This window comes from Sphingomonas sp. S6, assembly GCF_043498045.1.
Lineage (GTDB): Bacteria > Pseudomonadota > Alphaproteobacteria > Sphingomonadales > Sphingomonadaceae > Sphingomonas.
Genome location: NZ_JBIEOE010000003.1, coordinates 1 through 55880 on the forward strand (window position 1 = coordinate 1; position 55880 = coordinate 55880).

Below are 55880 nucleotides of genomic sequence, written 5' to 3' on the forward strand. Positions count from 1 at the left end.
AAGATGACCCGCAATCCGATCCCATTGCTCGTCCGTCAGCGTTCGTCTGCTCAAGGCTTGGCTCCTTCACCAGCCTTGAATCAGATCGGTCTTCCAAATGGAATCCGCTAAATGCAGACACTGCCTAGAGCCTGCCTTTCTGAATCTCCAAAATTCAAAGAAAATTATTTCGCGGGGTTAGAGGGTTCAATGAGAGGTTAAGAAGTTAGGGGTGCCGCTGTAACTGCTCAAGTCAGCGACTTTCCACGATTCGCTTTCGAAGGTGCGTTCCCGGAGTATCGTTGCGGCGTTCCTGAAGGATCGATGCTCGCGTTCCCGATGTATCGCCTCGCCGTTCCGGGAGTGTCGATTAGCGTTCCCGGAGTATCGATGATCGACGGACGGGTGGAAAATGAGCACTCTCATTGAATCAGTTTGCGATGGCGTTGCGCCGGCGACGTTCAAATTGTCCGAATCTGCGGTGCGCCACGAGGCCGTAGGAAGGATCTGTCACTCGCCACGCGATACATCCGGAACGCCATCGTCCTTGCGGATAATCTCGATGCCCGTGGAACGCGGCTTTTGCGGGACCAGTCTGCTGCAATGGACGTCGACCTCTTGCCGCTCTTCGGATCCCTCCACGACGCGGCAACAGCTCTCGCTCACCAGGGTCGGTTCGGCGCCCTGCAAATCCAGGCTGTAGCGGAAACCACCGTACATTTCGGACTCCGGGAACTATCGATCACCGAAGGTCTCTAGCATGGGTGCCAGTCGTAGCAGGCGGAGTCCGCTTTTCGCCTCCAGATCGCCGACGCGGCCACGGATGACGGCGTGAAAGTTCGCGCAGGCTCCGCCAAGCGCCCCGCGTGATCAGAGCCATCGCCACGGATGACGGTCCACCGCCATGCGCCACCTGATGCAGCGGCGCGAAGCCGGATGTGCTACCCGGCCGCGTAGTGTTGGCGAGCGCGGGCATTGCCCGGACCTTTTCAACAATCGTCGTCCAGTTGTAGCTCCGTGCCGCGTCTGCCAAAGGATCGCGTTGCTGCTCGATGTTCGGACACAGAACCCCGCGCTGGCGACGCCGTCCTATTCGGTGGCCACGAATCGCAGGTGATCTCTCTACCGCAGCGTATGCCGATTCTTAGCATCAAAGCGCCGCACGTAGCCGATGAAGGCGTTCTGATAGCTCACCGGGGTCCGGCCTGCGTCCGCCTCTATCCAGGTGCGGAAGTCAGCGTGGAGTGTCTGATAGTCCCAGCCGGGGCATTCGGCGCGCAGCGTTGCCAGAGTCGCGTCGGTGATCTCGCCGAAGGTGGCGCGGCCCGACAGGCTCTTCACGCTGCGGCGGATCAGGGCGGCGGCATCGACGCCGGGCTCGGCCGTCGGCTCAAGAGCGGGATCGGGCTTCGGGGCGGGGGAGGGTGCCTTGCCAGTCTTCGCTGCCTTCGCTGACGGCGCCGCCTTCGTCTCGCCTTCGCTTCGCCGGCGCATCCGCAACGCGGGTTCGCGCTTGCCATCGGGCTGCTCTATCGTCAGCGCATAGCCGGGCAGTTCGTCGCGCTCGGCGATCTTGGCGATCTCGAACTTGAAGCGGCGATACTGGCCCTCGGCGCCCGACTTCTCGAACAGCGTCGGCATTGAGATGGCGAAGCCCGCCTCGCCGGCGCCGCCCGCATGCTTGCGCGCGACCTTGTACAGCCAGCGCTCGCGCCCGCCGGTGATGTCGAAATAGGCGCGGTCGATCGACAGCACGCCGCCGGTCATCATCACGCCTTCCCAGAACCAGTTCGACAATTCGATTGTCATGCCACGCGAGCGCTCGGTCTTCTCGTCCACCAGCTGCGTCCAGCCGTCGAGCCAGCTGAACGTCGCCTCGCGGCGGTTCTCGGCACGGATATTTGTCTTGACCGTGGTCGACACCAGCCGGTCGAGCGCCTGGCCGAGCAGCTCATAGGCGCGACCCGTCGGCTGCCGCCCAATCGCGCGCAGCAGGTCGTAGGGCATCAGGTGGAGCTTGCGCGGCACGTCGTTAACGCCGCGGCGCGCCATGTCGGCGAGCATCGAGGCACAGTAGATCAGGATGTCCGCGTCCCAGATCGTCGCCATGCCGTAGTCGGGATTGGCCGAGACGTGGACCCACAGCTTGCCGTCCGGTGATCGGTAGTCGATCGGCTTCACACGCTTCGACTTTGCGAGGCTGAAGAAAGGCCGCTCCATCATTTCGCGCTGGTCGCGCAGCGGCAAGTCGGCAAGATAGGGGAGGAACAGCTCGAACTGCTCGGACACGGCCTCCCGGCGCGCGCGGGTCATGCGATGTTTCCCCGGGGAAACATCGACCAGCGGTTTACAAAACCGATGCTCCGCCCCTGCATGTTTCCCCGGGGAAACATCAGCGCTGGAGTCCTTTCCCGGTCGCCTCGAGGTGGGCCAGTGCATCGCGCAAGGCGGTCATCAACTCGTCCGTGTCTGCGCCAGAGCCCGCGTGGAGGCGGATCGTCACGCCTTGCCGGTTAGCCGACTGTACCGTCAGTGCGGTGCGCCCGTACTTGGTGGCGTAGCGGTACGGCTCCGGCCTTTCGTCACCGGACAACGCCTTTGGCGCGTCGAGCAGCCGCCGCAGCACGTCCGTGGCGGGGGAGGGGGGGGCGCCCGCCTCGCGACGTGCCGCCTGTTCCTTGGCGACCTGCCGCGCCATGGCGGTGATCGCCTTGGCCATGTCCTTGTCGTCTAGCGCCTGGGCCAGTGTATAGGCCGGCTTCAGCTGCACGTCGCCCGGCGAGGCGAAGGCGGCAATCACCGCGTCAGGGATCGTGGCGACCTTCAGCATCTTGGACAGCCAGCCCTTGGACAGCTTCAGCCGTTCGGCCATCCGCGTCTGGTGGTTGCCGTAATGCGCCTTCAGCGCGTCGAGATAGTTGCGGGCCCGCTCCAGGTCGGACACGTCGGCCCGCGCGCGGTTTTCCAGATCCGCCAGCCGGAAAGCCGCCTCATCATCCAGCTGCGCGACCTGCGCCACGAACTGCATGTCGGGATAGCTGTGCGAACGCAGCCAGCTGATCGACCAATGCCGCCGCGTGCCGGCGATCACCTCGAAATCGTGATCCGGATCGCCGTCGACGCGCCGCACCACCGCCGGCACCTTCTGTCCGCCCTCGGCGACGATCGAGTCGATCAGCTCGCGGCAATTCTCCTCCGAGAGGTGCGCGTAAGTGCGAGCGTTGCCCGGCCAGATGCGCACGCGCGCGGGATCGAGCAGCAGTTGGGTGACCTGCCGCACCTCGCCGCTCGCCACACGCGCCAGCGCGGACTCGCGACCGAGCAGCGTGGTCGTGCGCGCGCGTTCCGGGGGAGCCTCGCGCGCCGGGGCAGGGAAGGGGGCATTGCCTTGTTCGGACGCGTCATCTGCGAGCAGCGCCGCCAGATAGTCCGATTGCTTACGCGCCATGCCGCACCTCCCGTGCAGAACGTAAGTAGAACATGGCGTTGTAGGAAAGGTCAGGCCGCGGCATGGATCACCGCCTCCTCGCTGGCCGGTTCGACACGCCCCCAGCTTTGGCGCACGAGCTGCTCCACCTGCCGCAGCGCCTCGTCCAGATTGGCGCGGCTGCGCTTGTGCGTCTTGGGCGTGCCGATCGGCTTTTCCAGCTCGTAGACGGTCATCATCCGCATCGCCGCATGGCTGATCTCGGCCGATTCGAGGATCGGCACCGGGAGCAGGGCAGGGCCGAAGCTCTGCTCCATGATCGCGCGCACCATTGCGTGGCTGGGATCGTTGCCATCGAACTTGGAGCAGATCAGCCGGACGAACTGGTAGTCGACCTCGATGCCGGCGCCCGTCAGCTGGTGCAGCACCTGATCCATCATCGACAGGAATTGCACGGTGGAGCAGAAATCCGGCGTGGTGGCCGCCAGCGGCACCAGCAGCGCGTTCGCCGCCTGCATCACTGCGAGGCTAATCGTGCCGAGGGCAGGGGGCGGATCGAGCAGAACGATGTCATAGTCGCGCGCGAGGTCGGACAAACCGCGCTTCAGCTTGCGAAACCGCGCCGCCAGCACTGATCCGCCATCGCTGCCCGCTGCCGCCAGCTCATATTCAACGTCGAACAGTTCGAGATTGGACGGGATCAGGTCCACGTTCGGCCACGGCGTCCGCTTTACCGCGTAGAGCAGGTCCGCCTGGGTTGGGTCAATCGAGAGATACGGGTAGAGCGTCTCTTCCCGCGTAATGTTGAAGTGTGGGTTGAAGCCGAACAGGGTCGTCGTCGTCGCCTGGCTGTCGCAATCGACCACCAGCACGCGATAGCCCTGCACCGCGAAATAATGGGCTAGGTGCGTGGTGACGGTCGACTTGCCAACGCCGCCCTTGAAGTTCTGCACCGCGATGATCGCCGGCACGTCGAGCGGGGCGCGGGCAGGGGACGCGCCCAGCACCTCGCGCATCCGCAGCATTTCCTCGACCGTGTAGCCCAGCCGGCGCCCGCTCTCGGAGGCGGGGGCAGGGGGCAATCTCCCGTCATCTTCCGCCATGCGGATGCGGTTGGTAGAGCAGCCGAGCAGCTGTGCCGCCTCGGCGATGCCGAAGCGAACGTTGAGCCCCTTGCGGCTCTCGGGCAGAAACGCTTTGCGCCGGAGGCGTTCGATCATCCGCTCGCCAGCCTCGGCGAGGTCGCCGATCTGCGTCAGCACTGCACCATCATGTGCCAAGACAAAGCCCCTTGAACCTTTTCAGCAACGAACTTGCCAGATTTCATTCAGGGCGGCAAGAGGGCGGGCGAAGGGGACACAATGCCGACCCTGCACTGGCTGACACGCGACCGCGACGTGAAGGCGGCGGATGCCGTACCGTACCGCCTGCTGGAGCGCGACGCGGCGCTTTCCGCCGGCGCGCCCGGCAGCGGCAACATGCTGATCCAAGGCGACAATCTGGAGGCGCTCAAGAGCCTGCTGCCCAATTATCGCGGACAGGTGAAGTGCATCTACATCGACCCGCCTTACAATACGCGGTCGGCTGTTTCTGTCCATTATGACGACACGTTAGGCCGCGTCTGCATTTAGCGCAGCCAGATCATGGCGCATGCGAGGTGAACGAAGCCCATGAAGGCGGAGATGGTCTTCTCGCAGCGCAAGGCGATGCGGCGGAAGCGCTTGAGCTTGTTGAAGAAGCACTCAACCTGATGGCGTTCCTTGTAGAGGCGCCAGTCGATGGGAGGCTTTCCGGTTCGGCTGGGATTGGCTTTGATGTGGGCAGTAGCACCGAGACTGTCGGCGATGAAGACGCGTAGCGGATCGGCGTCATAGGCGGCGTCGGCGATGACGTGGCCGACACCCTTCAAGCCCGTCAGCAGCGCTTCGGCCTGGGGGCGATCGCCCCATTGCCCGGGCGTCGGATGGATACGGATCGGCAGGCCGATGGCGTCGACCGCCGCATGCAGCTTGGTCGTCAGCCCGCCGCGGGACCGACCGATCGCGGCAGCTTCAGCCCCCCTTTTGCGCCCGCCGCATCGGCGTGCGCCTTCGAGATGGTGCTGTCGATCAGGACGTATTCGAAGTCCGGCGTGTCGGCCAGGCTATGGAAAAGCCGTTCCCATACACCGGCATGCGACCACCGCCGGAACCGCGCATGCACCCCTGTCCACTTGCCGAACACCTCCGGCAGGTCACGCCAGCGCGCCGCATTGCCGGCCATCCACAGGATCGCATCCACAAATAGCCGGTTGTCGACACCGCTCCGCCCTCGCGTCCCCTCCCGACCCGGAAGATGACCCGCAATCCGATCCCATTGCTCGTCCGTCAGCGTTCGTCTGCTCAAGGCTTGGCTCCTTCACCAGCCTTGAATCAGATCGGTCTTCCAAATGGAATCCGCTAAATGCAGACACTGCCTAAGCGGACGTAACCCCCTCCCCGTCATCCCGATCTTGAGCCGGTATCCCGGATCAGGCCTGGGGTGACGGTGCAGTAAGCGCCGGGGCGGTTCACCCCGTCCCGGCATCCGCTTCATACGCCCCACGCCGCATCACATAGTCGCGCGTCTCATAGGGCGGCGACAGCCCTTCCACCCAGGCGCCATGCGCATGGGTCAGCGCCACCAGCTCCATCGGCGTGTCCCCCGGCCAGCCGCGCACACGCACCTCATGCCGGTGCAGGTCGCGATTCGGCTCCATCATCACCCAGCCGAGCGGCCGCTCCGGCGTGGCACGCGCGCCCGCCGCCGCCATCGCTTCGCCGATCCGCGCCCGCGTCGCCGGCGGCAGATATTGCCACACCACCGAATGCATCAGCACGCGCGTAACGCCCGCCTCCGGCGTTTCGCTGAGCCGCGCCTCCACCCAATCCGCCGCATCGCCCTGCACCAGGTCAACGCCGTGTGCGCGCACCAGATCGATCGCCTGCGCCAGCCGCGCCTGCCGATCGGTCGCCTCCACCCACACATAGGCCTGCAACCGCCGCGCCTGGCGCTCGTCGGACAGATCGACCGGCGCGATATCGACTCCCCTCACCCGCTGAACCGCAATCGGCACCGCCGGCGGCGGCGGCCCGCGCCAGTCGGGGACGAGCGTCAGCGCCGCCTCCGCCGGCCCGGCCGCCGTGCCGCCCAGGTCGAAGCCATACTGGCCGATCATCAGGTTCAGCCCCGCACTCGATCCGATCTCGAGCAGTTCGATTCGCGGGCCGTAGCGCGCGGCGATATGCAACAGCCCGGTCATCAGACCCGCCGACCGCCCGACCTCATTGGTTTGCGGCGGTCCGTCGAGCCATGGCCGGATCGCCGCATCGTGTCGCGCCAGCGTCGCCCGCAGCACGTCCGCGATTTTCCCCGGATCGGTCGTCTCGCCCGCGAACACCCGTGACAGATCGGCGTCCGCGCCCGCTCGGTGCAGCGCATGCAGCCCGCCGACGAGGCGCAGCACCATCGCATCCGCCACCGGCTCGCCCGGCCAGTCGAGCACCGTCCGCCCCGTCGCCGTCGACCGATCCAGCGCCACCGGCAGCGCCTCGACGAGCCGCGTCGTCACCGGCGCATCCATCGCTCGGCAATATCCCGCCTGCACCTCGAACGACTTGAGATTCTCTGCCTCGTCCGCCATCGACTCGCCTCCTGCCGGCGCCGTGTTGCGCCTGCACCCCACCGCCAGTAAAGCCCCGCGCGTGCCGACACCTTTAGTCATCGCCGTGCCCAAGGGGCGCATCCTCTCCGAGGCCCTTCCCCTGCTCGCCCGCGCCGGTATCCATCCCGAAGCCGCATTCGGCGACGAAAACAGCCGCGCGCTGCGCTTCGCCACCGATGTGCCGCATATCGAGCTGATCCGCGTCCGTGCCTTCGACGTCGCGACCTTCGTCGCGCACGGCGCCGCGCAACTCGGCATCGTCGGGTCGGACGTGCTGGCCGAGTTCGATTATTCCGAACTCTACGCCCCCGTCGATCTCGGCATCGGCCATTGCCGCATCTCGGTCGCCGAACCCGCCGCCATGGCCGCGACCGACGATCCGCGCGGCTGGAGCCATGTGCGCGTCGCGACCAAATATCCGCACATCACCGCCGCCCATTTCGCCAATCGCGGCGTGGCTGCGGAATGCGTCAAGCTGAACGGCGCGATGGAGCTGGCGCCGACATTGGGTCTCGCGCCGCGCATCGTCGACCTCGTCTCCTCGGGCCGCACGCTCAAGGAAAACGGCCTCGTCGAAGTGGAGGTGATCGCCGAAGTCACCAGCCGCCTGATCGTCAACCGCGCCGCGATGAAGACCCGTGCCGAAGTCGTGCCGCTGGTCGAGGCATTCCGCCGCGCCGTGGCGGAGGGCATGAAGTGATCCACCTCGACACACGCGACGCCGGCTTCGCCGACGCCTTCACCGCGCTGGTCGACGGCCGCCGCGAAGCCGCCGCCGATGTCGCGCGCGACGTCGCGACGATCATTCGCGCCGTCCGCGACGATGGCGAAGCGGCGATCCGCGCCTTCACGCAAAAGCTCGACCGCCACGACCTCAGCGAAACCGGCTGGCGCATCGAACCCGCTACCTGCGCCGCGGCGTATGAGGCGCTCGACCCGCAGCTGCGCGACGCGCTCGACCTCGCCGCGACCCGCATCCGCGCCTATCACGAACGCCAGAAGCCGACCGACACCGATTATGTCGACGAGGCCGGCGTCCGCCTCGGCGCGCGCTGGCGCGGTGTCGATGCCGCGGGCATCTACGTTCCCGGCGGCCGCGCGGCTTACCCCTCGTCGCTGCTGATGAACGCCATCCCCGCCAAGGTCGCGGGCGTCGAGCGGCTGGTGATGGTCACGCCCACACCGGACGGCGACATCAACCCGCTCGTCCTCGCCGCCGCGCACCTCGCCGGCGTCGACGAGGTGTGGCGCATCGGCGGCGCGCAGGCGATCGCCGCGCTCGCTTATGGCGCCGGCCGCATCGCGCCCGTCGACGTCGTCACCGGCCCCGGCAACGCCTGGGTCGCCGAAGCCAAGCGCCAGGTCTATGGCGTCGTCGGCATCGATATGGTCGCCGGCCCCAGCGAGATCGTCGTCGTCGCCGACGCGCAGAACGATCCGCAATGGACCGCCGCCGACCTGCTCAGCCAGGCCGAGCACGACACCACCACGCAGTCGATCCTGTTCACCGACGACGCCGACTATGCGCAAGCCGTCGCGCGGGCGGTCGATGAAGAACTGGCCATCCTCCCCACCGCCGCGGTCGCGCGCGCCGCATGGGATGCCAACGGCGCGATCATCGTGGTGGAGTCGCTCGAAGCCGCCTGCCCGCTGGTCGACCGCCTCGCCCCCGAACATCTCCAGCTCGCGGTCGATAACCCGCAGGCGCTGTTCGATAAGGTCCGCCACGCCGGCAGCGTCTTCCTCGGCCGCCACACGCCCGAGGCGATCGGCGATTACGTCGCCGGCCCCAACCACGTCCTCCCCACCGGACGCCGCGCCCGCTTCGCCAGCGGCCTGTCGGTCCTCGACTTCATGAAGCGCACCAGCTTCCTGGGACTCGACGAGCCCGCACTCGCCAAGCTCGGCCCCGCGACCGTCGCCCTCGCCCACGCCGAAGGCCTCCCCGCCCACGCGCGGTCCGTGGCCCTGCGGTTGCGGCTCAATCGCTGATCCAGAGCGCCGGACACTCGTTCGTCATTGCGAGCGCAGCGAAGCAATCCAGGGCGTCCTGGTCCGACTCTGGATTGCTTCGCTGCGCTCGCAATGACGAACAGCATTATCTGGATTTTCGTATAAAATCAGACAACTGAAACAGGGCCAGCCCTCGCACCCCTCCCAGCAACAAAAATTAATCTACATCAATTTCAGCAACTTACGTTTAAGTTGCTGAAACAACGCATCTTTGTGCCGCGACGGACGTATCTCCGCCGCACCCGACCCAGGGTGACCAGATAAAGGATGCCACATGACCCGCTTCCAGTTCCGCGGCGCGATCGCCGCCGTCGCCCTGCTCGCCGCCGGCCCGGCGATGTCGGCGCCCAAAAACCCGATGGTCGGCGGTGCCGCCATGTACCCGACCAAGACGATCGTCGAAAACGCCGTCAATTCGAAGGATCACACGACGCTCGTCGCCGCGGTGAAGGCCGCCGGCCTCGTCGACACGCTGTCGGGCCCCGGCCCGTTCACCGTCTTCGCGCCGACCAACGCGGCGTTCAACAAGCTGCCCGCCGGCACCGTCGACACGCTGGTGAAGCCTGAGAATAAGGCGACGCTCACCAACATCCTCACCTATCACGTCGTCGCCGGCACGATGACGTCGAAGCAGATCGCCGCCGCGATCAAGGCTGGCGGTGGCAAGGCGACGCTCACCACCGTGCAGGGCGAGCCGCTGACCGCGACGATGATGGGCAACCGCATCATGCTCACCGACGCCAAGGGCGGCACCAGCCACGTCACGATCAAGGACGTGATGCAGTCGAACGGCGTCATCCACGTCGTCGACACCGTTCTGATGCCCTGAGTGGGCTTCGGTGCCGGCCCGCTCCCCCTCCCGGGGCGCCCAGCGAAGTATTACTTTGCTGGGACCCGTCGGCCACCCATCAGGATACGATGTGGGTGGCCGGGAGGGGGAGCATCGGGTCGGCACCGCCTTCGGAACGTGCTCTACCGCACGTTCCGCAAAGGGGTGACGGACGGCATTCACGCCACTACATGCCCGCACGATGTCCCGCACCACCAACCGTACCCAGGCGCGCGCCGCCGCCCGTCTCGCCGCCGTTCAGGCGCTCTACCAGCATGAGATGGAGGGCACGCCGGTGCCCGCATTGCTCCACGAATTCCACAACCACCGCCTCGGCGCGACGATCGAGGACGCGGAATATGCCGAGGCCGACGTCGATTTCTTCGACGACCTGGTAAAGGGCACCACCGCGCGTGCCGGCGAGATCGACCTCGCGATCGAAAAGAAGCTCGCCAGCGGCTGGACGCTCGCCCGCCTCGACAAGCCGATGAAGGCGCTGCTGCGCGCCGGCACCTACGAACTGATGGCGCGCAAGGACGTGCCGGTCGGCGCGACGATCAGCGAATATGTCGACGTCGCCCACGCCTTTTACGAACGCCGCGAATCGGGCTTCGTCAACGGCCTGCTCGACGCCATCGCCAAGGACGTGCGGGCGTAAGGGGCAGCTTTGACCCCGATCCCGTCATTGCGAGGAGCGCAGCGACGCGGCAATCCAGAGCGTCTTGGCGCTGGCTCTGGATGGCTTCGCTACGCTCGCAATGACGGAGGGTGTGGAAGCGTCACCGCCTCCCTCGCATGACCGAAGCCGATTTCCTCGCCGCCCTGCGTACCCTCCCGCTCCACCCTGCCGCGCGCGGGCTGCGGGACGACAGCGCCCGCCTGACGCGGGCGCCCCTCGTCGTCACCACCGACACGTTGGTCGAGGGCGTCCACTTCCTCGCCTCCGACACCCCCCAGGACGTCGCGTGGAAGCTCGTCGCGACCAACCTGTCCGATATCGCCGGCAAGGGCGGCAAGCCCGACGGCATCCTCCTGAACTACCCCCTCACCGACGACGCGTGGGACCGCGCCTTCCTCGAAGGCCTCGCCGAGGTACTGACGGCGTGCGACGCGCAGATCCTCGGCGGCGACACCGTCCGCCTGCCGCCCGGCGCGCCGCGTGTCCTCACCGTCACCGCCTTCGGCTGCGACACCCCCGCCCCCCCGCGCGGCGGCGCGGGCGAGAATGACGCTCTCTGGGTGACGGGCACGATCGGCGATGCCGGCGCCGGCCTCGCCATCGCGCAAGGCCAGCCCGGCCCCGCCGCGCTCGCCGCCCGCTACCGCCGCCCGACACCGCGCCTCGCGGAAGGCCGCATCCTCGCGCGCCTCGCGCATGCGATGATGGACGTCAGCGACGGCCTGCTGATCGACGCCGCCCGCATGGCCGCAGCGAGCAATCTCGCCGTGATCGTCGACCTCGCCGCCGTACCGCTGTCGCCCGCCTACATCGCCCACGTCGGCACGGACCGCACGGCGCGCCTGACGGCAGCAAGCGCCGGCGACGACTACGAACTCCTGTTCGCCATGCCCGCCAACGTCGTGCCACCCGTCGCCGCAACCCCCATCGGCCGCTTCGCCCGCGGCGAAGGCCTGCACCTGTTCGACGGCGGAGAGCCCGTCCCCCTCCCCGACCGCTTAGGCTTCCAACACTAAGCCGAACCCCACGTCCTTCGCGCCCCGCGAGGCTCGAAACGCCCACCCCACCCACCCACACCGTCACTCTCGCGAAGGCGGGACTCCATACCCTCTGACCTTCCGGCCCAAGCGAGACCTACGCGTCTGGATTCCCGCCCCGCAAGGCTCCCAACACCACCCCTACCCACCCCGTCACCCCGGACTAGTTCCGGGGTCCACCGAGCCACCAGGGAACGGCAAGAGCTTCAAGCCTCCCCCCTCGCCGCAGAGTGGACCCCGGACCAAGTCCGGGGTGACGATGCGCAAGCGGACGCCACACCCACCCCCAAAACCGTCATTCCCGCGAAGGCGGGAATCCATACCCTCTGACCTTCCGGCCTAAGCGAGACCTACGCGTCTGGATTCCTGCCTCCGCGGGAATGACGAAAACCCCCACCCCCACCCCGTAACCCACCGCAACCCACAACCGCTTGCACTCCCCCCGCCACCGCCATAGCCTCGCCCACAGCGCGCCAGACCGGGGGACATCGGCCGGCGACGTCAACAGGAGAAGGATTTGCGCGAATGACCACGGTCGCCCTCGCCATCCTCTGCGGCGTCATCGCCGTGGTCTATGGCTTCGTCACCAGCCAACAGGTGCTCCGCGCCTCTCCGGGCGACGCCCGGATGCAGGACATCGCCGCCGCCATCCAGGAAGGCGCCAAGGCCTATCTCGGCCGCCAATATACCACCATCGCGATCGTCGGCGTCATCGTCGCGGCGATCCTGTTCCTGACGCTCAACGCGGTATCCACCATCGGCTTCGTCGTCGGCGCGGTCCTGTCGGGCGTCGCGGGCTATGTCGGCATGAACATCTCGGTCCGCGCCAACGTCCGCACCGCGGAGGCCGCACGCACCTCGCTGCAGGGCGGGCTCACCATGGCGTTCCGATCGGGCGCGGTCACCGGCATGCTCGTCGCCGGCCTGGGCCTGCTCGCGATCAGCACCTTCTTCTGGTATCTCACCGGCCCCGCCGGCCACGCCCCCAACGACCGCGTCATCGTCGAGGCGCTGACTGCCCTCGCCTTCGGCGCATCGCTCATCTCGATCTTCGCGCGCCTCGGCGGCGGCATCTTCACGAAGGCGGCGGACGTCGGCGCCGACCTTGTCGGCAAGGTCGAAGCCGGCATTCCGGAGGACGATCCCCGCAACCCCGCGGTCATCGCCGACAACGTCGGTGATAACGTCGGCGACTGCGCCGGCATGGCCGCCGATCTGTTCGAAACGTACGTCGTCACGCTGGGCGTCACGATGATCTCGATCGCCCTGCTCATCCGCGCCGATGCCGCGGAACTCATGCGGCTGATGAGCCTGCCGCTGATCGTCGGCGGCGTGTGCATCGTCACCTCGATCCTAGGCACCTACATGGTCCGCCTGGGGAAGGGCAGCATCATGGGCGCGCTCTACAAGGGCTTCTGGACCAGCGCTATGCTGTCGATCCCCGCCATCTACTTCGCCGCGCGCTATGTGCTCGGCGACCTCAACCGCACGATCGGCAGCGCCGGCTTCCTCGACGCGGTGTCGGACGATCTCACCACCGGCTTCGAAGCGCCCCGCGCCGCCGCCGCGACGGCGCAGGCGTTCACCGGCATGGACCTGTTCTGGTGCATGGTCATCGGCCTCGCGGTCACCGGCCTGATCGTCTGGATCACCGAATATTACACGGGCACCAACTATCGCCCGGTGAAATCGATCGCCGCCGCCAGCCAGACCGGCCACGGCACCAACGTCATCCAGGGCCTCGCGATCAGCCTGGAGGCGACCGCGCTCCCGACGATCGTCATCGTCGTCGCGGTCATCGCCACCTACCAGCTGGCCGGCATCATCGGCATCGCCTTCGCCGCCACCGCGATGCTCGCGCTCGCCGGCATGGTCGTGGCATTGGACGCCTACGGCCCCGTCACCGACAATGCCGGCGGCATCGCCGAGATGGCGGGCCTGCCCGACGACGTCCGCACCCGCACCGACGCGTTGGACGCGGTCGGCAACACCACCAAGGCGGTGACCAAGGGCTATGCGATCGGCTCGGCCGGCCTTGCCGCGCTCGTCCTGTTCGGCGCCTACACGACCGACCTCGCCACCTATTTCCCCGACGTGACGGTCGATTTCAGTCTCTCCAACCCGTACGTCATCGTCGGCCTGCTGCTCGGCGCGCTGCTGCCCTATCTGTTCGGCGCCTTCGGCATGACGGCGGTGGGTCGCGCAGCGGGCGCCGTGGTGGAAGAGGTCCGCGGCCAGTTCCGCGACAACCCCGGCATCATGGAAGGGAGCAGCCGCCCCAATTACGGCCGCACCGTCGACCTCGTCACCCGCGCCGCGATCAAGGAAATGATCGTACCCAGCCTGCTCCCCGTCCTGTCCCCGGTCGCGCTCTATTTCATCATCCGCGGCGTGGCAGGCCAGGCGCAGGGCTTCGCCTCGCTCGGCGCGATGCTGTTGGGCGTCATCGTCTCCGGCCTCTTCGTCGCGCTGTCGATGACCAGCGGCGGCGGCGCGTGGGACAATGCCAAGAAGTACATCGAAGACGGCAATTACGGCGGCAAGGGCTCCGAAGCCCATAAGGCTGCCGTCACGGGCGACACCGTAGGCGATCCATACAAGGACACCGCCGGCCCCGCGGTCAACCCGATGATTAAAATTACGAATATCGTCGCGCTGCTCCTGCTGGCAGCACTAGCTGGCAGCGGAGGCTGAGGCAGAGCCTCGGCAAGCGCGACCGGCCGGCGGACGGGCGGGATGATGTCCCGCCCGATCCGTTCGACGTCACGGGATTTACTCCCGTGACGTCTGCCGCCTACCCCACACCAATTGACGGCCACATCGGCCCTGTTACCCTCCCGACCCTACCCGGGGGAAGTTCGTATATCATGATTCATCGCCGCGCCCTTCCGCTCGCCCTCGTCCTGTCCGCCACGGGCGCCACCGCACATACCGCGCCACTGACGGCTGGCGTCACCCTGCTACCACCCTACGAAACCGCGACGCCGAAGGCAGGATCGCTCGCCGAAATCCGGCTCAAATCGCTCGCCCGCATTGATCCGGTTCATCCGCTGGCCGGCGCCCCCAATCTGCAAACGTTCAGCCAGTTCGGCCGCGAAGACCTGATCGCCGCCAGCAGCGACGATTATCACCCCACCCATTGCACGCCCGCCAAGGACACCACCGATCCGCTGACGGCGATCATCCAGGGCGCCCGCAAGACATCGATCGTCATCATCAACGAAAGCCACGAACGCTCCGAACATCGCGGTTTCACAACGGCGCTGCTCGCCCCCTTGCAGGCCGAGGGCTATACGACGCTGGCGATGGAGGCGCTCTCCAACCCGCAACCGGATACGCCGCCGAAATTCTATTCGCCCTTCCTGCGCGAACCGGGCCTTCCTTATCTCACGGACGAGGATGGCTTTTACCTGGGCGAAGCCGCCTTCGGCCGGCTGGGCCGCACCGCGAAGCGGCTGGGCTACGCGCTCGTCCCCTACGAAGCGCATCACGATCCCGCCACCGCCACACTCTCCCAGACGGAACGGATTGCCGTACGCGAGGAAGCGCAGGCGAGCGCTCTCGCCGCCTGGGTCGCCGCGCATCCGGGCGCCAAGCTGCTCGTCCACGTCGGCTATCACCATGCGATCGAAGTCCCCACCGCCGACGGCCTGCGCTGGATGGCGACGCGCCTTAAGGCCAAGACCGGGATCGACCCGCTCACCATCTCGCAGACGACCTGCCACGGTGGCGGTAGCACGCCCCGCCTCGCCGCCCTGCCCGCGGATGAACCGCCCGGCACCTTCGACCTCGTGGTCGATCACCCCACCGCCCGCTTCGTCCGCGGCCGCCCGGCGTGGCGGATCGCCGCCGGCGACACGCCCGTCAGCATCCCCTCCGAACTCCGCCCCACCACAGGCTGGCGCGTCGTCGAAGCCCGGCCCGACGGCGAACCGCCCGCCTCCGTACCGATGGACCGCGTCGCGATCCGGCCTGGCGAAGACGTCGCGCTGATGCTGCCCCCCGGCCGCTACCGGCTCCGCATACTCGACGTCGCGTACACCCCCGCGCCCGACGCGGATTGACGCCGCACTAACCTGCGTTAGTCTTTCGTCACTGGCCTTGGGGAAGGCCACCGGGGGGATTTCCATGCTTCGCACCTGCGCGCTGTCGCTCGCCACCGCTCTGTTCGCCGTCACCGCCACCGCCACCGCACAGACGCAGCCCGTCGCCCCACCCGCCGCTGACGCCCCGATCCCCGCAGCGGTCTTCGCCCAGCTGCCCAAATTCGAATCGCCCCGCCTGTCGCCCGACGGTACGCGCATCGCCGCGAAGATGGCGATCGACGGCGTCCAGAGCCTCGTCGTCATGCCGCTGTTCGACGGCAAGCCCGCCGCGCTGAAGGTCGGCGAGAATATGGACATCAACTGGTGGCGCTGGGTCGGCGACGGGTGGCTCGTCGCCGGCATCGGCAGCCAGTCGCATCTCGACGGGGACGACATCTACATCACCCGCATGGTCGGCCTCAGCGCCGATCTGAAGACGCTCAACCGCATCGACTGGACCAATTCCGGCATCCGCGCCGACGATCTGCTCTGGTCGGACAAGGACGGCAGCCCGCACATCCTGTTCGCGCGATCGACCGGGATCGACACGATGGCGGATATCTATCCGTCCGTCTGGGACGCCGACGTCTCGACCGGCAAGGTCCGTCGCGTCGCCGCCAGCCAGCCCGACGTATGGGACTGGTATGCCGACGGCGCCGGCACGCTGCGCATGGGGATCCGCTATATCGACGACACCGGGCGCGGCGCGCTGCTCTATCGCGGCTCCAACGCCGAATCCTTCCGCACCATCGCGCGCAGCGATTCGCGCAAAGACCAGAGCTTCGTCGTCCCCACCACCTTCCGCGCCGACGGCACCGCACTCGCGACCAGCGACAGCAGCGGCCGCGATGCGCTGTACGAGGTCTCGCTGCCCGACCTGAAACTGGGCAAGAAGGTGTACGACCACCCCGGCTACGACATCGACGGCGTCGTCGAAAATCGCGCCGGCAACGACGTGCAGGGGATCAGCGTCACCGACACGTTCGACCATGTCGTCTGGCTCGACCCCGCCCTGAAGCAGGTGCAGGCCGCCGCCGACGCCGCGGTCGGCAATCGCCGCGCGCGCATCGTCTCGCGCAGCGCCAGCGGTTCGCAGCTGCTGGTCGAGGTCGGCAGCCCGTCGCAGGCCGGCGCGCTTTATTACTGGGATCTCGCCAGCGACCGCATGCAGCGCTACGCCTTCCAGAACGACACGCTCGCCGGCCGCAGCCTGTCGCCGGTGAAGACCGTCCATTACACTGCGCGCGACGGCACCCCGATCGAGGCGATCCTGACGCTCCCCCGCCATCGCCCAGGCGCCAAGAACCTGCCGCTGATCGTCCTGCCCCATGGCGGCCCGATCGCGCGCGACAGCGAAGGCTGGGACTGGTGGGTCCAGTATCTCGCCGAACAGGGCTATGCCGTCATCCAGCCCAATTACCGCGGCTCGTCCGGCTATGGCACCGCCTTCGTCAAGGCGGGCGAAGGCGAATGGGGCCTCAAGATGCAGGACGATCTGAACGACGCCATTACCTATCTCGCCAAGGAGGGCATCGCCGATCCCAAGCGCGTCTGCATCGCCGGCGCCTCCTACGGCGGCTATGCCGCGCTCCGCGCCGCCCAGCGCGACGGCGCGCTGTATCGCTGCGCCATCTCCTATGCCGGCGTGTCGGACCTTGCCGGCATCAAGAAATACGACGCGCAATTCCTCAACGGCAAGACGCTGGGCCGCTACTGGACCAAGCGCGCGACCGATCTCCACGCCGTCTCGCCCCGCTTCGGCGCCGATCAGGTGACGATCCCCGTCCTGCTCATGCACGGCAAGGCCGACAAGCGCGTGCCGGTCAAACAATCCCGCCAGATGGCCGATGCGCTCAAATCCGCCGGCAAGCCCTATCTCTATATCGAACAGCCGCTGGGCGATCACCACTTCACCCGCAGCCAGGACCGGCTGGAATTTCTCACCGCGATGGGCGCGTTCCTGGCGAAGTACAATCCGGCGTGAGGGCGTTGCTCGGCCCGATCGCCAGCGATCCCGCCATCGCGCCGCACCCAACCGGACCGACCGCCGTCCATTAACCCGCAGCGGCCGATTTTTGCGCGGTCTTCCCACAACTTCCGCCATGGCACGCGGGGCATATTAACCCCGTTTTGACTGATCTCGATCAATTTGGGTGGATGGGAGAGACAGTACGCACCGCGCGCCCATCGGGGACGCCATCCGGCATCATCTGGCTGGTCGCGGCATCGCTCTATGTTCTGTTCGCCGCCTCGACCATCTCGCTCACCAGCGACGGCCGCACGATCGCGACGGTATGGCCCGCCAATGCCATCCTCGTCGCGCTGCTGCTGCTCGATCGGCGCCCGCGCTGGTGGACGGTGCTCAGCGCCGGCCTGGTCGGCAATGTCGCCGCCAACTGGCTGACGCGGGGCAGCATCGCCGGCCCGCTGCTCTATGCGGTCGCCAACGGGCTGGAGGTGGCGGTCGCCACGATCCTCATCCGCCGCGGTTCGGGGTCGATCGACCTGCTCCGCTCCACCGGCGCGCTCCTGCGCTTCATTCTCGCCGCCGGTCTGGTCGCACCCGCGCTCAGCGGCGCGGCGGGCGCGGCCACTGCGGCGCTCGTCTACGATCAGGCGTTCGTCCCCTCGTTCAAGACGTGGTTTCTCAGCGACGGGCTCGGCCTGCTCGTCTTCACGCCGGTGTTCATGGCGCTCCTGGGCGGCCAGATCGTCGATAGCGTCCGCGGCACGTCGACTGCGCAGCGGCTCGAGGCGTTCACCTATCTCGGGCTGGTCTTCGCCACCGCCTATCTCGTCTTCTTCGTCGCGGCGCTGCCTGCACTCTTCCTGCTCTACGCACCCGTCATGCTGGTCACGTTCCGCGTCGGACCGCTCGGCACCAAAATGGCCGTGATGATCGTCGCGGTCACCGGAGCCTTCGCCACCGCATCGGGCCTTGGGCCTGTCGCGATGGTCACCACCGATCCCGTCGCCCAGGCGCATCTGTTCCAGACGTTCCTTGCCGTCATGCTGCTGACCTGCCTGCCCGTCGCCGCAGAGATTTCCGCGCGCACCCGCCTGTCACGCAGGCTGAAGGAACAGGCCGCCGAAGCCCATGCCGAGGCGATCACCGACACGCTCACCGGCCTGCTCAACCGCCGCGGGTTCGAACGCCGCGCCAGCGCATTGCTCGATCACGCCGCCACGCCCCTGTGCTGCGTCGCGATCGACATCGATCATTTCAAGGGCATCAACGATTCCTGGGGCCACCCCTTCGGCGATCACGTGCTGCGCCACCTCGCCGCGACGCTGCGCGCCAACACCCGTCCCGACGATCTGATCGGGCGGCTGGGCGGCGACGAATTCGTGATGATCCTGCAGGTCGGCGATCACGACACGGGTGAGGCGATCTGCACCCGCATCCAGGCCGCCCTGCGCCAACAGCCGATCGCCGCCGACGCCGCGACGCACGTGCTGCTCAGCATCAGCTGCGGCATCGCCGGCATCACGCCCCCCGATCGCCTGCGCGACGTCATCGCCCGCGCCGACGATGCGCTCTACCAAGCGAAGGCAGGCGGCCGTAACGGCTTCCGCTCGGCGGGGTGAGCGGGGCGCCCCCAAGTTCGTCGCCGACCGCCCGCATTGATCCGCTTTGAATGAAACGATCGGGAACAGGCCCGCAACATCGGCCGCGTCGCAGCCGATCCGGATCAATCGTCATGCCACGATCGCCGCCGCCCCCCGCACAGTCCGGCAATGCGGAACAGACCCCTCAATCACCTCTACTATGGCGATAATCTGGACGTGCTGCGCGATCATATCGCCGATGCCAGCGTTGATCTGATCTATCTCGACCCGCCCTACAATTCGAACGCCAATTACAACATCCTGTTCAAGTCGCCGACCGGCGCCGGCGCGGATGCCCAGATCGAGGCGTTCGAGGATACGTGGCACTGGAACGATACGGCAGAGGACGCCTTCGATCAGGTCTGCAAAAGCGGCAACACGCGCGCCTTCGAACTGCTGCGCGCGATGCGCGCGTTCCTCGGCGAAAACGACATGATGGCCTATCTCGCCATGATGGCGATCCGCCTGGTCGAACTGCATCGCAAGCTCAAACCGACCGGCAGCCTGTTCCTTCACTGCGATCCGACCGCCAGCCATTATCTCAAGCTGCTGCTCGACGCGGTGTTCGGCGCCCAGCGCTACCGCAACGAAATCGTCTGGTGCTACACCGGGCCGGGGTCGCCCGGCATGCGGCAGTTCATGCGCAAGCACGACACGATCTTCTGGTTCAACAAAGGCGATACATGGACGTTCAACGCCGATGCCGTCCGCGTCGAACACAGCGCCAAGACGCGCGAAAACTATAAACCCGGTCTCGTCGGATCGGGCTTCGTCGGCGCCGATCACCTGATCCACGCCAAGGGCAAGGTGCCCGAGGACTATTGGAATTTCGCCATCGCGCCGCGGGGCAAGGAATATCTCGGCTATCCTACGCAAAAGCCGATCAAATTGCTCGAACGCATCGTCGCCGCCTCGTCCAACGAGGGCGACGTCGTGCTCGATCCCTTCTGCGGCTGCGGCACTGCGGTGCATGCCGCGCAGAAGCTCGGGCGACACTGGATCGGGATCGACGTCACCCACCTCGCCATTTCGCTGATCGAGCGGCGCATGCAGGCCGCCTTCCCGGATGCCAGCTTCACGGTAGAGGGCACGCCCAAGGATCTCGCCTCCGCCACCGATCTCGCCAGGCGCGACAAATATCAGTTCCAATGGTGGGCGGTGTCGATGGTCGATGCCGTGCCCTATGGCGGCAAGAAAAAGGGCGCGGACGGCGGCGTCGACGGCCTGCTCTATTTCAAGCCGGACGGCAAACGGACCGAAAAGGCGATCGTCTCGGTCAAGGGCGGCGACCATGTCGGCGTCGGCATGATCCGCGACCTGCATTCGGCGATGCTCCGCGAAAATGCGCCGATCGGCGTCTTCGTCACGCTCGCCACGCCGACCGGACCGATGCTGAAGGAAGCCGCGACGGTCGGCCGGTTCGAGGATGGGTTCCAGCGCACCTATCCACGGCTTCAGATCCTGACGGTCGCCGATCTGTTTGCCGGGCGAAAGCCCGATCTGCCCTATCCCGATCCCAACCTCGCCTTCCGCAAGGCAGCCCGCGAAGACACGGCGCGGCAGGACCGGCTGCTCTGACCCGTTTTTCCCCTGTCCTACACGCCTCGAATATGCATCATTCGAACATCGCTCTTTGACACGTCCGGCCCCACCCCTGCGCTCCCTGCGCACAAGGGGGTCTCCGGTACGTTACGTATCGTCCACTTCGTCCACTTCCGCAGGACCCGGCCGACTTGCGAATCGCCCCCGCCGCCCCCATCTTGCCTCCCGCAAGGCATTGCGACGCGCCGCCCCGTGTTGGACCGGCGCCGCCCGTCCGCCTTGCTTCCCTTTTTCGGCGACTTGCGCTAAGGGCGCGCCCGAACACGCGAACAGAGGTTGATTTTTGGCCAAGGAAGAACTGCTCGAGATGCGCGGCCGCGTGGTGGAATTGCTCCCCAACGCGATGTTCCGTGTACAGCTCGAAAACGACCACGAAATTCTCGGCCATACCGCCGGCAAGATGCGCAAGAACCGCATCCGCGTGCTGGTCGGTGACGAGGTGCTGGTCGAACTGACCCCCTACGACCTGACCAAGGGGCGGATCACCTACCGCTTCATGCCCGGCCGCGGCGGCCCCGGCCCGCAATAAGCTGCGGCGGCATTTGGTGCCGCCCAACCTTATGCCACTGGTTCTCGCCTCTTCCTCGCCGCGCCGGCGCGATCTGCTGGCGCGTCTCGGCGTCGTGCCCGATCGCATCGCCGCGCCCGCGATCGACGAAACCCCACGCCCACGCGAACTGCCACGCGTCTATGCGCAGCGCCTCGCCGTCGAAAAGGCGCTGGCGGTACAGCGCGCGCCGGACGAAATTGTCATCGCCGGCGACACCACGATCGCGCTCGGCCGCGCGATCCTGCCGCCCGCCGAGACGGAGGCGATCCAGCGCGACCTGCTCATCCGCCTCTCCGGCCGCCGCCATCACGCGCTGTCGGCGATCTGCGTGATCGGCCCCGACGGCACGCAGCGCACGCGCCTGTCCGATACGATCGTCGCCTTCCGCCCCCTCTCCCCCGCCGAGATCGACGCTTATGTCGCGTGCGGCGAAGGCCTTGGAAAAGCTGGCGGTTACGCCATCCAGGGCCGCGCCGAAGCCTTCGTCCGCTTCATCCACGGCAGCCATTCGGGTGTCATCGGCCTGCCGCTGACCGAAACGCGCGCCCTCCTCCGCGCCGCCGGTCTGCCCCTTGCCTGAATGGGTCTATGAAGCCGGCATCGGCGAAGCTCGCGCCGCCCTGATCGACGGCGACCGTATCGTCGAAGCCGCAATCGAACGGCCCAATGCCCTCCGCCTCGGCACCGTCGCCAAGGCCCAGCTGGTCGAGCTGACCGCCGGCGGCATGGGCCGCCTGTCGATCGCCGGCGAAGAGGCGGTCATCCCCCGCATCCCCAAAGGACTGACCAAGGGCGCGACCCTCACCGTCGAGATCGTCCGCGAGGCCATCCCCGAACCCGGCCGCCCCAAGCCGCCCCGCGCCGTGGCGACCGATGCGGCGCCCGCCGACGGCCCCGATCTGCTCGCCCGCCTCCACGCCAGCGGCCACCCCGTCCGCACGCTCCGCTCCCACGAACCCGACGCGCTGGAAGCGGCCGGCTGGTCCGAACTGCTCGAAGAGGCGATGGACGGCGCAATCGCCTTCCCGCTCGGCGCGCTGCGCATGTCGCCCACCCCGGCGATGACCCTGTTCGACGTCGACGGTCCGCCCCCGCTCGAACCGCTCGCCCTCGCCGCTGCGAAGGCGGTCGCCGCAGCGATCCGACGTCACGGCATCGGCGGCTCGATCGGCATCGATTTTCCGACGCTGGAGGGCAAGGCTGCGCGCCAGGCGGTCGCCGAAGCGCTCGACGCCGCGCTGGTGCAGCCCTTCGAACGCACCGCGGTCAACGGCTTCGGCTTCCTGCAGATCGTCCGCCCCCGCCCCAGCGCCTCGCTGCCGGAACTGCTCCGCACCGATCCGGTCGGCGCCGCGACCCGGGCATTGCTGCGCCGGTTGGAGCGCGAGCCGCCCGGCAGCCCGCTGCATCACCGCCTGCCCGCCCCCGTCCACGCCCGCCTCACCGGCCGCGCCGACTGGCTGGCCGAGCTTGCACGCCGCACCGGCGTCACCCATCTGTTCGACAGCCTATGACCGCCACGACCTGCCCGATCTGCGACAAAGCCGTCGATCCGCTCCACACGCCCTTCTGCTCGCGCGGCTGCCGCGATCGCGACCTGCTGCAATGGCTGGGCGAAGGATATCGCATCCCGGTGCAAAATGATGCGCATGAGGGGCTGGACAGCACCGGCGGGGACCATTAGAGGCGCCACTTCCGAACGCGAAGCCTTCGCGTGACGGCCCTGCCCGGGTAGCTCAGTTGGTAGAGCATGCGACTGAAAATCGCAGTGTCGGCGGTTCGAATCCGTCCCCGGGCACCACTTCTTCCAGCGCGATCGATCACACCGCCGGCAGTGGCCCCGTGCCGTTGAACAGCCCCGCCTGATAGTCGCGGATCGCTTGGCTGATTTCCTCGCGCGTGTTCATCACGAACGGACCATGCGCCACCACCGGCTCGCCGATCGGATCGGCATGGCCGTACAGCAGCACGGCATCGTCGCTCGCGGTCAGCGCCACCGAATCGCCATCGTCGTGCAGCGTCGCCAGATGCCAGTGCGGCACGGCCCGCCCGCCGATCGCCACGCTGCCGGATACGACATACAGGAACACCGATCGCCCCTTCGGCGCCGGCAGCGTCGCCGCAGCACCGCCGCGCAGCCGCACCGTGGACAGCATCGCCCCGGTCAGCGAGTTGATCGGCCCCTCCGCCGCGCCGAATTGCCCCGACACCAATGCGACGCTGCCCGCATCGTCCGGCAGCGGCACCACGGGAATCGCATCGGCCTGCAAGCCGGTATAGGCCGGCGCGGTCATCTTCAGCCGGCCGGGCAGGTTCACCCACAATTGCAGGATTTCCATCGGCCCGCCGTCGCGCTTGAACGCCGGTGGCGAGATTTCGGCATGGATCAGTCCCGATCCCGCCGTCATCCACTGCACGCCGCCCGCCTCGATGATGCTCGCATGGCCGCCGGTGTCGTGGTGCGCCAGACTACCGTCGAGGATGAAGGTCACCGTCTCGAACCCGCGATGCGGATGCGGCCCGAACGGCAGGCCGTTGTTGCCGGGGCGATAGGTCTGCGGGCCATGATGGTTGAGGAACAGGAACGGATCGACCTGCTCCAGCCCCGGACCCGGCACCGGCCGCCGCGTGACGAGATCGCCGATATCGTCGCGATGGGCGGGGTGGATGGCGGCAAGCGTGCGGGCGGTCATGCAAATGGCTCCTTCCCCACCAAGATGGCGGCAACGCCACGCGGCGACAACGCCCGCAGCGGGAACGCTGTGTTTCCGGACCGACAAAACCTTGCAGGGAAAGTGGGGAGCTTCTGTTGCCCGGTGCTCCCCGTACCGCTGGATTCCCCTTCTGTTGCCCGGTGGGGTCCAACCGCGCTATTTTGGAGTAACCTTAGGCCGTGAGGCCCTCAGTTACGCCGCAATCGCGAGTGCTTCGTTATCGTTGGCACTTGTGTAATGGGCCGTTGCGGTGGTCCCATTCCGAGCGAAAGACAGCGCTTTTCAACACACGTCGATCCTAGTTCGGCCCCGTCATCGAAGCTGTGGCCCGCGACGCCACGCATGAAGCGTGGCGCCGAGCGCCTCAGCTGCGGTGGTGGAGCCGCCGGGTACTGCCCCCGGGTCCGCTGCGCCTATTTAACGCCACCGTTTATCGCCATAGCCGGCTGGAAGCCGGCCCGGTCGATATAGGGGCAGCATCACCTCCCTGCAATCCACGCCTTTCGCCCCGCCTTTCGTTAGCCACAATATCGGGCCATAGCGGCGCCATCATGTTGACCCAGCGTTCCCGTTACGCGTTGCGCGCGATGCTGTTTCTCGCCGAAGCACCCGCCGCCAGCCCGCCGATCCCGATGGGCAAGATCGCCGTCGCCGCCAATGTGCCGCGCAAGTTCCTGGAACTGATCCTGGCCGATCTGCGCGATGCCGGTTTCATCCAGAGCACGCGCGGCAAGATGGGCGGCTACGTACTCGCACGGCCCGCGCACCTCATTTCGCTGGGCGACGTCATCCGCGTGATCGAAGGGCCGCTGGCCCTCGTCCCCTGCGTCAGCCGCACCGCCTATCGCCCCTGCGCCGACTGCAAGAGCGAGGCCGATTGCGCGATCCGCCACGCGATGATGCGCGTCCGCGACGAAACCGCCCGCATCCTCGACGGCACCAGCCTCGCCGACGCCACCGCCGACCAGCTCGTCGCGGCCTAAGGCCACCCTATTCCCGTCATCCCGGGCTTGAGCCGGGATCCCGCTTCGTCTTCGCACCGATAGCGGGACCCGTGATCACGTCCGGGGTGACGATAGTGGCAGGCCCGGTCCCGACCCCACCGCCATACCCCTCCGTCATTGCGAGCGAAGCGAAGCAATCCAGAGCCGGACCAGAACGCCCTGGAGTGCCGCGCTCCGCTCGCAATGACGATGTCAGTCAGTCCTGAGCGGCAGCGCTCGCACGCTATCCGAAACTGCCGCCGCCCCGACCGGCCTCACACCCGCGGCCGCGCCTTCAGCTCGTCGCGGATTTCGCGCAGCAGCGCGACGTCGGCAGGCTCGGGCGCCGGGGCAGCCGGCACGTCCGGCTTGGCGATCACGCGGTTGACGCTGCGCACCAGCAGGAAAATGATGAACGCGAGGATCAGGAAGTTCGCCGCCTGCGTCACGAACTCGCCATAGCCCAGCAGCGGCACGCCCGCCTTCTTTAGCGCGGCATAATCCGTCGGCGATCCGGTGTAGGTCGCGGGGATCGCGCCCAATCGAATGAAATAGCTCGAAAAATCCAGTCCGCCGAAGATCTTGCCCACCACCGGCATGATGATGTCTTCGGTCAGAGAGGTCACGATCTTGCCGAATGCCGCGCCGATGATGACCGCCACCGCCAGGTCCAGCACATTGCCCCGCGCGATGAAGGTCCTGAATTCCTTGAACATGTTCGCGTCTCCCCCGTTGTTCAGGCGTCGGCCGAAAGGGTAGGCTGCGATTACCCCTTCGCCAAGCCCGCACGCTGTCCTATATGGATAGGACAGATACGCTCTCAGGAGGATGTTCATGTCGTCGCTTCGTCCCGTTGCCGCCTTCGCGCTGGCTGCCACCGCGAGCCTGTCGCTCGCCGGATGCGGGATCAATTCCGTGCCGACGGCCGAGGAAAACGCCAAGGCGCGCTGGGCCGACGTCCAGAACCAGTATCAGCGCCGCGCCGACCTGATCCCCAACCTCGTCGCGACGGTGAAGGCCGCGGGCGCGCAGGAAAAGGACATTCTGGTGCAGGTGACGCAGGCCCGCGCCGGCGCCAACCAGGTGAACCTGTCGGGTGACCAGCTGACCGATCCGGCGAAGATGCAGGCGTTCGAACGCGCACAGGGCGCCGTCACGCTGTCGCTCCAGCGCTTGCAGGAAGCGTATCCGGAGCTGAAGAGCCAGAGCAACTACACCACGCTGATGAGCCAGCTGGAAGGCACCGAGAACCGCATCACCATCGCCCGCAGCGATTACAACAATGCGGTAAAGGACTATAATACCAGGATCCGCACCTTCCCCGACGCGGTCGGCGCGAAGATCTTCTACGGCGCCAAGCCGCTGACCCCCTTCGCCGCGACGACGCCGGGTGCGGAGCAGGCCCCGACCGTCAACTTCGGGAATGCGAGCTGACGGCGATGGCGCTCGTAACGCGGGCGGCGATCGTGTGGCGGGCAGCCTTGCTGCTGCTCGCCGCGAGTTGGATGCTCGCGCCCGCGACCGCGCAGACCTTTCCCAAGTTCACTGGCCTCGTCGTCGACGCCGCGAACGTGCTGCCGCCGGAGACGAAGGCCGCACTGACGCAGAAGCTGGAGGCGCTGCAGAAGGACACCAAGCGCCAGCTGGTCGTCGCGACCATCCCCGATCTGCAGGGCGATTCGATCGAGGACTATGGCTACAAGCTCGGTCGCAGCTGGGGCGTCGGCCTGCGCGACGTCAACAACGGCGCGATCCTCATCGTCGCACCGAACCAGCGCAAGGTCCGCATCGAAGTCGGCCGCGGACTAGAGCCGTTCATCACCGACGCCCTCTCCAGCGTCATCATCAATCAGGACGTCATTCCCCGCTTCAAGGCCGACGACATGCCCGGCGGCATTACCGCCGGCGTCGATGCGCTCGACAAGCAGCTGCGCGCCTCGCCGGAAGAGCAGCAGGCGCGGCTCGATGCCGCCGCGAAGCAATTTGACCAAATCCACCAGCGCTCCGCCGAACGCCGCAGCGGCGGTGGCGGCGTACCGTTCGGCCTGATCATCTGGGCGGTCATCCTGTTGTTCGTCCTGGTGCCGCTGATCATCGGTCGCCGACGCAGCGCCGGGCCGTGGGGCCGACGCTATGACGATGGCGGCGGCAGTGCGCTGCCTATCGTCCTGTGGGGCATCGCGAACGAGATCGGCCGCTCGTCCGGCGATCGTGGCGGCGGCTGGGGCGGCGGCGGATCGTCGGGCGGCAGCGACGGCAGCTGGGGCGGCGGTGGCTTCACCGGCGGCGGCGGCGGCGATTTCGGGGGCGGTGGCGCCTCGGGGGATTGGTGACATGCGCCTGACCCCCGCCGATGCCGCCCGCGTCGCCGCAGCGGTTGCTGAAGCCGAGCGCACCACCTCGGGCGAGATCGTCACGATCGTCGCACACCGATCCGACAAATACCACGACGTCGCGCTGCACTGGGCGGTGCTGGCGATGCTGTTCGTCCTCGCGCTGCTCGCGCTATGGCCGGGGATCGCGGTGACGCTCCACGGCCTCGTCGCCGATCCGTGGGACGGCGCGCCCGCGCCCGGTGGCCTGTTCACCGTCGCGCTCGTGCTGCTCGCCGCGACCTTCCTGGTCGTGCGCGTCGCGCTCGCCTGGATGCCGCTCCGCCTTGCGCTGACGCCCCGGCGTACCGCTGCGCGCCGCGTCCGCGCCCGTGCACTGATGCTGTTCCGCGCCAGCGCCGAGGCGCGCACCCGCGATGCGACCGGCGTGCTTCTCTATCTGTCGCTCGACGAACATCGCGCCGAACTGATCGCCGACGCCGCCATCCACTCGCGCGTCGCGCCCGAAGTCTGGGGCGCCGCCATGGCCGCGCTCATCACCGCGACGCGCGACGGCCGCCCGGGCGACGGCATGGCAGAGGCGATCCGCCAGATCGGCATCGTCCTCACCGAACACTTCCCGCCGCGCGCCGACGACACCAACGAACTGCCGGACCGCCTGATTCAGCTATGACGACCGATACGATGTGGCAGGGCAAATACCTGTCGGTCCGCAAGGCGGGCACCTGGGAATATGCCGAGCGCAACGGCGGCATCGGCGCCGCGGTGATCGTCGCGATCGACGGCGAGGGGCAATTGCTGCTCGTCGAACAATATCGCGTGCCGTTGGGCCGAACCTGCCTCGAACTCCCCGCCGGCCTGGTCGGCGACGAAAGCGCGGGCGAAAGCATCGCCACGGCGGCGCGCCGCGAGCTGGAAGAGGAAACCGGCTATCACGCAGAGGTCGTCGAAGAACGCGGCGAATATTTCTCCTCGCCCGGCATGACCTCGGAAAGCTTCACTTTGGTGCTGGCGACCGGCCTCACCCGCACCGGCGACGGCGGCGGCGATGCCGACGAGAACATCACCGTCCACCGCGTGCCGCTGGCCGCCGTCGAAGGCTTCGTCGCTGAGAAACGCCGCGCCGGCGTCGCGATCGACGCCAAGATGCTGCTGCTGCTCGGCAGCGGCATCGTCGCGGAAATGATGGGGCGGTAAGCCCCGCCGATACCGTCCTCCCAGCGAGGGCTGGGATCTCCCGATCACAGCACGACGCAAGAGCCGCGCAAGGCCCCAGCCTCCGCTGGGGCGACGCGCGATGGCGAGCAGCAACCCACCCCCAATCGTCATTCCCGCGAAGGCGGGAATCCAGACGCGCTACCGCCTCGGCTCAAGCCGCAACGTCACAGGTTATGGCTTCCCGCCTCCGCGGGAACGACGGCGTCGGTAAGAGCCCCGCCCTTACCGGAAATTATCCGCGTACGCCTGCAGCTTCAGCTTCCGCTCCGGCGCCGGGATCAGCTCGTAATCGAAGCCCTGCGCCTCGCAATAAGCGATCGCCGCCTCGGCGCTCGGGAAGCTCAGACGCACCTGTTCGCGCGTGTCGCCGCTGCCCGCCCAGCCGGTCAACGGATCGGGCTGCTTCGGCTCGGCCGGTTCGAACTCGAGGGCCCAGGTCTGCGTGCGGGCCTTGCCCGATTGCATGGCGTTCTTGGGGCGCTGGAAGATGCGGGCGGTAGGCATAGACGCCCCTTTAGCGCGTCCCGCCGCCCCGTGCATCCGCCTTTTTCGTCCGCAGCGTCGCGGTCGCCGCGGCGGGATCGTCGGGCCAGGGATGTTTGGGATAGCGCCCGCGCATCTCCTTCGCGACGGCCGTCCAGCTGCCCGCCCAGAAGCCCGGCAGGTCGCGCGTCGTCTGGATCGGCCGTCCGGCGGGCGAGGTCAGGCTCAGCACCAGCGGCACCCGCCCCGACCCGATACAGGGATGCTCCGCCAGCCCGAACAGCGCCTGGACGCGCAGCTCCAGCTTCGGGCCGCCGTCCGCGGCATAATCGATGGCATGCGTGCTGCCAGCCGGACTCGTGAACTCGGCGGGCGCCAGCCGGTCGATCTGCCGCATCGCGTCCCAGCCGATCAGCGTGCGCACCGCATCGGTCAGCGCCCCCGCCGGGATCGCGTCGAGCTTGCGCCGCCCCACGAGCAGCGCCGGCAACCATTCGTCGAGCCGTTCGACCAACATCGCTTCCAGCGGCACGCCGGCATAGTCCGCCCGCGCCTGCAGTGCCGCCGCCCCCGCGCTCCACGGCAGCAGCGCCAGCCCATGCGACCGCACGCCCTCCAGCAAGGCCGCGGCGATGGCATCCGGCTCCGCTCCCGCATCCGGCCCCGACGACAGCCGCAGCGCCCCCAGCCGCCGCTCGCGCAGCGTCACCACGCCGCCGCTCGCCGGGTCGAACGTCACCGTCCGCCGCGTCTCGATCCGGTCGGCGAACAGGCGCTCGATCGTCGCCAGCGCGATCGGCGCCGCGGCCAGGATCCGCGCACCCGATGCCGCCCCCTGCGTCTCCGCCACCGCCAGCCACGCATGCCGCGCCAGCGGCAGCGTCGGGTCGAGCCGGAACCCGCGCCCGCCCGCCGACGCCCATTGCTCGCCGCTCGCATCGCGCGCCTTCGCGATCCGATCGGGGAAAGCGAGCGCGATCGCCACCTCCACGCCCGCGCCATCGATGCGCAGCGGCTCGCCCACCGGCTTGCCCGCCAGCGCCGTCCACCGCTCCGCCAGCCTTCGCGCCGCGGTCGCCTTGGTCCCCCGGTCGCTCCGCCAGCGCCGCAGCCGCACGTCGAGGTCGGGATCGTTGCCGCCCAGCCCGCGCTCCGACAGCAGCACCGCCACCTCGGCGGCGAGCGCCCCCTGCCCCATCGCTCCCGCGCGCAGCAGCATATGCGCGAGGCGCGGCGGCATCGGCATCGCCGCGACCCGCCGCCCGTGCGCGGTCGGTCGCCCGTCACCATCGATCGCCTCGATCGCCGCCAGCCGTTCGCGCGCCTCCGCCACCGCCGCGGCGGGCGGCGGATCGAGCCACGCAAGGTCGCGCGGATCGCTTACCCCCCACAAAGCGCTCGCGAGCACCAGCCCCGAAAGATCCGCTTCCACTATCTCCGGCGGGTCGAATCGCGGCAGGCCGCCCGTGGCCGCCTCTTCCCACAGGCGATAGGCGACGCCCGGCCCCTGCCGCGCCGCACGCCCCGCGCGCTGCGTCACCGCCGCCTGGCTTGCGCGCTCGGTCACCAGCCGCGTCATCCCCGCCGCCCGGTCGTAGCGCGGCCGCCGCGCCAGTCCTGAATCGACGACGATGCGAATGCCGTCCAGCGTCAGGCTGGTCTCGGCGATCCCCGTCGCCAGCACCAGCTTGCGCGCGCCATCGGGTTCGGGCCGGATCGCCGCGCGCTGCGCCGCCGGCTCCATGCTGCCATGCAGATGATGCACCCGGATCGTCTCCGGCAGCCCCTCCAGCCGTTCCGCCGTCCGCTCGATCTCCGCGACGCCGGGCAGGAAGGCGAGCACACCGCCCTCCGCCTCGCGCAGCGCCTGCCGGATCGCGCTCGCCATCGCATCCTCGATCCGGCCGTCGCCGCTGCGCCCTAGATACCGCAGGGCGAGCGGATAGCTGCGCCCCTCGCTCTCGATCACGGGCGCCCCTAGTTCCTTGGCGCCCAGCAGGCTCGAAAAGCGCGCGCCGTCCAGCGTCGCCGACATCGCCACCAGCCGCAGATCAGGCCTCAGCGCGCCTTGCGCGTCCAGCGCCAGCGCCAGACCGAAATCGCCGTCCAGGCTGCGCTCATGCACCTCGTCGAACAGCACCGCCGACACGCCGGCAAGCTCGGGATCGGCCTGGATGCGCGCGACGAAGATGCCCTCGGTCACCACCGTCACCCGCGTCGCGGCGGAACGCTTGCTGTCCATCCGCGTCGCATAGCCATAGGTGCCGCCGGCGCTTTCCCCCGCCAGCGCCGCCATCCGCTCCGCCGCCGCGCGCGCCGCCAGTCGCCGCGGCGACAGCAGCAGCACCTCGCCCGTACACCAGTCCTCGCCTAGCAGCGCCGGCGCCACCGCGGTCGTCTTGCCCGCCCCCGGCGGCGCGACGAGCACGGCGTTGCTTCCGGTCCGCAACGCGGCGAGCAGGTCGGGCAAGACGGCGAAAATCGGCAGGTCGGTCACGATGCACGGTCCCTTGCCACGGATCGCCCCGCGACGCGACCATCACCGCCTGCTATGCTCCACGCCCGCGCGAACCGACGCGCGAAGGAGACATATGATGGGTCTGTTGGACGGCATCCTCGGCCAGATGGGCGACAATCCGATTCTCACCAACCTCGCCGAAAAGATCGGCCTTTCCCCCGAACAGGTTAGCCAGGCGATCGCCGCGCTCAGCGCCGCGCACGGCGAACCCGGCGACACGGTGGCCGGCGCCGCCGATTCGACCGGCCTGTCCCCCGACGTCCTGCAACAGATCCTCGGCCACCTCGGCGGCGAAGGCGCCCTCGCCAACATCGGCGGCCTGCTCGGCGGCGACGGCCAGGACGGCGCACTCGGCAATTTGGGCGGCATGCTGGGCGGCCTGTTCGGCAAATCCTGAGGGGGGCACCGGACGTCCCCCGTCACCCCGGGCTCGACCCGGGGTCCCGCTTCTCCCGCAGGCCGCCCCGACAAAGCGGGACCCCGGCTCTTCGGCCGGGGTGACGAGGGAGAGCGTCCGCCGCCCCATATTCTCCGTCACCCCGGACTCGGTCCGGGGTCCACTCCGCGGCGAGGGAGACGACCAGAGGCCCCAGCCTCCCCCTGCGGCCCGGTGGACCCCGGACCAAGTCCGGGGTGACCAAGTGGAGGGGGCACCCCATCAAGCGCGCCACCCGACACATCCCAAACCCCCGTCACCCCGGGCTTGATCCGGGGTCCCGCTTCTCCCGCGGGCCGACCCGACAAAGCGGGACCCCGGCTCTTCGGCCGGGGTGACGGGGGAATTGTTGCGAACGTCCCCCGCAACAGCCGCCACGACCGAGTGCATCGCCTCTCCAACAATCGATGCGCTAGTATCACGCACCGCCGCAGTGATACGGCCACCCCACAACCACCCGGACGAGACTATTGGGCGCCCATCACCACCACGGCCACGCGCACGACCATAACGGACACGGGCACGGCCACAGCCACGGCGGCCACGGCCATTCCCACGCCCCCGCATCGTTCGACCGCGCCTTCGCGATCGGCATCGCGCTCAACATCGCTTATGTCCTTGCCGAAGGCGCCGCCGGCCTGTGGACGGGATCGGTCGCACTGCTCGCCGACGCGGGCCACAATCTGTCCGACGTGCTCGGCCTCGCCGTCGCCTGGGGCGGCGCCGCGCTCGCGCGCAGCGCGCCCAGCAAGCGCTTCACCTATGGCCTGAAAGGCTCGACGATCCTCGCCGCGCTCGCCAACGCGCTGCTGCTGCTCGTCGCGTTGGGCGCGATCGTGCTGGAGGCGGTGCAGCGGATCGGCGACCCGCCGGTGCTCGCCGGCCTCACCGTATCGACCGTCGCGGGCATCGGCATCGCGGTCAACGCCTTCACCGCCTGGCTGTTCGCGCGCGGGCGCAAGCACGACATCAACGTCCGCGGCGCCTATCTCCACATGCTCAGCGACGCGGTCGTCTCCGCGGGCGTCGTCCTCGCCGGCCTCGCGATCTGGGCGACCGGCATTGGCTGGATCGATCCGATCGTCAGCCTCGTCATCGCCGCGCTGATCTTCTGGCAGACCTGGGGCCTGCTGCGCGAGACGGTCGAAATGAGCCTCTCCGCCGTGCCCCGCCACATCGATTATGACGCGGTCACCGCCGCGCTCGCCGCGCTGCCCGGCGTCGCGCGCGTGCACGACCTCCACATCTGGCCGATGTCGACCACCGAACCCGTCCTCACCGCGCACCTCGTCATGTCTGGGCGCTATCCGGGCGACGCTTTCCTCGTGGATGCGCGCGCGATGCTGCACGACCGCTTCGGCATCGGCCATACGACGTTGCAGGTCGAAACAGGCGGCGATTGCACCAGCTGTTGAGGGCGGCGATCCCTCCGCCACCCCCCGTCATTGCGAGCGCAGCGAAGCAATCCAGAGCCGGATCAGGACGCCCTGGATTGCGTCGCTGCGCTCGCAATGACGAATGGAGAAGACGGCGTTGGACGACGCCTGCGATAAGTCGCTGACCCAGCAGCGAAATCCCGGCGCTCTGTCCTACAGGCGCGCGCCCATGCTACCGGCAGCACGCCATTACAGCGCTCTGTCTCAGCCGTGCATCACCCTCATTTCGGAAACGATACCCCCATATCGTTTCGCGTAAGGTGTTCATGTTGTCTATGTTGCGGGCCGAAACCGCCGACGGCAAAGCCGCCGGCCGGGCGTCGGACAGGTTCGGCTAGGCCGACCCGCCGGCCGTGCCGGGCGCTGCTCGCTCTGCTCGCATCGGCGCGGGCGTGGCCGCGCCTGCGCCCGTCAGTACGCCCGGGCCACCGCGAATTCGACCGCCTCGATCATCGCGTCCTTGGCCTTCCCGTTCGGGAAATGCCCGATCGCATCGATCGCGCGCTGGCCGTAGTGCCGCGCCCGCGCCAGCGTGTCGTCGACCGCGCGCGTCTTGCGCACCAGGTCGATGGCGTGCGCGAAATCCTCGTCCGACGCGCGCCGTCCCTCGACCGCGTCCTTCCAGAACTTGCGGTCGGTCTCTTCGCCGCGCGCATAGGCCAGAATGACGGGCAGCGTCATCTTGCCCTCGCGGAAGTCGTCGCCCGCGTCCTTGCCCATCGTGCCCGCGTCCGACACGTAATCGATCGCATCGTCGACCAGCTGGAATGCGATGCCCAGGTATCGGCCGTACGCATCCAGCGCCAGCTCGTCCGCCTCGCTGCGCTCCGCGACCACCGCCGCAATCCGGCATGCGGCCGCGAACAGCGCCGCGGTCTTGGCGTTGATGATGTCGAGGTACCGGTCCTCGCCCAGGTCGATCCGCCGCGCCGCGGTCAGCTGGTTGACCTCGCCCTCCGCGATCACCGCGGATGCGTTGGACAGGATCTTCAGTACCTTCAGGCTGCCGTCCTCGACCATCAGTTCGAAGCTGCGGCTGAACAGGAAGTCGCCGACCAGCACGCTCGCGGGGTTGCCCCAGATCAGGTTCGCAGCCCGCTTGCCGCGCCGCATGTCCGATCCGTCGACCACATCGTCGTGCAGCAGCGTCGCGGTGTGGATGAACTCCACCGACGCCGCCAGCCGGTGGTGCCGCGTGCCGGTGTAGCCGATCAGCCGCGCGCTCGCGAGCGTCAGCATCGGCCGCATGCGCTTGCCGCCGCCCGCGATCAGATGCCCGGCGAGTTCGGGGATCAGCGGGATCTGCGACTGCATGCGATCCAGGATCACCGCGTTGACGGCGTTCATGTCGGCCGCGACCAGCTGGAGCATCGGCTCCAGCGACGGTTCGGGACGATCGAGGCGGTGGATGGTGGCGGTCATCTCGCCACGCGCTGTGGCCGCTGGCGCCCCCGAACGCAAGTCTTGCTCGCGCCCGCAACAACGCTCATGGGGATCGAACTTGACCATCGAAGGGGGCAACCGGTGAGCGACGACGTGCTGCAAGGCTATCGCAAGAGCATCGACAATATCGATGCCGCGCTCGTCCATCTGCTCGCCGAGCGGTTCAAGGTGACCCAGGCGGTCGGCCGGCACAAGGCGACCAGCGGGCTGCCCGCCGCCGATCCTGGTCGCGAGGAGCGCCAGATCGCCCGCCTGCGCCGCCTCGCCGAAGACGCCGAGCTCGATCCCGAATTCAGCGAGAAATTCCTGCGCTTCATCATCGACGAGGTGATCCGCCACCACGAACAGTTGCGCGGCTGACGGTCGCCAACCATCTGATCGACGTGTCCGTCCTCTCGTTCCTTGCCGCTCTGCCGCTCGCGCTCCAGTCCGCCACTGTGCCGGCAGACCCGCATGCGCCGATCATCGGCAATTGGCACAATCCCAAGAACACCGTCGCGGTGCGCACGGGCCGCTGTGGCCCGAACCTGTGCGGCTGGGTCATCCGCGCGTCGGACAAGGCGAAGGCCGACGTCGCGAACAAGGGCTATCCGCCGTTGATCGGCACCGCGCTGCTGCGGGGCTATCGCAACAATGGCAAGGGGCGCTGGGCCGGGCAGATCTACGTCCCCGACATGGGCCGCGTCTTCGGATCGACGGTGACGATGATCGACGCCGATACGTTGAACGTCAAAGGCTGCCTGATCGGCGGCTTCATCTGCAAATCGCAGATCTGGCGCCGGGAATCATGACCGCGCGCGGCGGGTTCATCGCGGTCGAGGGCGTCGACGGGTCGGGCAAGAGCGGCGTCGTCCGCGCGCTCGTCGCCGCGTTGCAGGCCGCGGGGCATGACGTCGTCGCCACCCGCGAACCCGGCGGCACGCCACAGGGCGAAGCGCTGCGGAGCCTGCTGCTCGCCGGTGACGATGCGGCATGGGAACCACGCGCCGAACTGCTGCTGATGACCGCCGCCCGCGTCCAGCACGCCGCGCACGTCATCCGCCCCGGCGTCGCCGCCGGCCGGATCGTCGTCTCGGACCGCTATGCCGGCTCGACGCTCGCCTATCAGGGCGCCGGCCGCGGCATGGCCGAAGCCCTGATCCGCGGCCTCCACACGACGATGCTCGACGACCTGTGGCCCGACCTGACGTTGGTCCTCGACCTTGATCCCGCGATCGGCCTCGCCCGCAGCCGCAAGCGCCTGTCGGACGAGGCGATCGACGAAGGCCGCTTCGAAAGCCTCGCCCTCCCCTTCCACCAGCGCATCCGCGCCTCGTTCCTGGCACAGGCCGCTGCGGCGCCCGACCGGCATGCGATCATCGACGCCGACGACACACCGGAGGCGGTACGGGAAAAGGCATGGCACGCGGTGCGGGACTTTATGGCGCGCGGCGACGGCCGCACCTGACCGGACCTCGGTGAGAGCGTTTCGGCCAGCCTCCCGTCGGTCACCGCCTATTTGATATTGATTCGCATTACGGGTCGCACTAGGTCGTCTTCCGGAAGGGGGAACGATGACACCGACCGTTTATGCGCCTGCCCGCACCGTCCCGAATGGCCCGAGCCCGCTTCCGGCCGCCGGGCAGACTGACCAAGCCTCTGTGGGACGGCCGGCATGATCGCGCTGCCAGCGGCCCTCGGCATCGCAGGCGGCATCGCCGGCGCAACGCTGCTGCGCCGCGCCTGGGCCGAGCGTCAGCGCGAGCGGCCAGACCTGATCGCGGCGGGCTGGGCAGTGATCGGCGGCACGATCCTGGTCGACGCCGCCTGGATCGGCTGGATCCGGGGCGGCGCGCTTGCCGTGGTCGCGGTCGGCATCGGTGCGCTGATCGTCCTCATCCGGGGTCGGACCGTTAAGGCAACGCGCGCGGCCCGCGCCACCGCCGCGCCGTGCGAGCCCGATGAACCCTCCCGGGCATGGCGCGGCGCACTGAAGGCGATACTGGCCGGACCGCTCGGGCTGGCGGCCGCCGTGGCCATCGCGTATTGCGCCGCCGCCTGGGTGCCCGGCGCGCCGCCCACCCGTGTCCTCATCGGCGGACTGACGATCCCCATCGTCTGGGCGCTGGCCATGATCTGGACGCTCGCCGACCCCCGCCTGATGCGGTCGCTTGCCATGATTGTCACCACGACGCTGACCGGCTTCGCGCTGGCCGCCTTGCAGGGCCCGGTATGACCAAAGCCGCCAAGACGGACGCGCCGCGCGGCTGGCCGCTGGCGCCGGGTACGGTCCGCGCCGTGCTGAACGGGCATGGCATCCTCGGCCTCGCCTTCGCCGCCCTCATCTATCTCGTCTGCCTGACAGGCACGCTCGCCGTCTTCGCCGGGGACATCGCGCGTTGGGAACAGCCCGGCGTACCCGTGGCGAACCAGCTTGCCCCCGGCGCGCTCGATCGCGCGGTCGGGGCCGCGCAGGCCAAGGGCCCGGCACAGGCGACGCTCTATCTGTCGCTGCCCTCCCCCGCCCAGGACGGCGCCAGCATCCTCGCGTATACGCCAGCCGAGCACCGCGACTGGGCCATCGCCCGCGACGGAACGCTGACCGAACGGCACACGCCATTCAGCGAATTTCTGATCGACCTCCACATCGCGCTCCACCTGCCGCGGACATGGGGCGGAATGCTCGTCGGGCTGACCGGTGTCGCGCTCCTGTCCGTCCTGATCTCGGGTATCCTCGCGCATCCACGGGTCTTCAAGGATGCCTTCAGCCTGCGGCGCGGCGGCGCGCGGCGCTTGCAGGAGGCGGACATGCACAACCGCCTCGGCACCTGGGCGCTGCCGTTCCACGTCACCATCGCGCTGACGGGTGCGATCTTGGGGCTGACCACGCTGATCGTCGGCGTGCTTGCCATGTTGCTCTACGGCGGCAACACCGCGCGGGTTTACGGCTTCTTCGTCGAGCCGCCGCCTGCGGCAAACGCCGCGGCCCAGCCCATGCCCGCACTCGCTCCGTTATTGCTGGAGGCCCGCCGCCGCAGCGACGGCGCCGCTCCACAACAGCTGATCATAGAACGCGCCGGCCGGGCCGATGCGCGCATCGCCATCACCTCGCGCCGCGACCGTCTGCTCGTGCCGCAGGACACGACCGTGTTCGACGCGCGCGGCCGGATGGTGACCGACCGCCATCCCGCAGACCTGCCCGCCGGCGTAAAGCTGCTGGGCGGGATCGGCCAGCTGCACTTCGGCTGGTTCGGCGGCTTGCCGGTGCGGCTCCTCTACGGTCTGTTGGGTCTGGCACTCTGCCTCGTCACGTCGAGTGGCGTGACGATCTGGCTCGCCCGCCGCCGCGACCGCGGCCGCGCCGTGCCGCTATGGGAGCGTCTGTGGACGGCGGTCGCCTGGGGCCAGCCCGTCGCGCTGGCGTTCACCGCCGCCGCCGCCCTCGTCCTGCCGACCTATGGCGACACCCTTATATGGCTATGGCTGGCCCTGACGTTCACCTTGCTGCTCGTCGCGGGGCTGTCCCGACGGTTCGGGGCGGCGGCCGGCTCGATCCGCGCGCGTCAGGCCGTGGGCGGCGCTCTCCTTGGGCTCGCCCTGTTCTACCTGTTCGTGCGTCCCGTCGACCTGTCGGGTCTGGGCGTGGAAGCCGCCCTGCTGCTCGGCGCCGCACTGCTGCTCCGGCGGCCCGCGACGCACCGCATCGCCTGACACGCGTCATCGAACGAACGGCAGCGCTGCGTGCGGCGCTGCCGTCCCAAACGATCAGGGCTGATAGGGCAGCGACGATTGGTGCAGGACGATGCGCACCTTGCCATCCTCGCACGCCTTGAACACGAAGCTCTTGTTCACGAAGATGTGGCTGTCGTCCTGGCCGATGAAATGTACGTTACACTGCACGATCGCCAGATCGCCGTGCAGGATGAAGTCCTCCTTGCTGTACCACACCTTGACCCAAGGCTTCAGCTTGAAGCCCTTGTCGTCGGGAAAGGCGTCGCTGCCACCCGTGAAATAGGCAAGCGCGCCCTCCTTGGTCGGGCGATAGGTCTGGGTGCCGAAGGTCAGCGTCGGCTTGAACAGAACCTTGCCATGATCATAGTCGTAATTGTCGCTCAGCACCCGTTCCGCCACGGCGCGCGGATCGCCGCCTTCGGCATGGGCCTTGCCGACAGCCACGACATTGTCGCACCACGTCTGCAAGGCCGCGTGGACCATCTCTTCGGTAAACATCGCATTCACTCCCGTTGAAAAATCTGCGGTCGGATCGCCGCCAGCCGCCGGCTGGGCTCGGTCGCTACGCCTGCGCCGAGGCCGGAGCGTCGACGCCCCGGGTCACGCCGACCATCACGGCGTCACGCTTTCGATCAGCCCCTGCAGGTCGACGTCGTGCAGCCCCACGGTCATCAGCGCCAAGGTACCCCGCAACTCTTCGGGATCGATGTTGCGCGTGACGAACACCATCCGCGTGCGCCGATCCGCCGATGGCCAGCGCTCGAGTTCGATGGGCGGGTGGAAGACGTGCTGCACCCCATGAACCACCACGGGCGCATCATGCCCGACGAGGTTCACGATGCCCTTCACGCGCAGCAGATCGGCGCCCTTGAACATGGTCAGCAGCCCGAGCCAGCGGTCGAAGGCGAGCGGCTCCAGCGGCGTATCGAACGTCAGGCAGGTTGCGCGGATACCGGCATCGTGCCGGTTCACGTCATGATGGTGATGGTGGTGATGGCCGGCATGCGCGGCCTCGTGCGCCAGCCAGCGATTCACGTCCTCGCTCTTGCTGGCAGGGTCCCATAGCCCCACGTCGAACAGCGATGCAGGATCCACTGCGCCATTGGTCACCGCGATGATCGGCGCGCCGGGGTTCAGCGCCGCCAGTCTGTCGCGGATCGCCTGCTGTGCGGTCTCGTCGGCGAGATCGGTCTTGGTCAGCAGCAGCCGGTCGGCGACGGCCGCCTGCTTCACCGCTTCCGGCTGCGCGTCCAGCGTCGCCATGCCCGCCGCCGCATCGACCGTCGCGATGACCGCGTCGAGCCGGTAGAGCGGCTCCAGCTGCGGATCGGTCATCAGCGTGTGCAGGATCGGTGCGGGGTCGGCCAGTCCGGTGGTTTCGATCACCACCCGGTCGAACCAGCACTCGCCGTCGCGCGCGAAACGCCACGGCGCGTCGCGTAGCGTCCGCGACAGGTCGCCGCGGATGGTGCAGCACAGGCAGCCGCCCATCATCTCGACGACCAGATCCTCGTTCGATCGGGCGATCAGTTCGTGATCCAGCCCGACCGCGCCGAACTCGTTGATGACGACCAATGCCCGCGCCATGCCGGGGGACCGAACCAGATGGTTCAAGACGGTCGTCTTGCCGCTGCCGAGAAAGCCCGTCAGCACCGACACAGGGATACGCGTGCACAGCCCCTCTGGAACGCTGCTCATGCCGCACGCCTCGCCGCGTCGGCGCCACGGCCGGCCGTCACCTGCATCGGTCCACGCGGTTTCATGATCATGATGTCACTGGACATCGTTGGGCATCTTTGGATAGGTCATGTTGTAACATATCACATTGGACCGTCATCATGGCAAGCCTCTCCCCATCCGACACCCGTCTGCCCGTGACCGTCCTGTCCGGCTTTCTCGGCGCGGGCAAGACGACGCTGCTGAACCATATCCTCGCCAATCGCGAAGGGCGGCGCGTGGCGGTGATCGTCAACGACATGTCGGAAGTGAACATCGACGCCGATCTGGTGCGCGGTGGAGAAGCGGCACTGTCGCGGTCGGAGGAAGCGTTGGTCGAAATGACCAATGGCTGCATCTGCTGCACGCTGCGCGACGACCTGCTCGCCGAAGTGCGCACGCTCGCCGAGGCCGGGCGGTTCGACTATCTGGTGATCGAATCGACCGGCATTTCCGAACCCCTGCCGGTCGCCACCACCTTCTCTTTCCGTGACGAGGACGGCGTCTCGCTGGGCGACGTCGCACGGCTGGATACGATGGTGACGGTGGTCGACGCCCTGAACCTGCTGGCCGATTATTCCAGCCAGGATTTCCTCGCCGATCGCGGCGAGAGCATGGGGGAAGAGGATACGCGCAGCCTCGTCGGCCTGCTGGTCGAACAGATCGAGTTCGCCGACGTCGTCATCGTCAACAAGGCCTCGTCCGTCTCCGCCGAGCAGCTGGCCACGGTCAAGAAGCTCGTCGCCAGCCTGAACGCCGATGCGGTGATCGTGACCGCCGACCACGCGCGCGTCGACCTCGACCTCGTGCTCGCGACCGGGCTGTTCGACGAAGAGAAAGCGGCGCGCCACCCGCTGTGGGCCAAGGAACTGTACGGCTATGCCCACCATCAGCCCGAGACCGAGGAATATGGGATCGAAAGCTTCGTCTATCGCGCCCGCGCGCCGTTCGATCCCGCGCGCTTCTACGCCTTCCTGACCGAGGGCGGGCTCGAGAATGTCGTGCGGGCCAAGGGGCATTTCTGGCTGGCGACGCGACCCGACTGGGTCGGCGAACTGGCGGTGGCGGGCAGCCAGACGACGACCGCACGGATGGGCCGCTGGTGGGCCGCGGTGCCCAAGCATCACTGGCCCGACGACGGCCGCTTCGAGGACTTCGTTGCCCAGCATTGGGACCACATCTGGGGCGACCGCCGACAGGAAATCGTATTCATAGGCATCACCATGGACGAACCCTCCCTCCGGCGCCGGCTCGACGCATGCCTCGTGTCCGCCACTGCCTTTACGCCGACGCTGTGGACGTCGCTGCCCGACCCCTTCCCGGCCTGGGGCGAGCGCCAGCTGGAGGCCTCCGTATGACGCCCGCCATACTCGAAGACGTCGTCGCCTTCGGTTACGATCGCACCTCGCTCGACGCGATCGCCCGCCCCAAAACAGCGCTGGCGATCTGGTGGCGTCCGCTCCCCGATGCGGTGAAGGCCGGACTGGCTTCGCTGAACCTCGACACGGTCGATGACGTCACGCTGGACGTCGATGCGGACGCTCGGCTCGATGACACGCTGCGCGACGCCGGCTATCCCGACGATATCGCCACCCCGCTTGCTGCGGACATCGGCCTCCTGCTCCGGCGACAGGCGGCGCTGACCGGTGATGATCGCCTGCGGCTGCGGCTCGAAGTGATCGAGACCGATGCGTGCCGGCGCTTCCATGCCGACTATGTCACGCTGCGGCTGCTGTGCACTTATGTCGGGCCGGGAACGCAATGGTGCCGCGCCGCGGCCGCGGATGCGATCTGCGAGGTGCCGACCGGCGCGGTGGGGGTCTTCAAAGGCCGGATGCTGCTCGATCCCCCGACCGTGCTCCACCGATCGCCACCCATCGCCGCCACGGGCGGACAGCGCCTGATCCTCGTGATCGACCCTATTCGTAGCAACGACGGAATGTAGCAGCAGCACGTCTGAATAGGCGCAACGCTCGGCACGCCAGACGAGCCCGGCCCGTCATGGCCAGACGATCAGAGCAAATTAAGAAGGCAGTTGCCAAATTTGGCGCACCCGACAGGATTCGAACCTGTGGCCTCTGCCTTCGGAGGGCAGCGCTCTATCCAGCTGAGCTACGGGTGCCTGGATGGCTCGCCTAGCAAAGGCGTCAGGGTTGCGCCAGTGGTTTATGGGACCTTGGCACGCTTGGGCGGCGGGGTCTTGGGCTTGTAGGCGCACAGGTCGGCGACGGGGCAGCGCCAGCATTCGGGTGTGCGCGCCTTGCAGATATAGCGGCCGTGCAGGATCAGCCAGTGATGCGCGTGCAGCCGAAATGGCTGCGGCGTCGCCTTGTCCAGTTTCAGTTCGACCGCGAGGGGGGTCTTGCCGCGGGCAAGGCCGGTGCGGTTGCCGACGCGGAAAATATGCGTGTCCACCGCGAAGGTTTCGGCGTCGAAGGCGACGTTGAGGACGACGTTCGCCGTCTTCCGGCCAACGCCGGGCAGCGCTTCCAGCGCTGCGCGATCATTCGGCACCTCGCTGTCGTGCTGCGCGATCAAGGCTTCCGACAGCGCGATGACGTTCTTCGCCTTGGTATTGAACAGGCCGATCGTCTTGATGTGCTGCTTCAGGCCGTCCTCGCCCAGCGCCACCATCTGTTCCGGCGTCTTCACCTCGGCGAAGAGCGCGCGCGTCGCCTTGTTGACGCCGGCATCGGTCGCCTGGGCGGACAGCACTACCGCGACGAGCAGTTGGAAGACGTTGCCCGATTCCAGTTCGGTTTCGGGATGCGGGTTCGCTTCCGCCAGACGGCGGTAAAATTCGAAGACGTCTGCCTTTTTCACAGGCCCCTCGCGATCACAGGCCGAGCACGTCGCCCATGCGATAACGGCCGGCGGGCTGGCCGGCGAGCCACAACGCGGCACGTACCGCGCCTTTGGCGAAGATGCCGCGATCCTGTGCCAGATGGGCGAGTTCGATCCGCTCGCCCTCGCTGGCGAAAATGACATTGTGATCGCCGACGATCGAACCGCCGCGGATGCTGGCCAGCCCGATCGTGCCCTCGGTCCGCGCACCCGTCAGCCCTGCACGGCCGTCGACGCGCAATTCGGACAGCGTCGTCCCCCGCCCGCTCGCCGCGGCCTCGCCAAGCAGGATCGCGGTGCCGGACGGAGCATCGACCTTGTGGCGGTGATGCGCTTCGACGATCTCGATATCCCAGTCGGTGCCGAGGCGCGCCGCTGCCTCGCGCACCAGCTGCGCGAGCAACGTGACACCAAGCGAGGTATTGCCCGTCTGGAGGACCGCGATGTCAGTCGCCGCGGCATCGATCATGGCGTGCTGGTCGATGCTGAGGCCCGTGGTGCCGATGACGATCGGCGTGCGCGTCGCCCGGGCGGCGGCGACATGCGCCTCCAGGGCGGCGGCGGTGGAGAAGTCGACCAGAACGTCGGATATTTTCGCGAGCGCGAGCGGATCGCCGCCGGCATCGACGCCGCCGGCCTGCCGCGCCCCCGCAGCCTCGATCTGCTCGGAGATCGCGCGGCCCATCCGACCGCTGCTGCCGTAGATGCCGATCGCGGTCATAGCGCCCCCGACAGGTCATGAGGGGCGCACGAACACGCAAGGTTCGCAGAGCGACGGCGGCGCGGGACACAGGTCATGCCGCCCGTCTGGCACAAGTCCGGCGCGCAGGACAGGTGGGAGCGATAAGGGACTGTTACGACTGGTTATTCGCCAGCGGCAGCGGCAGCGTCAGCGTGCTCACAGCATCAACGGCGGGCGCGGCCGGCGAGTGCCACGACCTTGCCGGTCATCGCCGGTTCGTGCCGCGCCTCACCGACGCGAAAGCGGCAGACCGCATCGGCCAGACGCTCCGCATCGGCGGCAAGATTGCGGGCGGCGGCGGTGGTTTCCTCCACCATCGCGGCATTCTGCTGCGTCATCGCATCCATCTCGCCGACCGCCGTGTTGATTTGGCTGAGCCCGCTGGCCTGCTGGCGCGCGGCGGACGCGATGTTGGCGACCGAACTGCTGATTTCGGCCATTTGCGTGATGATCCGCTGGAGCGCAGCGCCGGTTTCGGAGACGAGGCCGACACCATTATCGACCTGCAGCGTCGAGGCGGTGATCCGCGCCTTCACGTCGCGCGCCGCATCGGCCGATCGCTGCGCCAGCGCACGCACTTCGGAGGCGACGACGGCAAAGCCCTTGCCCGCATCGCCCGCGCGCGCCGCCTCGACACCGGCATTGAGCGCGAGCAGGTTCGTCTGGAAGGCGATGCCGTCGATGACGCTGATGATTTCGGAAATCTCGTTCGACGCGCGTTCGATTCCCGCCATCGCCTGCATGGCGCGTTCGACGACGACGCTCGATTCCTCCGCCGCGCGGTGTGCGCCGGCGACGATCGTCTCGGCCCGGCCGGCGGTGTCGGCGGTGACGCGCACGTTGCTGGTGATCTCGTCCATCGCCGCGGCGGTTTCTTCCAGGCTTGCCGCCTGACGCTCGGTGCGCAGCGACAGATCGTCCGCCGCGGTGCGAATGTCTCCGCAGCCCGACGCGAGGCCGTTGCCGACCGCGACCACCGTCTGGAGCGAATCCTGCATCGTCGCGGCGGCGCCGTTAAAGCTGGCGCGCAGCGGTTCGAACTCCGGATTGAACGCGGCCTCGATCCGCACCGTGAGGTCACCCCCGGCCAGGCGTTCGAGGCCCTCGCCGATCGCGTCGACGACCTGCGACGTCGCGGTCATGTCCTGCACCAGCACCAGAACCTCCGCCCCGCCGTCGATCGCCACCGGGATCAGCGTGACCAGCATGCGCACGACCTGGCCGTTACGCATGTTGAGCCATTCGAAACGGGCATGGCCGTCACGGATGGCCTGTGAGACCCGTTCGTTGACATGTTCGATCGTCGGACGCCCGTCGCCCTGTTCCGGCGCCGAGAAGACCACGGGATTCTGCCCGAGGATCGCGGCACGTGGCGCGCCATACACCTGCTCGGCAGCCGCGTTGCAGGCGACGAACTGGTTATCGCGCAACAGCATCATCGCGTCGGGCGAATGGCGGAAGACGGCGAGCGCAGTGCGCGCTTCGAGCGTATCGGAAGAGCGTTTGAAGAGCATGGTTAAACCGATATCGACCGTTTCTTAATTTGGGGTTGATCCGGATCGGCACTATCGCATCATCCGTGACGCGGTGGCACGACGACGTCGCCCATGGCGGCAGCCGTTGCCCGTCGATGCAGTCCAAGCTAGCCTGCCCCTATGTGGACCACCGTCCTGACAACTATCGCGATACTCATCCCCGCGCTCTACTGCCTCGCGAGGGCGATCAACGATCTGCGCGCGCGCCGCTATGGCTGGGGCCTGACGGGACTGTTCAGTGCAGCGCTGCTGCTCCTCACCCCCATTCCGACCAATGTCGTCAAGGTTGATCTGCCCATCTCCGGGCAGTGATCAATCGGTTTGCGACGGAAGTATTGCCCAGCCTTTCCAAGTGCACAGAGCTGCACCACCGCCCCGCCCCGGCGGGACAGCGTATCGCCCGCACCGCGCCGTCACGCGCGGTCGGCAATACCGCGCTGGCGATGGCCAATGACGACTGGTCGGAATTTTGACCGCGGGACGGTCGTGAGCCGATAGCGGGCCACCACCTTTCCGCCACCCGGTTCCGGCCCTATCCTGCGGGCCATGATCGCCATCCGCAACATCGTCGTCCTGACCGGCGCCGGCATTTCCGCCGAATCCGGCATCGCCACCTTCCGCGGGCCTGGTGGATTATGGGAAGGACACCGGGTCGAAGACGTCTGCACGCCAGAGGCGCTGGCGGCGGATCCGGCGCTGGTGCATCGCTTCTACGACCTGCGGCGGGCGGCGCTGGCGGAGGTCGCGCCTAATGCCGCGCATGTGGCGTTGGCGCGGTTGGATCGCGCGTGGACGGGCGAGTTGCTGATCGTGACGCAGAATGTCGACGATCTGCACGAGCGCGCCGGTGCGACGCGGTTGCTACACATGCATGGCGAGCTCCAATCGGCGCTGTGTGCGGTCTGCGGCATTCGCGAGGATTGGGACGGCGCGCTGCCGCCCGACACCGAATGCCCCAATTGCGGCGAGCCGGCGCTGCGGCCCGACATCGTGTTCTTCGGCGAGATGCCCTATCACATGGACCGGATCGAGGCGGCGCTGGCGGCGTGCGACCTGTTCGTGTCGATCGGCACGTCGGGCGCAGTCTATCCCGCCGCCGGCTTCGTGCAGATGGCGGATGCCTATGGTGCCGACACGCTGGAGCTGAACCTGGAGCGATCGGCGGGCAGCAGCTTCTTTGCCGAGACGCGGCTGGGGGCGGCGGGGGAGCTGGTGCCGGCATGGGTGGATGCGCTGCTGGCGGAGGCTGGCACGCCGGCTTGGAGATAGACCCGAGCGCACCTCATTCCTCCCCGCCAAGGGAGGTGGCACCGCATAGCGGTGACGGAGGGGGAGGATAGGACGCTGCCTGCCACGCCTTGCGGGCGGCGTCCCCGGCAGCGCGAAGGAAGCCCCTACTCGACCCAGTCGAGGCCGATGTCGCGGTAGATCTCGCGGTCTTCGTCCCAGCCGGGCTTGACCTTCACGTGCAGGTAGAGGTGGACGGGAACGCCCAGGATGCCGGCGAGTTCGGTGCGCGCACGGGCGCCGATGTCGCGGATGCGCACGCCGCCCTTGCCCAGCACGATCGCGCGCTGCGTCGGGCGTTCGACGAGGATCTGCTGGTGGATCTCGACCGATCCGTCCTCGCGCTCGCTATACTTTTCCGTCTCGACCGTGCTGGCGTAGGGCAATTCGGCGTGGAGCTGGAGGTAGAGCTGTTCGCGCGTCACCTCGCTGGCGAGCGCGCGTTCGGTGGCGTCGGAGACCTGATCCTCCGGATAGTGCCACGGCCCCTCCGGCATCGCGGCGGCGAGCGCGGACTTGAGCTCGGCGAGGCCGTCACCGGTCTGCGCCGACACGAACCACGTATCGGCGAAGTGCATCAGCGCGTTCAGTTTTTCAGCGTGGAGTAGCAGCTTTGGCTTGTCCGCGACGTCGACCTTGTTGAGGATCAGGATCTTCGGTTCGGGCCGGTCCTTCAGCGCCTCGGCGATCCGCTCCACCTTGGGGCCGATGCCGCCCTTGCCGTCGACCACCAGCGCGATCATGTCCGCGCCTTCGGTGCCGCTCCACGCGGCCGACACCATCGCGCGGTCGAGGCGGCGTTGCGGTTCGAAGATGCCGGGCGTGTCCACCAGCAGGATCTGCGCCGAGTCCTGGATCGCGACGCCGAGCAGCTTGGTGCGCGTCGTCTGCGCCTTGGGACTGACGATGGCGACCTTCTGGCCGACGAGGGCGTTGACGAGCGTGGACTTGCCCGCGTTGGGTGCGCCGACGACGGCGACGAGGCCGCAATGTTGGGTCTGGGTCATGGGGCTTCTTTGCGGCGCATCCGTCATATGGGCAAGTCGTGGAAATCCGGCGCCACCCGGACGCGGGGAAACGTCAGCCCGCCACCTTCGCCAGCAGCGCCTTCGCCGCCGCGGTTTCGGCGATCTGCTTGTTCGCGCCCGTCGCGGTGGCTTCCGCGAACGTCCCGATCTTCGCCTGCACCGTGAACCGTGGCGCGTGGTGCGGACCAGATCGGTCGACGACGACATATTCGGGCGCGCGGCGGCCGTGGGCCGCGGCCCATTCCTGCAGCGCCGATTTGGGATGCTGCGGCGCCTTGTCGCTGCGGCGGACGCGGTCGCCCCAGGCGGTGCGAACGAAGGTGCGCGCAGCATCCAGGCCAGCTTCGCGATACCAGGCGCCGATCAGCGCCTCCATCACGTCGCCCAGGATATTGTCGCTCTCATACGCCCCGTCATCGCGGGCTTGCTTGCCGAGCTTCAGATGCGCGCGGACGCCGATCGCACGGGCGACATCGGCACAGACCGCGCCGGTCACCAGCGCGTTGAGCCGCTTCGACAGGCTGCCTTCGGTCTCCTTGGGGAACAGCTCCCACAGCCATTCTGCCATGATGAGGCCGAGCACGCGGTCGCCGAGGAATTCGAGCCGCTCGTAATTCTCCGCCGCCTGGCTGCCATGTGTCAGCGCGCGCGCGAACGGGGCGGGATCGGCAGGTGCTCGGCCGAAGGTCTGCGCGATCCAGCTGGCGAGATCGGGGGTCAGAAGCCTTCTCCGATCCGGTTCCAGCGTGCGGCGGTGAACCAGCTGACGGGATTGAACCAGCGGTAGTTGCCGTTGGTCGAGAAGAAGGTGACGACCGCCTTGCCCTCGATCCGCTCCATCGGGATGTAGCCCATGCCGATCGGCGCGGGGAAACGGCTGTCGGCGCTGTCGTCGCGATTGTCGCCCATCAGGAACACGTCGCCTGCCGGCACGGTGTAGAGGCCGGTGTCGTCCGCCTGCGGGATGTCCGCTTGGTCGAGGACCATATAGCTCTTGCCGTTGGGCAGGGTCTCGCGGAACTGGGGGTAGCGGCAGATCGGCTGCCCCTTCGCATCGACATCGACAAAGGTCGCGCCGCACTTCTGCTCGTTGAAGTTCGCGGTCAGCGGCAGGACGAAGTCGGCGACGCGCTGCTTAGGCACCGGCACGCCGTTCAGGATCACCTGGCCGCGGCGCATCTGGATCGTGTCGCCGGGCAGGCCGATGACGCGCTTGATGACGTCATGATCGGCGTGCTCGGGATCGGTATCGCCCGGCGCGGGATCGGGCGAGCGGAACACGACGACGTCGCCGCGCGCGGGGTTGCGGCCGAGCAGACGGCCGGGGATCGGCGGGAAGCCGTACGGCAGCGACCAGCGTGAATAGCCGTAATTCCATTTCGTGACGAACAGATAGTCGCCGATCAGCAACCGCGGCAGCATCGATTCGCTGGGAATCGAGAACGGCGCGAAGATGAAGCTGCGCAGGATGAACACGGCGACCGCCAGCTTCACGAGGAAGCGGATCGTCTCGCTGGTTTCCGAGCGGGGCTTTACCGGCTTGGGGGTTGCGGGAACCACGGAGGGAGCTGGAGTATCGGCCATAGGAGCGGAGCTTTAGCCGCCCCCGTGCGTCCTCACCAGTCGTTCCGGTGTCGGCCGAAACGGGCTTGTCGCCCGGCGCAGGATCGATACGGGACGGTCACGACTTTCCCCTCCCCATGAAGGACGGACATATGAGCGACTGGTCTGCGATCGAAGCCCTGCCCTCCCCCAAGCTGATGGACCTGTTCGCCGAGGATGGCGACCGGCTGAAGGCGTTCAGCCTCGACGTCTCCGGTATCCATTTCGACTGGTCGAAGACGCATCTGACGCGCGAAGCGGTCGCGGCGTTCGAGACGCTGGCCAAGGCGAAGGACCTTGCCGGCAAGCGCGACGCGATGTTCGGCGGCCAACACGTCAACGTCACCGAAGATCGCCCGGTCGAGCACACCGCCGAACGCGGCGAGGGCAATCCCGAAAGCGTCGCCCGCGCCCGCCGTTTCCACGAGCGGATGCGCGCGCTGATCGACGCGATCGAGGCTGGCGCATTGGGCGACATCCGCCACGTCCTGCACATCGGCATCGGCGGCTCCGCGCTGGGGCCGGACCTGCTGGTCGATGCGCTCGGTCGCGAAGACAAGCGCTATGACGTCGCGATCGTTTCCAACGTCGACGGCGTGGCGCTGGAAGAGGCGATCAAGGATTTCGATCCGTCGGCGACGCTGCTCGTCATCGCATCCAAGACCTTCACCACCAAGGAAACCATGCTCAACGCCGAATCGGCGATGCAGTGGTTCAAGGAGCATGGCGTCGAGGATCCCTACGGCAAGGTGATCGCGCTGACTGCGGCACCCGACAAGGCGATGGAATGGGGCGTCGACGAAACCCGCATCTTGCCGTTCAGCGAGGGCGTCGGCGGCCGCTATTCTCTGTGGTCGTCGATCGGCTTCCCGGCGGCGGTGGCGCTGGGCTGGGGCGCGTTCGAGGAACTGCTGGAAGGCGCGGCCGAGATGGACCGTCACTTCCGCCTGACCGCGCTGCACGAGAATGCGCCCGCCCTCGCCGCCTTTGCCGACCTGTATTACACGCAGGTCCGCCATGCCGAAACGCGCGCGCCCTTCGCCTATGACGAGCGGCTGCGGCTGCTTCCGAGCTATCTCCAGCAGCTGGAAATGGAATCAAACGGCAAGGGTGTGACCGTCGACGGCGAGCCGGTTGGACGGCCGACCGCGGCGATCACCTGGGGCGGCGTCGGCACCGATGCGCAGCATGCAGTGTTCCAGCTGCTCCACCAGGGCACGCATCTCGTCCCCGTCGAATTCATCGCGGTGATCGAGCCTGGCGATACGCTGGCCGAGGATCACCACCGGCAGCTGCTGCTCAATGCCTTTGCGCAGGGCGCCGCCCTGATGAAGGGCAAGCAGGTAGACGACCCCGCGCGTTCGTACAGCGGCGACCGCCCGTCCTCGACGATCCTGCTCGACGTGCTCGACCCGCGCACGCTGGGCGCGCTGATCGCCTTTTACGAACACCGCGTGTTCGTGAACGGCGTGCTGCTCGGCATCAACAGCTTCGATCAGTTTGGCGTCGAGCTGGGCAAGGAAATGGCCAAGGCCGCCGACCAGGGCGGGCAGGAGTTCGACCCCTCGACCGAAGACCTGATCCGCCGCGCCGGTCTGGATTGAGCTCGGGCTAGACGCTATGTGTATGGCTCTGCGGAGCCATACACATGCGGACGAATATCGACATCGATGAAGCGCTGATGGCCAAGTTTATGGCTGCGCTGAATATCAGCAGTAAGAGCCAGGCGGTGAACGAAGCGCTACGTACGGCCCTGCGTTTGAAACAGCAGGAAGCGATGCGCGATTTGCGTGGGATCGGCTGGGACGGCGATCTCGACGATATGCGGACCAGCAAATACATCCCTGCTGAATGATCGTCGTCGATTCCAGCGTCTGGATCGACTATTTCCGGGGCGTCCAGTCTGTCCAGACGGCATATCTGGATGCCGCATTTGGACGCACGCCTGTGGTGGCTGGTGACCTGATCGTTGCCGAAGTTCTGCAAGGGTTCGGTGATGACCGGTCGTTCCAATTGGCGGAGGCACGCTTTTCGCTTACCGACCCCTCGTCATCAGCGACCACCGCGTCGCCGTGCAGGCCGCCCGCAATTACCGTCACTTACGGAGCATCGGCATCACCATCCGCAAGACGATCGACACGTTGATCGCGACGCGGTGCATCCTCGACCGGCTTCCCTTGTTATACAGCGATCGCGATTTCGACCCTTTCGTGCAGCATCTGGGCCTTCGCCCGGTGCTCGCCACCCCGGAGTAACATCATGCCCCAATACGACTACGACCTCTTCGTCATCGGCGCGGGGTCCGGTGGCACGCGCGCGAGCCGCGTCGCGGCGGCGCATGGCGCGCGCGTCGCGGTGGCCGAGGAATATCGCGTCGGCGGCACCTGCGTGATCCGCGGCTGCGTGCCCAAGAAATTGCTCGTCTACGGCGCGCATTTCGCCGAGGACCTGAAGGACGCCAAGCGCTTCGGCTGGCAGGTGCCCGATCAGTGCGACTTCGACTGGAAGACGCTGCGCGACAACGTGCTGGAGGAGGTCGACCGGATCAACGGCGCCTATACGCAGACGCTGGAAAACCACCATGTCGAGATCATCCACCAGCGCGCCACCGTCAGCGGCCCGCACAGCGTGCGGCTGGCCGACGGGACGGAGAAGACCGCCGAGCGCATCCTGATCGCGGTCGGCGCGCATCCCGCCGTCCCCGCCTGTCCCGGTGCCGAACACGGCATCACCAGCAACGAGGCCTTCCACCTCGATGCGATCCCCAAGCGAATCCTGATCGCGGGCGCGGGCTATATCGCCAATGAATTCGCTGGCATCTTCCACCAGTTCGGCGCGCACGTCATCATCATGAACCGCACGCAGGACATCCTGCGCGGTTACGACCTGTCGATCCGCGACCGCCTGCTCCAGATCAGCATGATGAAGGGGCTGGAGTTCAAGTTCGACGCCAATTTCGAACGCCTCGAAAAGGGCGAGGACGGCTGCCTGACCGTCCATATGTCGAACCACGAGCCGGTGACGGTCGACATGGTGATGTTCGCGACCGGTCGCGTGCCCAACACCGAAGGTCTCGGGCTCGAAGAAGCAGGCGTCGCGCTGGAAAAGGGCGCCGTCGTTGTCGACGAGCAGAACCGGTCGAGCGTCGATAGCATCTTCGCGATCGGCGACGTCACCAACCGCATCCAGCTGACCCCCGTGGCGATCCGCGAGGGCCAGGCGTTCGCCGACACCTTCTTCGGCAACAAGCCCACCACGGTCGATTACGCCAACATCCCGTCGGCCGTATTCAGCCATCCGCCGATGGCGGGCGTCGGCATGACCGAGAGCGAGGCGAAGCAGAAGCTGGGGTCGGTGGCGGTCTATTCGTCCGATTTCCGGCCGATGAAGAACGTGCTGGCCGGGCGCAACGAGCGCGCGCTGTACAAGATGGTCTGCGACGGCGTGTCTGGGAAGATCGTCGGGCTGCACATGATCGGACCGGACGTGCCGGAGATCCTGCAAGCGGCCGCGATCGCGGTAAAGGCAGGGCTGACCAAGGCGCAGTTCGACGACACGGTCGCGCTGCATCCGACGATGGCGGAAGAGCTGGTGTTGATGAAGTAACCCCCCGTCACCCCGGATTCGTTCCGGGGTCCGCCGGGCCGAGGGGGATGCCCAAAGCCTCCAGCCGTCCCCGCGCCGCGAAGCCAACCCCCGAACGAGTCCGGGGTGACGGAGTGTTTGGGCGAAGTCAGGCCCCCACGAACCGTCCCGGCCGGCGCTCATTCACCGCCCGCACGCCTTCGGCAAAGTCGGCGGTCTTTTGCAGCCATGCCTGTTCGGCGAGTTCGTGGTCGGTCTGGGCCTCGACCAGCGCGAACAGGTCGCCGCGCATGGTAGCCCGCGTCGACTGCACCGCGAGCGGCGCCCCCGCCGCGATCTCTTGCGCCAGCGCCAGCGCTTCCGCGCGCAGACGGTCGGCGGGCACCAGGATATCGACCAGACCCCAATCCGCCGCCTGCTCCGCCTTGATGCGACGCGCGGTGAGGTTCATCAGCAGCGCACGCTGGCCGCCGATCACCCGCTCCAGTACCGCCGAAATGCCGAAACCGGGGTGGAAGCCGAGCGCGACGAAGTTTGCGACGAAGCGCGCCTCAGGTGCCGCGACGCGGAAATCGGCGACGAGCGCAAGGCCGAGCCCCGCCCCCACCGCCGCGCCCTGGATCGCGGCAACGACCGGTGTTTTCACCGCATAGAGGCGCGCGGCGGCGACGTAGAAGGGGTTGCGCGTGCCCGCGGGCTGTTCCTTTTCGACCGGATTGTCGCGGGCAAGGTCGGCGCCGGCGCAGAAGATGCGGCCGTCCGATTGCAGCACGATCGCGCGCACCTGTGGGTCGGCGTCCGCCGCGGCAAAGGCGGCGCCGATCGCCTCGATCAGCGCAAGATCGGCGAAATTGTGCGGCGGCCGCGCGAAGGTGAGGATCGCGACATGGCCGTCGCGGGCGGTTTGGACGAGGGGCTGGGTCATGGCACGACAGTGGCGCGGATCGGGATGGGGCGCCAGTGGGGTGGCTCGCCGCTTGCTGTGGGATAACGGCCGATTGCCCAAGCATGCTCCCCCCTTTTTCGTCATTGCGAGCGTAGCGAAGCAATTCAGAGTCGGACCAGGACGCCCTGGATCGCTTCGCTGCGCTCGCAATGACGGCGCAGGAGCATCGCCCACCGTGCTTTAACGCTGCGCGCGCAGATAGGCGATCAGGTCGGCACGGGCGAGTGGGTCGGCGAGGCCGGGAAAGCCCATCGACGTGCCGGGCGCAAAGCGGTGCGGGTTGGCGAGCCACGCGTCCATCCGCTCGGGCGTCCAGCGGCCGCTCGCGCGCTGAAGCGCGGCGGTGTAGCCGAAGCGCGGACTGACGCCAGCCACCGGCGCTCCCATCGCGCCGAACAGATTGGGGCCGTTACGATCGGGCGCGCCCTTGCGGATCGCATGGCAGGCGGCGCAGGTGCGGAACAGCCGCTCGCCTTCCCCCACATCCGCGACGCGCAACAGCGCCGTGACGTCGGGGTCGGGCCCCGCCGCGCGCAGCCTTGCCGCGCGGTCCGCGCCGCCGTCGCCGCAGCCGGCGAGCAGCAGCAGCATGACGGCGGCGACGGCCCCGCGCATCAGTCGGCGAACAGCAGGACCGGCGTCTCGAGCTGCGTCTTGAGCGCCTGGATATAGCTTGCCGCGTCCCAGCCATCGACGACGCGATGGTCGCAGCTGATCGACACGTTCATCAGCTTTGCACGGCGGATTTCGTCACCGCGGCCGGTGAATACCGGACGCTCGACGATCTTGTTCGGCCCGATGATCGCGACCTCCGGCCGGTTGATGACCGGCGTCGTCGCGATGCCGCCGAGCGGCCCGAGCGAGGTGACGGTGATCGTGCCGTTGCCCAGTTCGTCCGGCTTCAGCTTGTTGGCGCGAGCAGCCTCGGCGAGGCGCGCTATCTCGGCGGCGAGCTGCCAGACGTTCTTGTCCTGCGCGTCGCGGATGACCGGCACGGTCAGCCCGGCATCGGTCTGCGCCGCCATGCCGAGGTGGACGCGGCCCGAGCGCGTCACCACGCCCGCTTCGTCATCATAGCGCGCGTTGAGCATCGGGAATTCGGGCAGCGTGCGGCAGATCGCGACGATCAGCAGCGGCAGCATGGTGAGCTTGGGACGCGGACCACGGTGCGCGTTGAGATCGGCGCGCATCGCCTCCAGCGCCGTCACGTCCACCTCGTCGACATAGGTAAAGTGCGGGATGTGGCGCTTGGCGGCGGCCATATTCTCGGCGATGCGGCGGCGCATGCCGATGACGCGAACCTGTTCGTCCTCGCGCGCACGCGACGCGCCGGGGGCGTGATAGCCCTGGCCGGCATTGTAGCGCAGAAAGGCGTCGAGATCGGCGTGGCGGACGCGATCGGCGTCGGTCTTGACCTGCGAGAGGTCGATGCCGAGGTCGCGGGCGCGAGCCCGCACCGCGGGGGATGCGAGGACGTGGGTGGCGACGGGTGCCGTCTCCTCCGTTCGCCCTGAGCCTGTCGAAGGGCTGGTCGCCGCGGGCAGTGCGCTTGCGACCTGTGCTTCGACAGGCTCAGCACGAACGGGGGATAGAGTGTCGCCCGATCCCGTCGGCGTTGTCACGGCCACCGCTTCGACCGCTTCGACGCCCGGATTTTCCGCCTCGTACTGCTCGGCGACTTCGGCCTGCTCGGCGCTCGGCGGGGCGGCGATCACCTCCCCCTCGCCCGCATCCTCGGTCTCGATCACGACCAGCGCGGCGCCGATCGCGACCTGATCGCCGACCTCGCCCGCCAGTTCGACCACCACACCCGACACCGGCGATTCCA

At 67.8% G+C, this 55880-nt stretch carries 57 protein-coding genes, 2 tRNA genes, 1 other RNA gene and 1 pseudogene (1 of these 61 running past the window's edge); 37 read left to right on the forward strand and 24 right to left on the reverse strand.

From position 1 onward, the window contains the following. Positions 1-489 precede the first annotated feature (489 nt). From ACGVWT_RS05550 to ACGVWT_RS05565, 4 genes are all read right to left on the reverse strand, one after another. Positions 490-699, reverse strand: a complete 210-nt coding sequence (locus ACGVWT_RS05550) for a hypothetical protein (protein ID WP_063690300.1) — start codon at positions 697-699, stop codon at positions 490-492. Between the two features lie 402 nt (positions 700-1101). Beyond that, positions 1102-2292 carry a replication initiator protein A gene (locus ACGVWT_RS05555; RefSeq protein WP_017980698.1) on the reverse strand — a complete coding sequence of 397 codons (1191 nt, stop codon included), beginning with the start codon at positions 2290-2292 and terminating at the stop codon, positions 1102-1104. 79 nt (positions 2293-2371) lie between these two features. Then, positions 2372-3427, reverse strand: a complete 1056-nt coding sequence (locus tag ACGVWT_RS05560) for a ParB/RepB/Spo0J family partition protein (RefSeq protein WP_066652229.1) — start codon at positions 3425-3427, stop codon at positions 2372-2374. 50 nt (positions 3428-3477) lie between these two features. Further along, positions 3478-4626, reverse strand: a complete 1149-nt coding sequence (locus ACGVWT_RS05565) for an AAA family ATPase (RefSeq protein WP_066487632.1) — start codon at positions 4624-4626, stop codon at positions 3478-3480. Positions 4627-4767: 141 nt separating this feature from the next. Between ACGVWT_RS05565 and ACGVWT_RS05570 the strand changes: the two are divergent. Then, positions 4768-5019: pseudogene (locus ACGVWT_RS05570) on the forward strand (site-specific DNA-methyltransferase); the annotation flags it as partial. Between the two features lie 14 nt (positions 5020-5033). Here ACGVWT_RS05570 and ACGVWT_RS05575 read toward each other — a convergent pair. After that, positions 5034-5791 (reverse strand): IS5 family transposase gene (locus tag ACGVWT_RS05575; RefSeq protein WP_288933965.1). Its coding sequence is split into 2 segments (ribosomal slippage): positions 5034-5473 and positions 5473-5791, totalling 759 coding nucleotides; the frame shifts between segments, so codons are not numbered across the junction. 163 nt (positions 5792-5954) lie between these two features. Beyond that, the gene (locus tag ACGVWT_RS05580) at positions 5955-7067 is read right to left on the reverse strand and encodes a DUF2332 domain-containing protein (protein WP_315461685.1); all 1113 of its coding nucleotides are present in this window, start codon (positions 7065-7067) and stop codon (positions 5955-5957) included. A gap of 61 nt (positions 7068-7128) precedes the next feature. On the opposite strand from ACGVWT_RS05580, the gene hisG reads away from it, so the two are divergent. From hisG to ACGVWT_RS05655, 15 genes are all read left to right on the forward strand, one after another. Then, entirely contained in the window at positions 7129-7788 is a 660-nt protein-coding gene (gene hisG, locus ACGVWT_RS05585; protein ID WP_315461686.1) for an ATP phosphoribosyltransferase, read from the forward strand. Continuing rightward, positions 7785-9080, forward strand: coding sequence for a histidinol dehydrogenase (hisD, locus tag ACGVWT_RS05590; protein ID WP_315461687.1), 1296 nt, complete (start codon positions 7785-7787; stop codon positions 9078-9080). Before hisG ends, hisD begins: the two co-directional genes overlap by 4 nt. Before the next feature lie 295 nt (positions 9081-9375). Then, positions 9376-9930: a fasciclin domain-containing protein gene (locus ACGVWT_RS05595; RefSeq protein ID WP_116462512.1), complete on the forward strand. Its 555-nt coding sequence runs from the start codon at positions 9376-9378 to the stop codon at positions 9928-9930. A 202-nt stretch (positions 9931-10132) separates the two neighbouring features. Next, positions 10133-10588, forward strand: coding sequence for a transcription antitermination factor NusB (gene nusB, locus ACGVWT_RS05600; protein WP_116462513.1), 456 nt, complete (start codon positions 10133-10135; stop codon positions 10586-10588). A gap of 137 nt (positions 10589-10725) precedes the next feature. Continuing rightward, positions 10726-11625, forward strand: coding sequence for a thiamine-phosphate kinase (gene thiL, locus ACGVWT_RS05605; RefSeq protein ID WP_315461688.1), 900 nt, complete (start codon positions 10726-10728; stop codon positions 11623-11625). A gap of 546 nt (positions 11626-12171) precedes the next feature. Beyond that, entirely contained in the window at positions 12172-14340 is a 2169-nt protein-coding gene (locus ACGVWT_RS05610; protein WP_315461689.1) for a sodium-translocating pyrophosphatase, read from the forward strand. A gap of 173 nt (positions 14341-14513) precedes the next feature. After that, positions 14514-15710, forward strand: a complete 1197-nt coding sequence (locus ACGVWT_RS05615) for a hypothetical protein (RefSeq protein WP_315461690.1) — start codon at positions 14514-14516, stop codon at positions 15708-15710. Between the two features lie 64 nt (positions 15711-15774). After that, positions 15775-17715, forward strand: coding sequence for a S9 family peptidase (locus tag ACGVWT_RS05620; protein ID WP_315461691.1), 1941 nt, complete (start codon positions 15775-15777; stop codon positions 17713-17715). 173 nt (positions 17716-17888) lie between these two features. Next, positions 17889-19319, forward strand: coding sequence for a diguanylate cyclase (locus ACGVWT_RS05625; RefSeq protein WP_315461692.1), 1431 nt, complete (start codon positions 17889-17891; stop codon positions 19317-19319). A 150-nt stretch (positions 19320-19469) separates the two neighbouring features. Then, complete coding sequence (locus ACGVWT_RS05630; protein ID WP_315461693.1) at positions 19470-20918, forward strand: DNA methyltransferase; 1449 nt, start codon at positions 19470-19472, stop codon at positions 20916-20918. Positions 20919-21225: 307 nt separating this feature from the next. Next, on the forward strand, positions 21226-21471 hold the full coding sequence (infA, locus tag ACGVWT_RS05635) for a translation initiation factor IF-1 (RefSeq protein WP_017977808.1): 246 nt from the start codon (positions 21226-21228) through the stop codon (positions 21469-21471). Positions 21472-21502: 31 nt separating this feature from the next. Next, positions 21503-22072 (forward strand): nucleoside triphosphate pyrophosphatase, encoded by a 570-nt coding sequence (locus ACGVWT_RS05640; protein ID WP_315461928.1) that lies wholly within the window; start codon positions 21503-21505, stop codon positions 22070-22072. Then, complete coding sequence (locus tag ACGVWT_RS05645; RefSeq protein WP_315461694.1) at positions 22065-23006, forward strand: ribonuclease; 942 nt, start codon at positions 22065-22067, stop codon at positions 23004-23006. Before ACGVWT_RS05640 ends, ACGVWT_RS05645 begins: the two co-directional genes overlap by 8 nt. Then, positions 23003-23176, forward strand: coding sequence for a DNA gyrase inhibitor YacG (locus ACGVWT_RS05650; RefSeq protein WP_017977805.1), 174 nt, complete (start codon positions 23003-23005; stop codon positions 23174-23176). The genes ACGVWT_RS05645 and ACGVWT_RS05650 overlap by 4 nt, the downstream gene beginning before the upstream one ends. Positions 23177-23217: 41 nt before the next feature. After that, positions 23218-23293: transfer RNA gene (locus ACGVWT_RS05655), tRNA-Phe, on the forward strand. A gap of 19 nt (positions 23294-23312) precedes the next feature. Here ACGVWT_RS05655 and ACGVWT_RS05660 read toward each other — a convergent pair. Together ACGVWT_RS05660 and ssrA are read right to left on the reverse strand one after the other, a co-directional pair. Next, positions 23313-24185, reverse strand: a complete 873-nt coding sequence (locus ACGVWT_RS05660) for a pirin family protein (protein ID WP_315461695.1) — start codon at positions 24183-24185, stop codon at positions 23313-23315. A gap of 101 nt (positions 24186-24286) precedes the next feature. Continuing rightward, positions 24287-24703, reverse strand: a transfer-messenger RNA (tmRNA) gene (gene ssrA / locus ACGVWT_RS05665). A gap of 54 nt (positions 24704-24757) precedes the next feature. On the opposite strand from ssrA, the gene ACGVWT_RS05670 reads away from it, so the two are divergent. After that, entirely contained in the window at positions 24758-25189 is a 432-nt protein-coding gene (locus tag ACGVWT_RS05670) for an Rrf2 family transcriptional regulator (protein WP_116462524.1), read from the forward strand. A 275-nt stretch (positions 25190-25464) separates the two neighbouring features. On the opposite strand, the gene mscL is transcribed toward ACGVWT_RS05670, so the two are convergent. Continuing rightward, entirely contained in the window at positions 25465-25905 is a 441-nt protein-coding gene (gene mscL / locus ACGVWT_RS05675; protein ID WP_315461696.1) for a large conductance mechanosensitive channel protein MscL, read from the reverse strand. 112 nt (positions 25906-26017) lie between these two features. On the opposite strand from mscL, the gene ACGVWT_RS05680 reads away from it, so the two are divergent. Genes ACGVWT_RS05680 through ACGVWT_RS05695 form a run of 4 tightly spaced genes read left to right on the forward strand, consistent with a single transcriptional unit; the run spans position 26018 to position 28719 of the window. Continuing rightward, complete coding sequence (locus ACGVWT_RS05680; RefSeq protein ID WP_315461697.1) at positions 26018-26623, forward strand: LemA family protein; 606 nt, start codon at positions 26018-26020, stop codon at positions 26621-26623. A gap of 5 nt (positions 26624-26628) precedes the next feature. Beyond that, complete coding sequence (locus ACGVWT_RS05685) at positions 26629-27522, forward strand: YgcG family protein (protein WP_315461698.1); 894 nt, start codon at positions 26629-26631, stop codon at positions 27520-27522. A gap of 1 nt (position 27523) precedes the next feature. Continuing rightward, entirely contained in the window at positions 27524-28195 is a 672-nt protein-coding gene (locus ACGVWT_RS05690) for a TPM domain-containing protein (RefSeq protein ID WP_315461699.1), read from the forward strand. Continuing rightward, complete coding sequence (locus ACGVWT_RS05695; RefSeq protein WP_315461700.1) at positions 28192-28719, forward strand: NUDIX hydrolase; 528 nt, start codon at positions 28192-28194, stop codon at positions 28717-28719. Before ACGVWT_RS05690 ends, ACGVWT_RS05695 begins: the two co-directional genes overlap by 4 nt. A gap of 243 nt (positions 28720-28962) precedes the next feature. Here the strand turns inward: ACGVWT_RS05695 and ACGVWT_RS05700 are convergent, their stop codons facing one another. Both ACGVWT_RS05700 and hrpB read right to left on the reverse strand, forming a co-directional pair. After that, entirely contained in the window at positions 28963-29244 is a 282-nt protein-coding gene (locus ACGVWT_RS05700; protein WP_315461701.1) for an ETC complex I subunit, read from the reverse strand. 10 nt (positions 29245-29254) lie between these two features. Beyond that, a complete protein-coding gene (hrpB, locus tag ACGVWT_RS05705; protein WP_315461702.1) occupies positions 29255-31720 on the reverse strand; it encodes an ATP-dependent helicase HrpB in 2466 nt (821 codons plus the stop codon). A gap of 94 nt (positions 31721-31814) precedes the next feature. Between hrpB and ACGVWT_RS05710 the strand changes: the two genes are divergently transcribed. Both ACGVWT_RS05710 and ACGVWT_RS05715 read left to right on the forward strand, forming a co-directional pair. Further along, the gene (locus ACGVWT_RS05710) at positions 31815-32138 is read left to right on the forward strand and encodes a hypothetical protein (RefSeq protein WP_116462530.1); all 324 of its coding nucleotides are present in this window, start codon (positions 31815-31817) and stop codon (positions 32136-32138) included. Positions 32139-32647: 509 nt separating this feature from the next. Next, the gene (locus ACGVWT_RS05715; protein ID WP_315461703.1) at positions 32648-33592 is read left to right on the forward strand and encodes a cation diffusion facilitator family transporter; all 945 of its coding nucleotides are present in this window, start codon (positions 32648-32650) and stop codon (positions 33590-33592) included. 432 nt (positions 33593-34024) lie between these two features. Here the strand turns inward: ACGVWT_RS05715 and ACGVWT_RS05720 are convergent, their stop codons facing one another. Next, entirely contained in the window at positions 34025-35035 is a 1011-nt protein-coding gene (locus tag ACGVWT_RS05720) for a polyprenyl synthetase family protein (RefSeq protein WP_315461704.1), read from the reverse strand. A gap of 66 nt (positions 35036-35101) precedes the next feature. On the opposite strand from ACGVWT_RS05720, the gene ACGVWT_RS05725 reads away from it, so the two are divergent. The 5 genes from ACGVWT_RS05725 (at position 35102) to ACGVWT_RS05745 (ending at position 38746) form a co-directional block, all read left to right on the forward strand. Further along, on the forward strand, positions 35102-35416 hold the full coding sequence (locus tag ACGVWT_RS05725; protein ID WP_315461705.1) for a chorismate mutase: 315 nt from the start codon (positions 35102-35104) through the stop codon (positions 35414-35416). A gap of 23 nt (positions 35417-35439) precedes the next feature. Further along, positions 35440-35847 carry a DUF2147 domain-containing protein gene (locus ACGVWT_RS05730; RefSeq protein ID WP_315461706.1) on the forward strand — a complete coding sequence of 136 codons (408 nt, stop codon included), beginning with the start codon at positions 35440-35442 and terminating at the stop codon, positions 35845-35847. Further along, positions 35844-36503 (forward strand): dTMP kinase, encoded by a 660-nt coding sequence (gene tmk, locus ACGVWT_RS05735; protein ID WP_315461707.1) that lies wholly within the window; start codon positions 35844-35846, stop codon positions 36501-36503. Before ACGVWT_RS05730 ends, tmk begins: the two co-directional genes overlap by 4 nt. A 207-nt stretch (positions 36504-36710) precedes the next feature. Further along, on the forward strand, positions 36711-37271 hold the full coding sequence (locus tag ACGVWT_RS05740; RefSeq protein WP_315461708.1) for a hypothetical protein: 561 nt from the start codon (positions 36711-36713) through the stop codon (positions 37269-37271). Further along, positions 37268-38746 (forward strand): PepSY domain-containing protein, encoded by a 1479-nt coding sequence (locus tag ACGVWT_RS05745; protein WP_315461709.1) that lies wholly within the window; start codon positions 37268-37270, stop codon positions 38744-38746. Before ACGVWT_RS05740 ends, ACGVWT_RS05745 begins: the two co-directional genes overlap by 4 nt. A 54-nt stretch (positions 38747-38800) precedes the next feature. On the opposite strand, the gene ACGVWT_RS05750 is transcribed toward ACGVWT_RS05745, so the two are convergent. Both ACGVWT_RS05750 and ACGVWT_RS05755 read right to left on the reverse strand, forming a co-directional pair. Beyond that, a complete protein-coding gene (locus ACGVWT_RS05750; protein WP_315461710.1) occupies positions 38801-39265 on the reverse strand; it encodes a hypothetical protein in 465 nt (154 codons plus the stop codon). A 114-nt stretch (positions 39266-39379) separates the two neighbouring features. Further along, positions 39380-40465, reverse strand: coding sequence for a GTP-binding protein (locus ACGVWT_RS05755; protein ID WP_315461711.1), 1086 nt, complete (start codon positions 40463-40465; stop codon positions 39380-39382). 140 nt (positions 40466-40605) lie between these two features. Between ACGVWT_RS05755 and ACGVWT_RS05760 the strand changes: the two genes are divergently transcribed. After that, positions 40606-41841 (forward strand): GTP-binding protein, encoded by a 1236-nt coding sequence (locus ACGVWT_RS05760; RefSeq protein ID WP_315461712.1) that lies wholly within the window; start codon positions 40606-40608, stop codon positions 41839-41841. Next, entirely contained in the window at positions 41838-42428 is a 591-nt protein-coding gene (locus ACGVWT_RS05765) for a DUF1826 domain-containing protein (protein ID WP_315461713.1), read from the forward strand. The genes ACGVWT_RS05760 and ACGVWT_RS05765 overlap by 4 nt, the downstream gene beginning before the upstream one ends. A gap of 100 nt (positions 42429-42528) precedes the next feature. Here ACGVWT_RS05765 and ACGVWT_RS05770 read toward each other — a convergent pair. The 4 genes from ACGVWT_RS05770 to ACGVWT_RS05785 all read right to left on the reverse strand — a co-directional run bounded on the left by ACGVWT_RS05770 (position 42529) and on the right by ACGVWT_RS05785 (position 45583). Continuing rightward, positions 42529-42605: transfer RNA gene (locus tag ACGVWT_RS05770), tRNA-Arg, on the reverse strand. A 44-nt stretch (positions 42606-42649) separates the two neighbouring features. Continuing rightward, a complete protein-coding gene (gene nth / locus ACGVWT_RS05775) occupies positions 42650-43306 on the reverse strand; it encodes an endonuclease III (protein ID WP_315461714.1) in 657 nt (218 codons plus the stop codon). Positions 43307-43319: 13 nt separating this feature from the next. Continuing rightward, the gene (dapB, locus tag ACGVWT_RS05780; protein ID WP_315461715.1) at positions 43320-44048 is read right to left on the reverse strand and encodes a 4-hydroxy-tetrahydrodipicolinate reductase; all 729 of its coding nucleotides are present in this window, start codon (positions 44046-44048) and stop codon (positions 43320-43322) included. A 185-nt stretch (positions 44049-44233) separates the two neighbouring features. Beyond that, positions 44234-45583 carry a methyl-accepting chemotaxis protein gene (locus ACGVWT_RS05785; protein ID WP_116462544.1) on the reverse strand — a complete coding sequence of 450 codons (1350 nt, stop codon included), beginning with the start codon at positions 45581-45583 and terminating at the stop codon, positions 44234-44236. Between the two features lie 141 nt (positions 45584-45724). Here ACGVWT_RS05785 and ACGVWT_RS05790 point away from each other — a divergent pair, with 141 nt between their 5' ends. The 3 genes from ACGVWT_RS05790 (at position 45725) to ACGVWT_RS05800 (ending at position 46873) form a co-directional block, all read left to right on the forward strand. Then, on the forward strand, positions 45725-45916 hold the full coding sequence (locus tag ACGVWT_RS05790) for a hypothetical protein (protein ID WP_315461716.1): 192 nt from the start codon (positions 45725-45727) through the stop codon (positions 45914-45916). Positions 45917-45939: 23 nt separating this feature from the next. Beyond that, complete coding sequence (locus ACGVWT_RS05795) at positions 45940-46077, forward strand: hypothetical protein (RefSeq protein ID WP_315461717.1); 138 nt, start codon at positions 45940-45942, stop codon at positions 46075-46077. A gap of 73 nt (positions 46078-46150) precedes the next feature. Beyond that, the gene (locus tag ACGVWT_RS05800; RefSeq protein ID WP_315461718.1) at positions 46151-46873 is read left to right on the forward strand and encodes an NAD-dependent deacylase; all 723 of its coding nucleotides are present in this window, start codon (positions 46151-46153) and stop codon (positions 46871-46873) included. Positions 46874-46998: 125 nt separating this feature from the next. Here the strand turns inward: ACGVWT_RS05800 and era are convergent, their stop codons facing one another. The 3 genes from era to lepB form a co-directional block, all read right to left on the reverse strand. Further along, positions 46999-47898, reverse strand: a complete 900-nt coding sequence (gene era / locus ACGVWT_RS05805; RefSeq protein WP_315461719.1) for a GTPase Era — start codon at positions 47896-47898, stop codon at positions 46999-47001. 73 nt (positions 47899-47971) lie between these two features. Next, positions 47972-48640 carry a ribonuclease III gene (rnc, locus tag ACGVWT_RS05810; RefSeq protein WP_116462591.1) on the reverse strand — a complete coding sequence of 223 codons (669 nt, stop codon included), beginning with the start codon at positions 48638-48640 and terminating at the stop codon, positions 47972-47974. Further along, positions 48637-49503 carry a signal peptidase I gene (gene lepB, locus ACGVWT_RS05815; protein ID WP_315461720.1) on the reverse strand — a complete coding sequence of 289 codons (867 nt, stop codon included), beginning with the start codon at positions 49501-49503 and terminating at the stop codon, positions 48637-48639. Before lepB ends, rnc begins: the two co-directional genes overlap by 4 nt. A gap of 131 nt (positions 49504-49634) precedes the next feature. On the opposite strand from lepB, the gene pgi reads away from it, so the two are divergent. The 4 genes from pgi to gorA all read left to right on the forward strand — a co-directional run bounded on the left by pgi (position 49635) and on the right by gorA (position 53127). Continuing rightward, positions 49635-51125 (forward strand): glucose-6-phosphate isomerase, encoded by a 1491-nt coding sequence (gene pgi / locus ACGVWT_RS05820; RefSeq protein ID WP_315461721.1) that lies wholly within the window; start codon positions 49635-49637, stop codon positions 51123-51125. A gap of 44 nt (positions 51126-51169) precedes the next feature. After that, positions 51170-51376 carry a type II toxin-antitoxin system VapB family antitoxin gene (locus ACGVWT_RS05825; RefSeq protein ID WP_294212041.1) on the forward strand — a complete coding sequence of 69 codons (207 nt, stop codon included), beginning with the start codon at positions 51170-51172 and terminating at the stop codon, positions 51374-51376. Positions 51377-51593: 217 nt separating this feature from the next. Next, the gene (locus tag ACGVWT_RS05830; protein ID WP_315461722.1) at positions 51594-51776 is read left to right on the forward strand and encodes a hypothetical protein; all 183 of its coding nucleotides are present in this window, start codon (positions 51594-51596) and stop codon (positions 51774-51776) included. Positions 51777-51780: 4 nt separating this feature from the next. Beyond that, on the forward strand, positions 51781-53127 hold the full coding sequence (gene gorA / locus ACGVWT_RS05835) for a glutathione-disulfide reductase (RefSeq protein WP_315461723.1): 1347 nt from the start codon (positions 51781-51783) through the stop codon (positions 53125-53127). Positions 53128-53254: 127 nt separating this feature from the next. Here the strand turns inward: gorA and ACGVWT_RS05840 are convergent, their stop codons facing one another. From ACGVWT_RS05840 to ACGVWT_RS05850, 3 genes are all read right to left on the reverse strand, one after another. Beyond that, positions 53255-54031, reverse strand: a complete 777-nt coding sequence (locus tag ACGVWT_RS05840) for an enoyl-CoA hydratase/isomerase family protein (RefSeq protein WP_315461724.1) — start codon at positions 54029-54031, stop codon at positions 53255-53257. A 201-nt stretch (positions 54032-54232) separates the two neighbouring features. Further along, positions 54233-54667 (reverse strand): cytochrome c family protein, encoded by a 435-nt coding sequence (locus ACGVWT_RS05845; RefSeq protein WP_315461725.1) that lies wholly within the window; start codon positions 54665-54667, stop codon positions 54233-54235. After that, positions 54667-55880, reverse strand: the 3' portion of a protein-coding gene (locus ACGVWT_RS05850) for a dihydrolipoamide acetyltransferase family protein (RefSeq protein ID WP_315461726.1). Its footprint extends 145 nt past the window's final position; only the last 1214 of its 1359 coding nucleotides appear in the window; its start codon lies beyond the right edge, outside the window; the stop codon is at positions 54667-54669. Before ACGVWT_RS05850 ends, ACGVWT_RS05845 begins: the two co-directional genes overlap by 1 nt.

Coding starts and splice junctions, on each gene's coding strand:
- ACGVWT_RS05550 (WP_063690300.1), bottom strand. CDS start 699: ATGTACGGTGGTTTCCGCTACAGCCTGGATTTGCAGGGCGCCGAACCG.
- ACGVWT_RS05555 (WP_017980698.1), bottom strand. CDS start 2,292: ATGACCCGCGCGCGCCGGGAGGCCGTGTCCGAGCAGTTCGAGCTGTTC.
- ACGVWT_RS05560 (WP_066652229.1), bottom strand. CDS start 3,427: ATGGCGCGTAAGCAATCGGACTATCTGGCGGCGCTGCTCGCAGATGAC.
- ACGVWT_RS05565 (WP_066487632.1), bottom strand. CDS start 4,626: ATGATCGAACGCCTCCGGCGCAAAGCGTTTCTGCCCGAGAGCCGCAAG.
- ACGVWT_RS05580 (WP_315461685.1), bottom strand. CDS start 7,067: ATGGCGGACGAGGCAGAGAATCTCAAGTCGTTCGAGGTGCAGGCGGGA.
- ACGVWT_RS05595 (WP_116462512.1), top strand. CDS start 9,376: ATGACCCGCTTCCAGTTCCGCGGCGCGATCGCCGCCGTCGCCCTGCTC.
- nusB (WP_116462513.1), top strand. CDS start 10,133: ATGTCCCGCACCACCAACCGTACCCAGGCGCGCGCCGCCGCCCGTCTC.
- thiL (WP_315461688.1), top strand. CDS start 10,726: ATGACCGAAGCCGATTTCCTCGCCGCCCTGCGTACCCTCCCGCTCCAC.
- ACGVWT_RS05610 (WP_315461689.1), top strand. CDS start 12,172: ATGACCACGGTCGCCCTCGCCATCCTCTGCGGCGTCATCGCCGTGGTC.
- ACGVWT_RS05615 (WP_315461690.1), top strand. CDS start 14,514: ATGATTCATCGCCGCGCCCTTCCGCTCGCCCTCGTCCTGTCCGCCACG.
- ACGVWT_RS05620 (WP_315461691.1), top strand. CDS start 15,775: ATGCTTCGCACCTGCGCGCTGTCGCTCGCCACCGCTCTGTTCGCCGTC.
- ACGVWT_RS05625 (WP_315461692.1), top strand. CDS start 17,889: ATGGGAGAGACAGTACGCACCGCGCGCCCATCGGGGACGCCATCCGGC.
- ACGVWT_RS05630 (WP_315461693.1), top strand. CDS start 19,470: ATGCGGAACAGACCCCTCAATCACCTCTACTATGGCGATAATCTGGAC.
- ACGVWT_RS05640 (WP_315461928.1), top strand. CDS start 21,503: ATGCCACTGGTTCTCGCCTCTTCCTCGCCGCGCCGGCGCGATCTGCTG.
- ACGVWT_RS05650 (WP_017977805.1), top strand. CDS start 23,003: ATGACCGCCACGACCTGCCCGATCTGCGACAAAGCCGTCGATCCGCTC.
- ACGVWT_RS05660 (WP_315461695.1), bottom strand. CDS start 24,185: ATGACCGCCCGCACGCTTGCCGCCATCCACCCCGCCCATCGCGACGAT.
- ACGVWT_RS05670 (WP_116462524.1), top strand. CDS start 24,758: ATGTTGACCCAGCGTTCCCGTTACGCGTTGCGCGCGATGCTGTTTCTC.
- mscL (WP_315461696.1), bottom strand. CDS start 25,905: ATGTTCAAGGAATTCAGGACCTTCATCGCGCGGGGCAATGTGCTGGAC.
- ACGVWT_RS05680 (WP_315461697.1), top strand. CDS start 26,018: ATGTTCATGTCGTCGCTTCGTCCCGTTGCCGCCTTCGCGCTGGCTGCC.
- ACGVWT_RS05685 (WP_315461698.1), top strand. CDS start 26,629: ATGGCGCTCGTAACGCGGGCGGCGATCGTGTGGCGGGCAGCCTTGCTG.
- ACGVWT_RS05690 (WP_315461699.1), top strand. CDS start 27,524: ATGCGCCTGACCCCCGCCGATGCCGCCCGCGTCGCCGCAGCGGTTGCT.
- ACGVWT_RS05695 (WP_315461700.1), top strand. CDS start 28,192: ATGACGACCGATACGATGTGGCAGGGCAAATACCTGTCGGTCCGCAAG.
- ACGVWT_RS05700 (WP_315461701.1), bottom strand. CDS start 29,244: ATGCCTACCGCCCGCATCTTCCAGCGCCCCAAGAACGCCATGCAATCG.
- ACGVWT_RS05710 (WP_116462530.1), top strand. CDS start 31,815: ATGATGGGTCTGTTGGACGGCATCCTCGGCCAGATGGGCGACAATCCG.
- ACGVWT_RS05720 (WP_315461704.1), bottom strand. CDS start 35,035: ATGACCGCCACCATCCACCGCCTCGATCGTCCCGAACCGTCGCTGGAG.
- ACGVWT_RS05725 (WP_315461705.1), top strand. CDS start 35,102: ATGGGGATCGAACTTGACCATCGAAGGGGGCAACCGGTGAGCGACGAC.
- tmk (WP_315461707.1), top strand. CDS start 35,844: ATGACCGCGCGCGGCGGGTTCATCGCGGTCGAGGGCGTCGACGGGTCG.
- ACGVWT_RS05740 (WP_315461708.1), top strand. CDS start 36,711: ATGATCGCGCTGCCAGCGGCCCTCGGCATCGCAGGCGGCATCGCCGGC.
- ACGVWT_RS05745 (WP_315461709.1), top strand. CDS start 37,268: ATGACCAAAGCCGCCAAGACGGACGCGCCGCGCGGCTGGCCGCTGGCG.
- ACGVWT_RS05750 (WP_315461710.1), bottom strand. CDS start 39,265: ATGTTTACCGAAGAGATGGTCCACGCGGCCTTGCAGACGTGGTGCGAC.
- ACGVWT_RS05755 (WP_315461711.1), bottom strand. CDS start 40,465: ATGAGCAGCGTTCCAGAGGGGCTGTGCACGCGTATCCCTGTGTCGGTG.
- ACGVWT_RS05760 (WP_315461712.1), top strand. CDS start 40,606: ATGGCAAGCCTCTCCCCATCCGACACCCGTCTGCCCGTGACCGTCCTG.
- ACGVWT_RS05765 (WP_315461713.1), top strand. CDS start 41,838: ATGACGCCCGCCATACTCGAAGACGTCGTCGCCTTCGGTTACGATCGC.
- dapB (WP_315461715.1), bottom strand. CDS start 44,048: ATGACCGCGATCGGCATCTACGGCAGCAGCGGTCGGATGGGCCGCGCG.
- ACGVWT_RS05785 (WP_116462544.1), bottom strand. CDS start 45,583: ATGCTCTTCAAACGCTCTTCCGATACGCTCGAAGCGCGCACTGCGCTC.
- ACGVWT_RS05790 (WP_315461716.1), top strand. CDS start 45,725: ATGTGGACCACCGTCCTGACAACTATCGCGATACTCATCCCCGCGCTC.
- ACGVWT_RS05800 (WP_315461718.1), top strand. CDS start 46,151: ATGATCGCCATCCGCAACATCGTCGTCCTGACCGGCGCCGGCATTTCC.
- era (WP_315461719.1), bottom strand. CDS start 47,898: ATGACCCAGACCCAACATTGCGGCCTCGTCGCCGTCGTCGGCGCACCC.
- lepB (WP_315461720.1), bottom strand. CDS start 49,503: ATGGCCGATACTCCAGCTCCCTCCGTGGTTCCCGCAACCCCCAAGCCG.
- pgi (WP_315461721.1), top strand. CDS start 49,635: ATGAGCGACTGGTCTGCGATCGAAGCCCTGCCCTCCCCCAAGCTGATG.
- ACGVWT_RS05825 (WP_294212041.1), top strand. CDS start 51,170: ATGCGGACGAATATCGACATCGATGAAGCGCTGATGGCCAAGTTTATG.
- gorA (WP_315461723.1), top strand. CDS start 51,781: ATGCCCCAATACGACTACGACCTCTTCGTCATCGGCGCGGGGTCCGGT.
- ACGVWT_RS05840 (WP_315461724.1), bottom strand. CDS start 54,031: ATGACCCAGCCCCTCGTCCAAACCGCCCGCGACGGCCATGTCGCGATC.
- ACGVWT_RS05845 (WP_315461725.1), bottom strand. CDS start 54,667: ATGCGCGGGGCCGTCGCCGCCGTCATGCTGCTGCTGCTCGCCGGCTGC.